53 protein-coding genes (2 of these 53 cut by a window edge) are annotated in these 55,952 nt (G+C 64.4%); 30 read left to right on the plus strand and 23 right to left on the minus strand.

From position 1 onward, the window contains the following. Window positions 1–1,093, plus strand: the 3' portion of a protein-coding gene (locus tag CWE16_RS02715; RefSeq protein ID WP_131592713.1) for a four-carbon acid sugar kinase family protein. 344 nt of this gene lie to the left of the window's left edge; the window shows 1,093 of its 1,437 coding nt (coding positions 345–1,437); its start codon lies beyond the left edge, outside the window; it ends in the stop codon at window positions 1,091–1,093. Window positions 1,094–1,105: 12 nt separating this feature from the next. Here the strand turns inward: CWE16_RS02715 and CWE16_RS02720 are convergent, their stop codons facing one another. Then, on the minus strand, window positions 1,106–2,419 hold the full coding sequence (locus CWE16_RS02720) for a (Fe-S)-binding protein (protein ID WP_131592715.1): 1,314 nt from the start codon (window positions 2,417–2,419) through the stop codon (window positions 1,106–1,108). 32 nt (window positions 2,420–2,451) lie between these two features. Further along, window positions 2,452–3,876 carry an NADP-dependent isocitrate dehydrogenase gene (locus CWE16_RS02725; protein ID WP_131592717.1) on the minus strand — a complete coding sequence of 475 codons (1,425 nt, stop codon included), beginning with the start codon at window positions 3,874–3,876 and terminating at the stop codon, window positions 2,452–2,454. A gap of 92 nt (window positions 3,877–3,968) precedes the next feature. On the opposite strand from CWE16_RS02725, the gene CWE16_RS02730 reads away from it, so the two are divergent. Next, on the plus strand, window positions 3,969–4,901 hold the full coding sequence (locus tag CWE16_RS02730) for a glycosyltransferase family 2 protein (protein WP_131592719.1): 933 nt from the start codon (window positions 3,969–3,971) through the stop codon (window positions 4,899–4,901). Here CWE16_RS02730 and CWE16_RS02735 read toward each other — a convergent pair. After that, a complete protein-coding gene (locus tag CWE16_RS02735) occupies window positions 4,882–6,180 on the minus strand; it encodes a ChbG/HpnK family deacetylase (protein WP_131592720.1) in 1,299 nt (432 codons plus the stop codon). The genes CWE16_RS02730 and CWE16_RS02735 overlap by 20 nt on opposite strands. Before the next feature lie 71 nt (window positions 6,181–6,251). On the opposite strand from CWE16_RS02735, the gene CWE16_RS02740 reads away from it, so the two are divergent. The 9 genes from CWE16_RS02740 (at window position 6,252) to CWE16_RS02780 (ending at window position 17,130) form a co-directional block, all read left to right on the plus strand. Next, the gene (locus CWE16_RS02740; RefSeq protein ID WP_131592722.1) at window positions 6,252–6,662 is read left to right on the plus strand and encodes a hypothetical protein; all 411 of its coding nucleotides are present in this window, start codon (window positions 6,252–6,254) and stop codon (window positions 6,660–6,662) included. A gap of 72 nt (window positions 6,663–6,734) precedes the next feature. Beyond that, window positions 6,735–7,448: a biliverdin-producing heme oxygenase gene (locus CWE16_RS02745; protein WP_131592724.1), complete on the plus strand. Its 714-nt coding sequence runs from the start codon at window positions 6,735–6,737 to the stop codon at window positions 7,446–7,448. Continuing rightward, the gene (locus CWE16_RS02750) at window positions 7,445–8,533 is read left to right on the plus strand and encodes a glycosyltransferase (RefSeq protein ID WP_236629523.1); all 1,089 of its coding nucleotides are present in this window, start codon (window positions 7,445–7,447) and stop codon (window positions 8,531–8,533) included. Before CWE16_RS02745 ends, CWE16_RS02750 begins: the two co-directional genes overlap by 4 nt. Before the next feature lie 82 nt (window positions 8,534–8,615). Then, window positions 8,616–10,433 carry an ABC transporter ATP-binding protein gene (locus tag CWE16_RS02755; protein ID WP_131592725.1) on the plus strand — a complete coding sequence of 606 codons (1,818 nt, stop codon included), beginning with the start codon at window positions 8,616–8,618 and terminating at the stop codon, window positions 10,431–10,433. 6 nt (window positions 10,434–10,439) lie between these two features. Further along, window positions 10,440–12,659, plus strand: coding sequence for a glycosyltransferase (locus tag CWE16_RS02760; protein ID WP_131592727.1), 2,220 nt, complete (start codon window positions 10,440–10,442; stop codon window positions 12,657–12,659). Then, entirely contained in the window at window positions 12,659–13,822 is a 1,164-nt protein-coding gene (locus tag CWE16_RS02765) for a glycosyltransferase (RefSeq protein ID WP_131592729.1), read from the plus strand. Before CWE16_RS02760 ends, CWE16_RS02765 begins: the two co-directional genes overlap by 1 nt. Further along, window positions 13,815–15,101, plus strand: coding sequence for a glycosyltransferase (locus CWE16_RS02770; protein WP_131592731.1), 1,287 nt, complete (start codon window positions 13,815–13,817; stop codon window positions 15,099–15,101). Before CWE16_RS02765 ends, CWE16_RS02770 begins: the two co-directional genes overlap by 8 nt. Before the next feature lie 38 nt (window positions 15,102–15,139). Then, window positions 15,140–16,255, plus strand: coding sequence for a glycosyltransferase (locus tag CWE16_RS02775; protein ID WP_131593027.1), 1,116 nt, complete (start codon window positions 15,140–15,142; stop codon window positions 16,253–16,255). After that, the gene (locus CWE16_RS02780) at window positions 16,252–17,130 is read left to right on the plus strand and encodes a sulfotransferase family protein (RefSeq protein WP_131592733.1); all 879 of its coding nucleotides are present in this window, start codon (window positions 16,252–16,254) and stop codon (window positions 17,128–17,130) included. The genes CWE16_RS02775 and CWE16_RS02780 overlap by 4 nt, the downstream gene beginning before the upstream one ends. Here CWE16_RS02780 and CWE16_RS02785 read toward each other — a convergent pair. Genes CWE16_RS02785 through kdsA form a run of 3 tightly spaced genes read right to left on the minus strand, consistent with a single transcriptional unit; the run spans window position 17,079 to window position 21,409 of the window. Beyond that, complete coding sequence (locus CWE16_RS02785; RefSeq protein WP_236629524.1) at window positions 17,079–18,950, minus strand: hypothetical protein; 1,872 nt, start codon at window positions 18,948–18,950, stop codon at window positions 17,079–17,081. The two genes, CWE16_RS02780 and CWE16_RS02785, sit on opposite strands and share 52 nt — an antisense overlap. Before the next feature lie 6 nt (window positions 18,951–18,956). Beyond that, a complete protein-coding gene (locus CWE16_RS02790) occupies window positions 18,957–20,585 on the minus strand; it encodes a hypothetical protein (protein ID WP_236629525.1) in 1,629 nt (542 codons plus the stop codon). Continuing rightward, the gene (kdsA, locus tag CWE16_RS02795; RefSeq protein WP_236629526.1) at window positions 20,582–21,409 is read right to left on the minus strand and encodes a 3-deoxy-8-phosphooctulonate synthase; all 828 of its coding nucleotides are present in this window, start codon (window positions 21,407–21,409) and stop codon (window positions 20,582–20,584) included. Before kdsA ends, CWE16_RS02790 begins: the two co-directional genes overlap by 4 nt. A gap of 71 nt (window positions 21,410–21,480) precedes the next feature. Between kdsA and CWE16_RS02800 the strand changes: the two genes are divergently transcribed. Next, window positions 21,481–22,194 carry a hypothetical protein gene (locus CWE16_RS02800; RefSeq protein WP_131592737.1) on the plus strand — a complete coding sequence of 238 codons (714 nt, stop codon included), beginning with the start codon at window positions 21,481–21,483 and terminating at the stop codon, window positions 22,192–22,194. A 5-nt stretch (window positions 22,195–22,199) separates the two neighbouring features. Continuing rightward, entirely contained in the window at window positions 22,200–23,015 is an 816-nt protein-coding gene (locus tag CWE16_RS02805; RefSeq protein ID WP_131592739.1) for a 3-deoxy-manno-octulosonate cytidylyltransferase family protein, read from the plus strand. Here the strand turns inward: CWE16_RS02805 and CWE16_RS02810 are convergent. From CWE16_RS02810 to CWE16_RS02820, 3 genes are read right to left on the minus strand one after another with little or no spacing between them, the layout of a single operon-like run. Further along, window positions 23,012–23,884, minus strand: a complete 873-nt coding sequence (locus CWE16_RS02810; protein WP_131592741.1) for a sulfotransferase family protein — start codon at window positions 23,882–23,884, stop codon at window positions 23,012–23,014. The genes CWE16_RS02805 and CWE16_RS02810 overlap by 4 nt on opposite strands. Then, a complete protein-coding gene (locus CWE16_RS02815; protein WP_131593033.1) occupies window positions 23,877–24,440 on the minus strand; it encodes a KdsC family phosphatase in 564 nt (187 codons plus the stop codon). The genes CWE16_RS02810 and CWE16_RS02815 overlap by 8 nt, the downstream gene beginning before the upstream one ends. 10 nt (window positions 24,441–24,450) lie before the next feature. Then, on the minus strand, window positions 24,451–25,437 hold the full coding sequence (locus CWE16_RS02820; RefSeq protein ID WP_131592743.1) for a KpsF/GutQ family sugar-phosphate isomerase: 987 nt from the start codon (window positions 25,435–25,437) through the stop codon (window positions 24,451–24,453). 77 nt (window positions 25,438–25,514) lie between these two features. Between CWE16_RS02820 and CWE16_RS02825 the strand changes: the two genes are divergently transcribed. Genes CWE16_RS02825 through CWE16_RS02840 form a run of 4 tightly spaced genes read left to right on the plus strand, consistent with a single transcriptional unit; the run spans window position 25,515 to window position 31,936 of the window. Beyond that, window positions 25,515–26,768 carry an O-antigen ligase family protein gene (locus CWE16_RS02825; RefSeq protein ID WP_236629527.1) on the plus strand — a complete coding sequence of 418 codons (1,254 nt, stop codon included), beginning with the start codon at window positions 25,515–25,517 and terminating at the stop codon, window positions 26,766–26,768. Next, window positions 26,765–29,176, plus strand: a complete 2,412-nt coding sequence (locus CWE16_RS02830) for a UvrD-helicase domain-containing protein (RefSeq protein WP_131592745.1) — start codon at window positions 26,765–26,767, stop codon at window positions 29,174–29,176. The genes CWE16_RS02825 and CWE16_RS02830 overlap by 4 nt, the downstream gene beginning before the upstream one ends. A gap of 4 nt (window positions 29,177–29,180) precedes the next feature. Further along, window positions 29,181–30,434 carry a CCA tRNA nucleotidyltransferase gene (locus tag CWE16_RS02835; protein WP_131592747.1) on the plus strand — a complete coding sequence of 418 codons (1,254 nt, stop codon included), beginning with the start codon at window positions 29,181–29,183 and terminating at the stop codon, window positions 30,432–30,434. Further along, window positions 30,431–31,936 (plus strand): hypothetical protein, encoded by a 1,506-nt coding sequence (locus tag CWE16_RS02840; protein WP_131592749.1) that lies wholly within the window; start codon window positions 30,431–30,433, stop codon window positions 31,934–31,936. The genes CWE16_RS02835 and CWE16_RS02840 overlap by 4 nt, the downstream gene beginning before the upstream one ends. Here the strand turns inward: CWE16_RS02840 and selD are convergent. Together selD and galE are read right to left on the minus strand one after the other, a co-directional pair. After that, window positions 31,884–34,037 carry a selenide, water dikinase SelD gene (selD, locus tag CWE16_RS02845; RefSeq protein ID WP_131592751.1) on the minus strand — a complete coding sequence of 718 codons (2,154 nt, stop codon included), beginning with the start codon at window positions 34,035–34,037 and terminating at the stop codon, window positions 31,884–31,886. The genes CWE16_RS02840 and selD overlap by 53 nt on opposite strands. After that, window positions 34,034–35,113 (minus strand): UDP-glucose 4-epimerase GalE, encoded by a 1,080-nt coding sequence (gene galE, locus CWE16_RS02850; protein WP_131592753.1) that lies wholly within the window; start codon window positions 35,111–35,113, stop codon window positions 34,034–34,036. The genes selD and galE overlap by 4 nt, the downstream gene beginning before the upstream one ends. 77 nt (window positions 35,114–35,190) lie before the next feature. Here galE and hisS point away from each other — a divergent pair, with 77 nt between their 5' ends. Genes hisS through CWE16_RS02865 form a run of 3 tightly spaced genes read left to right on the plus strand, consistent with a single transcriptional unit; the run spans window position 35,191 to window position 39,068 of the window. After that, entirely contained in the window at window positions 35,191–36,492 is a 1,302-nt protein-coding gene (gene hisS / locus CWE16_RS02855; RefSeq protein ID WP_131592755.1) for a histidine--tRNA ligase, read from the plus strand. A 36-nt stretch (window positions 36,493–36,528) separates the two neighbouring features. Further along, the gene (locus CWE16_RS02860) at window positions 36,529–37,965 is read left to right on the plus strand and encodes a nucleotide sugar dehydrogenase (RefSeq protein WP_131592757.1); all 1,437 of its coding nucleotides are present in this window, start codon (window positions 36,529–36,531) and stop codon (window positions 37,963–37,965) included. Beyond that, window positions 37,962–39,068, plus strand: coding sequence for an NAD-dependent epimerase (locus CWE16_RS02865; RefSeq protein WP_330848517.1), 1,107 nt, complete (start codon window positions 37,962–37,964; stop codon window positions 39,066–39,068). Before CWE16_RS02860 ends, CWE16_RS02865 begins: the two co-directional genes overlap by 4 nt. Window positions 39,069–39,157: 89 nt before the next feature. On the opposite strand, the gene CWE16_RS02870 is transcribed toward CWE16_RS02865, so the two are convergent. The 6 genes from CWE16_RS02870 to CWE16_RS02895 all read right to left on the minus strand — a co-directional run bounded on the left by CWE16_RS02870 (window position 39,158) and on the right by CWE16_RS02895 (window position 41,532). Further along, window positions 39,158–39,358 (minus strand): photosystem II reaction center protein J, encoded by a 201-nt coding sequence (locus CWE16_RS02870; protein WP_131455768.1) that lies wholly within the window; start codon window positions 39,356–39,358, stop codon window positions 39,158–39,160. Between the two features lie 11 nt (window positions 39,359–39,369). After that, a complete protein-coding gene (locus CWE16_RS02875; protein ID WP_131455770.1) occupies window positions 39,370–39,489 on the minus strand; it encodes a photosystem II reaction center protein L in 120 nt (39 codons plus the stop codon). Between the two features lie 20 nt (window positions 39,490–39,509). Then, window positions 39,510–39,647 (minus strand): cytochrome b559 subunit beta, encoded by a 138-nt coding sequence (gene psbF / locus CWE16_RS02880; protein ID WP_006853745.1) that lies wholly within the window; start codon window positions 39,645–39,647, stop codon window positions 39,510–39,512. Between the two features lie 3 nt (window positions 39,648–39,650). Further along, entirely contained in the window at window positions 39,651–39,899 is a 249-nt protein-coding gene (gene psbE / locus CWE16_RS02885; RefSeq protein ID WP_115018872.1) for a cytochrome b559 subunit alpha, read from the minus strand. 100 nt (window positions 39,900–39,999) lie between these two features. After that, entirely contained in the window at window positions 40,000–40,992 is a 993-nt protein-coding gene (locus tag CWE16_RS02890) for a photosynthesis system II assembly factor Ycf48 (RefSeq protein WP_131592759.1), read from the minus strand. 102 nt (window positions 40,993–41,094) lie between these two features. Continuing rightward, window positions 41,095–41,532, minus strand: a complete 438-nt coding sequence (locus tag CWE16_RS02895; protein WP_236629528.1) for a rubredoxin — start codon at window positions 41,530–41,532, stop codon at window positions 41,095–41,097. Window positions 41,533–41,624: 92 nt separating this feature from the next. Here CWE16_RS02895 and CWE16_RS02900 point away from each other — a divergent pair, with 92 nt between their 5' ends. Genes CWE16_RS02900 through CWE16_RS02910 form a run of 3 tightly spaced genes read left to right on the plus strand, consistent with a single transcriptional unit; the run spans window position 41,625 to window position 43,328 of the window. Next, on the plus strand, window positions 41,625–41,987 hold the full coding sequence (locus CWE16_RS02900) for an NAD(P)H-quinone oxidoreductase subunit 3 (RefSeq protein ID WP_007100866.1): 363 nt from the start codon (window positions 41,625–41,627) through the stop codon (window positions 41,985–41,987). Between the two features lie 13 nt (window positions 41,988–42,000). Then, entirely contained in the window at window positions 42,001–42,771 is a 771-nt protein-coding gene (locus CWE16_RS02905; RefSeq protein WP_131455774.1) for an NADH dehydrogenase subunit K, read from the plus strand. Next, window positions 42,768–43,328, plus strand: coding sequence for an NAD(P)H-quinone oxidoreductase subunit J (locus tag CWE16_RS02910; RefSeq protein WP_131455776.1), 561 nt, complete (start codon window positions 42,768–42,770; stop codon window positions 43,326–43,328). The genes CWE16_RS02905 and CWE16_RS02910 overlap by 4 nt, the downstream gene beginning before the upstream one ends. Here the strand turns inward: CWE16_RS02910 and CWE16_RS02915 are convergent. Next, entirely contained in the window at window positions 43,322–44,644 is a 1,323-nt protein-coding gene (locus CWE16_RS02915) for a gluconeogenesis factor YvcK family protein (RefSeq protein ID WP_131593040.1), read from the minus strand. The two genes, CWE16_RS02910 and CWE16_RS02915, sit on opposite strands and share 7 nt — an antisense overlap. A 276-nt stretch (window positions 44,645–44,920) precedes the next feature. Between CWE16_RS02915 and CWE16_RS02920 the strand changes: the two genes are divergently transcribed. Together CWE16_RS02920 and CWE16_RS02925 are read left to right on the plus strand one after the other, a co-directional pair. Then, complete coding sequence (locus CWE16_RS02920) at window positions 44,921–45,664, plus strand: ABC transporter ATP-binding protein (RefSeq protein WP_131455999.1); 744 nt, start codon at window positions 44,921–44,923, stop codon at window positions 45,662–45,664. Window positions 45,665–45,669: 5 nt separating this feature from the next. Next, window positions 45,670–46,554 (plus strand): MlaD family protein, encoded by an 885-nt coding sequence (locus tag CWE16_RS02925; protein ID WP_131592763.1) that lies wholly within the window; start codon window positions 45,670–45,672, stop codon window positions 46,552–46,554. Window positions 46,555–46,605: 51 nt separating this feature from the next. On the opposite strand, the gene bchD is transcribed toward CWE16_RS02925, so the two are convergent. Continuing rightward, entirely contained in the window at window positions 46,606–48,792 is a 2,187-nt protein-coding gene (bchD, locus tag CWE16_RS02930; protein WP_131592765.1) for a magnesium chelatase ATPase subunit D, read from the minus strand. A 91-nt stretch (window positions 48,793–48,883) separates the two neighbouring features. Here bchD and folK point away from each other — a divergent pair, with 91 nt between their 5' ends. Genes folK through CWE16_RS02945 form a run of 3 tightly spaced genes read left to right on the plus strand, consistent with a single transcriptional unit; the run spans window position 48,884 to window position 51,487 of the window. Further along, entirely contained in the window at window positions 48,884–49,468 is a 585-nt protein-coding gene (folK, locus tag CWE16_RS02935; RefSeq protein WP_131592767.1) for a 2-amino-4-hydroxy-6-hydroxymethyldihydropteridine diphosphokinase, read from the plus strand. Next, window positions 49,446–50,006: an NUDIX hydrolase gene (locus CWE16_RS02940; protein WP_131592769.1), complete on the plus strand. Its 561-nt coding sequence runs from the start codon at window positions 49,446–49,448 to the stop codon at window positions 50,004–50,006. The genes folK and CWE16_RS02940 overlap by 23 nt, the downstream gene beginning before the upstream one ends. Beyond that, a complete protein-coding gene (locus CWE16_RS02945) occupies window positions 50,006–51,487 on the plus strand; it encodes an FAD-binding domain-containing protein (RefSeq protein ID WP_131592771.1) in 1,482 nt (493 codons plus the stop codon). Before CWE16_RS02940 ends, CWE16_RS02945 begins: the two co-directional genes overlap by 1 nt. Here CWE16_RS02945 and CWE16_RS02950 read toward each other — a convergent pair. Together CWE16_RS02950 and CWE16_RS02955 are read right to left on the minus strand one after the other, a co-directional pair. After that, window positions 51,463–52,680 (minus strand): DegT/DnrJ/EryC1/StrS family aminotransferase, encoded by a 1,218-nt coding sequence (locus CWE16_RS02950; RefSeq protein WP_131592773.1) that lies wholly within the window; start codon window positions 52,678–52,680, stop codon window positions 51,463–51,465. The genes CWE16_RS02945 and CWE16_RS02950 overlap by 25 nt on opposite strands. Before the next feature lie 10 nt (window positions 52,681–52,690). After that, window positions 52,691–53,329: a thioredoxin family protein gene (locus tag CWE16_RS02955; RefSeq protein WP_131592775.1), complete on the minus strand. Its 639-nt coding sequence runs from the start codon at window positions 53,327–53,329 to the stop codon at window positions 52,691–52,693. Between the two features lie 9 nt (window positions 53,330–53,338). On the opposite strand from CWE16_RS02955, the gene CWE16_RS02960 reads away from it, so the two are divergent. Beyond that, complete coding sequence (locus CWE16_RS02960) at window positions 53,339–53,857, plus strand: hypothetical protein (protein WP_131592777.1); 519 nt, start codon at window positions 53,339–53,341, stop codon at window positions 53,855–53,857. Here the strand turns inward: CWE16_RS02960 and CWE16_RS02965 are convergent. Beyond that, window positions 53,842–54,291, minus strand: coding sequence for a hypothetical protein (locus tag CWE16_RS02965; RefSeq protein ID WP_131592778.1), 450 nt, complete (start codon window positions 54,289–54,291; stop codon window positions 53,842–53,844). The genes CWE16_RS02960 and CWE16_RS02965 overlap by 16 nt on opposite strands. Continuing rightward, window positions 54,291–55,175, minus strand: coding sequence for an FAD-binding domain-containing protein (locus CWE16_RS02970; RefSeq protein WP_131592780.1), 885 nt, complete (start codon window positions 55,173–55,175; stop codon window positions 54,291–54,293). The genes CWE16_RS02965 and CWE16_RS02970 overlap by 1 nt, the downstream gene beginning before the upstream one ends. Before the next feature lie 118 nt (window positions 55,176–55,293). On the opposite strand from CWE16_RS02970, the gene fabI reads away from it, so the two are divergent. After that, on the plus strand, window positions 55,294–55,952 hold the 5' portion of the coding sequence (gene fabI / locus CWE16_RS02975; protein ID WP_131456001.1) for an enoyl-ACP reductase FabI. The gene runs 124 nt beyond the window's last position; the window shows 659 of its 783 coding nt (coding positions 1–659); it begins with the start codon at window positions 55,294–55,296; its stop codon lies beyond the right edge, outside the window.

A 55,952-nucleotide genomic window follows, 5' to 3' on the forward strand; every position in this document is an offset into this window, starting at 1 on the left:
CTTGCATGTGCCCGCCTTCCTGCCCGGTGGACGCACCACTGTCGATGGTGTGCATCGTCTCCATGGTGAGCCGGTGCACACCACGGCGTTCGCTCGCGATCGCCTGTTCGGTTACAGCACCAGTGATCTCGCCGCCTGGCTGGAGGAAAAGAGCGATGGCCAGATCAAGGCCGCGTCCGTGGCGCGGCTGGGGCGGGTCCAGTTGGATCAGGCTGCAGTGAGTAGGGCCGCCGGTTCAAGGGCAGTGGGTGATTCCGCTGGTTTTGAGGCGCTGGTGGGTTGGCTCGCTTCCCTCGAGGGCAACCGCGCGGTGGTGGTGGATGGGGAGCGGCCGGAACAACTGGAGGCGTTGGGGGCGGCGGTGGAGGCGCTGCGGGGCCGCAAGCGGTTTCTGTTTCGTTCCGCTGCCAGCCTCCTGAACGGCCTGGTGGATGGGGGCGTGCGGCCCCTGGGTCCTCAACCCCTCGACGCAGCTGGTCTGGCTGGTTTGCGTCGACGCGCCTCCTCCGGTCAGCCGCGGCCTGGGTTGGTGCTGGTGGGCTCCCATGTGCCCCTGGCGGATCAGCAGCTGCATCAGCTTTTGAAGGAGCCTGGCTGCCTTGGGGTGGAGTTGCCGGTTGCCAGGGTCGCCCGGGTGCTGGAGGGGGGGTGCCCCGATCTGCTGCTGGCGGATCTGGAACGGGAGTGGGGAGCACAGCTGCAGAGCGCCCTGGCAGCCGGACGGACCCCGGTGTTGTTCACCAGTCGCGGAGAGTTGAGCTTCGGTGCTGGGGAGGCGGCGCTTGAACGGCGGCTGGCCTTCGGAATGGAGCTGGCGCGGCTGATGGGTCGCTTGGTGGCAGCCTTGGCCCCCCAGCTGGGCTACGTGATTAGCAAGGGCGGCATCACCACCGGCATGCTGCTGGCGGAGGGCCTCAGGCTTGAGGCGGTGCAGCTGGAGGGGCAGTTGCTCCCAGGCCTCTCGCTGGTGCGCCCTCTGGATGCTTGCGCTCAGGCTGTTGGTGTGGAGGGACTGCCGGTCGTGACTTTCCCCGGAAACCTGGGGGACGCAAGCACCCTGGCGGAAGCATGGCGGCTGATGGAGGCGGGCTGAGTCTGCGTCGGTTCAGGCTTTGTCAGCCTCTTGATTTCTCTTCTCATAGGTGCTGTTCAGGCCTGCAGCGCGGGCCAGCAACTCCATCGGATGCATGACCTCCGGGCCACCCTTCTGTAGGTGGCGACGCAGCTGCAGGCTGCAGCCGATGTTCGCGCTGGCGATGACAGTGGCGCCGGTGCCGCTCAGATCGTCGGCCTTGATCCGGCCTAGTTCAGCGGCCTCCTCCGGTTGCACCAGGTTGTAGATGCCGGCGCTGCCGCAGCACACGCCTGCTTCGATGGCTTCGTGCAGTTGTAGGCCTGGGATGGCACGCAGCAGCGCCCTTGGCTGGGCGGCGATGCCCTGGCCGTGAATCATGTGGCAGGCGTCGTGATAAGCCACCGCAATCGGCAGGGGTTGCAGGGCCGCGCGGAAGGCTTCCGAAAGACCTCGGTCCGCGAGGAACTCATGCACATCGAGCACAGGGCAGGCAAAGCCGCTGTGCCCCTCGTTCAGAAGCTCGCCGTAGGCCTTCATGGTGTGGCCGCAGCCGGAGGCCGCCACCAGCACTGCATCCAGCGCCTCGCCAGCGAAGCGGCTCACCAGGGCACTGGCCAGGTCCCTGGTCTGTTCGAGCTGCCCCTGGTGATGACTCACGGCACCGCAGCAGCCCTGATCGGCTGGAATCACGACGTCAAAGCCGTTGGCCTGCAGCACCGCCACCGTCGCCGCATTGACGGCCGGATCAAAGCAGCGCTGCACGCAGCCCAGCACCAGCCCGACGCGGCCGCGGCGTTCCCCCTGAGCCGGATTCAGCTTGGGGAAGCGATCGGCGAAGCCCTCCGGCGCCAGGGGCGGTAGCAGCGCCTCCATCGCCTCCAGTTGCGGCCCGAGCAGGCGTGGCAGCCCGGACCGTCGGGCCAGGGCCTGCAGAGGTCCGCCTGCATAGGCGCGGAGGGGGGTGAGCAGGGCGCGCAGGCGTCGGGGGTAGGGCAGCACCGCCAGGAGCAGCTGGCGGAAGCTTTGCTGCCAGCTACTGCGCAGCTCGGCCGTGTTCAGTTTTGGTCGAGTCGCTTCAATGAGCTGGTCGTAGCGCACCCCTGAGGGGCAGGCACTCACGCAGGCGAAGCAGCCCAGGCAGCTATCGAAATGGCTGGCCACCGTCGCATCGAGCTCCAGTTCGCCCGCCTCAATCGCCTTCAGGGTGTGAATGCGCCCCCGTGGCGAATCCATCTCCGTTCCCAGCACCCGGTAGCTGGCACAGGTGGGCAGGCAGAAGCCGCAGTGCACGCAGGGGTCGGAGACACCGGTCGGCAGGCCGGGCAGGGGGGTCTGAGAAGCCATGCCGCAGAGTCTGGCGCCTTCTGCCGCGTCAGTTAGAAGCGGGCGATGATCGCCTCGGCGAAACCGCTGCAGCTGACAGGCTCCACCTGGGGTTCCATCAACCTGGCCAGGTCGTAGGTCACCTGTTGATCGGCGATGGCGGCGCTGAGCCCCTTCGTGATCAGGTCGGCGGCCTCCTGCCAGCCCAGGAACTCCAGCATCATCACGCCGCTGAGGATCACCGAACCCGGATTGATGCGATCAAGCCCGGCATGCTTCGGGGCCGTGCCATGGGTGGCTTCGAAGATGGCGGCGGTTTCGCCGATGTTGGCGCCGGGAGCCATGCCCAGGCCGCCCACCATGGCGGCGGCGGCATCGGAGATGTAGTCGCCGTTCAGGTTGAGGGTGGCCAGGATCGAATACTCCTGCGGTCGGGTCTGGATCTGCTGGAAGATGCTGTCGGCGATGCGGTCATCGACCAGCACCATTGCTTTCCACTTGCCGCCACCGTGGCTGCTGCCGATGGCGTCGATCACGGCCTGCACCTCGGCGTCGATGTCGGCCTTTTTCTCAGGGGTGAGGCTGTCGTAGCCCGGCTCGATCATGCGGGCGTTGGCCTGAACGCTCAGGTTGGGATCCTTCTCGAGGTTGCCGAGAATCCAGCTCTCCCGCTCGGTGATGCACACATCGCGGAACTCGGTGGTGGCCAGTTCATAGCCCCAGTCACGGAAGGCCCCTTCCGTGAACTTCATGATGTTGCCCTTGTGCACCAGGGTCACGTGGCGCTTGTCGCCTTGAAGGCGCAGGGCGTGCTGGATCGCCTTGCGGATGTGGCGCTGACTGCCGGCTTTGCTCACCGGCTTGATGCCGATGCCTGAACCTTCGGGGATCTGGCGCTTGCCCAGCTTGCCGTTGGCGGGGATCACCACCTCGTTGAGGTGCTTGCGCAGCTCCTGGCCAACGCTGTCATCGGCCTCCCATTCGATCCCCATGTAGATGTCTTCCGTGTTCTCGCGGTAGACGATCACGTCCAGATCCTGGGGGCGCTTGTGGGGGCTGGGGGTGCCTGCGTAGTAGCGACAGGGACGCACGCAGGAATACAGATCAAAGATCTGGCGCAGGGCCACATTCAACGAACGGATGCCGCCGCCCACCGGTGTGGTGAGGGGACCCTTGATGGCCACGCCATAGGCGCGGATTGCCTCGAGGGTGTCCTCCGGCAGGTACTGGTAGGTGCCGTAGAGCTCGCAGGCCTCATCGCCCGCGTACACCTTGAACCATTCGATCCGCTTGCTGCCGCCGTAGGCCTTCGCCACCGCTGCATCCAGAACTTTCTGAGTGGCCGGCCAGATGTCCACGCCGGTGCCATCGCCGCGGATGAAGGGAATGATCGGGTCGTTGGCCACCAGCGGCTGACCGTTCTCGAAGCGGATCGGGGTGCCCTGGCTGGGGGCGGTGAGCTTCTCGAACTGGGCCATGGCTGGATCGCCGCCGGGCGGCATTCACGACGTGGCGAGCCTATGACTCAGAGCAGGCTCCCTAAAGTTCGCCCTGACCCGACGCCCGCCCGATGTCGAACTGCGATGGTGTGTGGGTGGTGGCTGCCTGCTTCAACGAAGAGGTGGTGATCGCCAGCTTCATCGAGCGGGTGCTGGCGGTGCCTGGGGTGGAGCGACTGGTGTTGATCGATGACGGCTCCCGCGATGGCACCGTGGCTCAGATCCGCCGTTGGCAGCAGCGGCACGCCGATCGGCCGGTCACCCTGCTGGAACTCACCCGCAATTTCGGCAAGGAAGCGGCGATGTTGGCTGGTCTTGATCAAGTGCGAGGCCATTGCGCCGCCGCCGTGCTGATTGATTCCGACCTGCAGCATCCGCCGGAGCTGATCGAGGCGATGGTGGCGGAGTGGCGCTCTGGCGCAGAGATCGTGACGGCGGTGCGCGATGACCGCGACCAGGAGTCACGCCTGAAGGTGGCGAGTGCCTCCTGGTTCTACCGGGTGTTCAACAAGCTGGTGGATTCCATTCAGCTCCAGGAGGGTGCCGGTGACTACCGCCTGCTCGCTGCTCCGGTGGTGGAGGCGCTCACCAGCCTGCGCGAGTCGAGCCGCTTCTCGAAGGGGCTGCTGCCCTGGACGGGCTATCGCAGCGTTGAACTGCCGTATCAGCGGGTCAGCCGGGTGGGAGGCACCACGTCGTGGAGCCCGTTGAAGCTGTTTGGCTATGCCTTGGATGGGATCTTCTCGTTCTCCGTGCTGCCCTTGAAGGTCTGGACGGGCATCGGTGCCGGCGTGTCGATGGTCAGCCTCGTTTACGCCTTTGTGATTGTTCTGCGCACCCTGGTTTTCGGGGTGGATGTGCCCGGTTATGCCTCGCTGATCGTGGCGGTCTTGTTCCTCGGCGGTTTGCAGTTGATCGGGATTGGCGTGTTGGGTGACTACATCGGCCGCATTTACGTGGAGGCGAAGGGCCGTCCCCACTACTTCATCCGACGAATTCACTGAGCGCCTGCCATTCCCGCTGACGCCAGCTGGAGGCGGCAAACGGTTGCGACAGGCCAAAGCCTTCGGCGCTGAGATCCCCCTCGAGGCGGGCGCCGGGGTGAGCCAAGAGCAGTGGAGCCATTGCCGGGTGATCAGCGGCTGGATCGGCCTGGCGGGGAAGGCACTGCAGCTCCCGCCAGGCGCCCTCCAGGGGGACGCCCGCCATCTGACCGGTGAACAGCACCCCAGCGAAGCCTTGGTTGCTGATCAGGCCGCGGCGACGGATCGGCCGCCTGGCGCGACGGCTGAGCAGCTGCAGGACAAGCCACTTGAGGAGGCCGGCCTGTCGCAAGGCTTCCCACCAGCAGAGGAGCGGCAGGCCGGTGGGAAGGGCTTCCTCGGTGCTGCGCAGCCAGGTGATCCGTTCACGCTCGGCTAGGGCCAGCACGGTCTCGAGGACGACCGGTACGAGATGGATGTGCTGGTGGCCATCCAGATGGATGGGGCCGTCGCCGCCCAGCTGACGGAAACGGGCGATCTGGGCCTGGATCTCCAGACCCAGCTGGGTGCTGATCCGTCGGCGGCGCGGGTGGGGCGGGGGCAGCAGGGAGACCAGTAGCCACTGACCAAAGGACAGCTGCAGATGGCCGCGCCTGTTCACCAGATCGGGAAGTAGCTCCGGCGCTGCGCAGCTCGGTCCCTCGGTGAGGCAGAGGTGCAGGCAAAGCTGCAGATCGGATCGTCGAGCCTTCAGGCTCATCCAGTCAGCGGCACCCTGGACAGCAGCGGGGCCGTTCACCAGCAGGCTGGTGCCGTCCAGGCGGCCGGCATCGGCCAGGGCCAGGATGGCTTGATTGGTGGCGGTGCTCAGGCCCAGATCATCGGCGTGCAGTCGTGGGCGGATGCCGAGGGAGCGCCGGCGCAGGCTGAAGTGGGCCGCCCGCGACCAGATCAGGGCATTGAGCACGGTGGGGGTGAAGACCAGCACCGCCAGTTCCAGGGGCGGCGCCAGCAGGCCCGCCAGCAGCAGCGGCAGCAGGCTGCACACCGCCAGATTCACCAGGTATTGGATCAGCAACCAACGGCGGGCGAAGCGTGCGCCGCCGGTTTCCGGCCTGAAGGTGAAGCGGGAGTGACCTAGATAGCCCGCCAGGGAGGCGGCAAGGAAGGCCAGGGGATTGGCGAGCCAGAGAGGCAGCAGCAGCCCGAGGCCGATCAGCACGGAGGCATGCACGGCGGCGGCCACGATGCCCACCAGGCCATACAGGCTGATTCGGGTTCCCAGCGACCGCAGGATCATGGTGGCAACCGTAACGGCGGCTGGCGGCGCCGAGCGGCATCCTTCACCCTGGAGACAGAGATGGCACGCGGGTGAACGCAGCGGAAGCGGTCGACAGTGTGGTGCTGGCCCAGGCTCTGGCTTCGGCCGTCACGCTGGTGCGCGATCAGTTCCCTGCGGCGACCGCCAACCTCAGCCCCTGGCGGGATGACCCCCTCACCCGTCGCTGGAGCGAGGAGGAGACCCTCGACCTCTCCTTTCACTTCCCGGGTTGGAGTCCTCGCCTGGAGTGCCGCAGTCTGTTGTTGCAGCTTCGCTTGAACAGCAACCGTGCCCTGCTGGGGGTGCTGATGCGCGGCATGACCTACGACGGCGAGCGCTGGCGGCTGGCCACTGTGGGTGATTGGCAGCCCTCTGGGCGGCATCTCCCCCAGCCGGATCGCGTGCTTCAGCTGCAACAGATCTGCCGCGATCTGCACAACCTCTTCCCAGCGGTCTCGTAACCCTTCGCAACCCTTGTTGCCGACAAGCCGGGCATGGCTTTTAAGGTTTTGCGACTGCCGACCCTTCGTTTCATGTCCGTCGCTCTTGCTGCCCAGTTGCGTGAAGGCACCAAGAAGTCGCACACCATGGCCGAGAACACCGGTTTCGTGAGCTGCTTCCTCAAAGGTGTGGTCGATAAGGGGAGTTACCGCACGCTCGTGGCTGATCTGTATTTCGTGTACAGCGCCATGGAAGAGGAGATGGCACGCCTGTCTTCCAACCCGGTGATTGCTCCGATTGCCTTTCCTGAGCTCAACCGCCGCGAGGCCCTCGAGCAGGATCTTGCCTACTACTTCGGTGCCGATTGGGCCCAGCAGCTGAAGGCCACCCCTGCTGCCCAGGCGTATGTGGAGCGGATCCGTCAGGTGGCGCAGGAGGCGCCGGAACTACTGGTGGGCCATCACTACACCCGCTATCTCGGCGACCTCTCCGGTGGGCAGATCCTCAAGACCATTGCCCAGAAGGCAATGAACCTGTCTGACAACGATGGTCTGAACTTCTATGCCTTCCCTGCCATCGAGGACGAGAAGGCCTTCAAGACCACCTACCGCGCTGCCATGGATCAGCTGCCGATCGATCAGGCGATGGCCGACCGGATCGTGGAAGAGGCCAACCATGCCTTCCACCTCAACATGAAAATGTTCCAGGAGCTTGAGGGCAATCTGGTGGCCGCGATCGGCAAGGTGCTCTTTGGCTTCCTGACCCGCCGTCAGCGGGCCGGAAGCACTGAGGCCTTGGCTGCTTGAGCCCCAGCGTCACGATCGACTCCATTCGGGTTCTGGTGCCGGGCACCGGGGCCCGTTTTCGTTGTGGCGGTTTGAGCGTGGCGTTGCAGACCGCCCGACTGCTCGGGAGGCTGCGTCCCACTGAGCTCGTCACCTACCGGGCTCGGGAAGCCAAGCATTCCTTTCTGGATGACGTGATCGCTCAAGAGGCATCTCCCGGCAAGGCACTCTGGCTGGTCAGCTGGGGTTTTGACGTGCCAGCCACCTTGAAGAAGCTGCGGGGTCGGCCGGTGCTCTATCAGGCCCACAGCAGCGGCTATGGCTTTGACCTGCCTCCAGGTGTTCCGGTGGTGGCCGTGAGTCGCAACACACTGGGTTATTGGGGCGACCGGGCACCGCGGAATCCGCTTTTTCTGGTGCCCAATGCTCTCGAACCCCAGTGGCTGGAGCGGGGCGCCCGTCCCAGGCTGATGGGCGCTGCGGGCGGACAACGCCCGATTGATGTGCTGGTGCAGCAGCGCAAGAGCAGCCCCTATGTGCTCAACACGTTGGTGCCTGCCCTGAGGGCGCGAGGACTGACGGTTGAGGTGCAGAGCGGTTGGGTGGATGATCTTGTGGCTCTGTTCAACAGTGCCAGCGTTTACCTCTACGACTCGGCCGAGTACTGGCGTGGCCGCGGGGTGAGCGAGGGCTTTGGTCTGCCCCCACTCGAAGCGCTGGCCTGCGGCTGTGTCGTGTTCAGCAGTTTCAATCACGCCCTTGCCGACACCCTGACCCCCGGAGTCAGCGCCCATCAAATCGGCCAGGGCTCCCTCAGCAATGATCTTGAGCGAATCACAGCGGCGGCAGCTGACCCCTCCGCCTGGGGCCCCGATGCTGTGACGCTGGCTGCTCTGCTGGAGGAGGTGTCGGAGGCTCGTCTGCTTGAGCGTTGGCGCAGCACACTCGAGCAGTTGCAATCCCTGCAGGTCAGCGATGCCACGGGTCTGAATCCGGCCTACAGCCTGCGCAGTCCATCCACCCGTCGCCTGCGCTGGAGCCAGCGTTTCGATCGCTTGCGCGGCAAGGTGGTCAATCGGTTGCCCGGCTGGCTGCCAAAGCCCTGAAGAACTCAGGCTGCGGTCTTTAATAAAAGCATTGCAAGAACAGGCGTCTGCCATCGAGGCAGAGTCTTCGGCACCCTCGTTCATGCCCCTGAAAAGCCAGACCTGGACTGAACTGAAGCTGCTGCTGCAGGAACTGTCGCCCAAGCGTCTGCGCTACCTCGCTCTTGTGTTGCTGGCTTCCCTGGTTCAGGGAATCATCGACATTCTTCTGGTGGGGCTGCTCGCCCGCCTCGTGGGACTTCTGGCCGGCGCGAAGCTCGGTGATCAGATCCCAGGCATTCGTTTTTTCGGTGGTGGTCTGCTCGATCAGGCCGGATGGATTGTTGCTCTGTTGATTGCGGCCTATTGGCTCGCCTCTGGCATTCGCTTTGGGGTGGCGCTGCTGGAGTCATTGCTCACAGCTGAGATCTGGTCTGACCTGGTGAATAAGGTCTACCGGAATCTGATGCTGCAGCGCTATGAGTTTTTTATGCACAAGCGCACTTCAGTGTTGTCAGAGCGCTTCAATCGCATTCTTAGTCGTGTTACCGGAGCGGTGATCACGCCCATGATTGCGATTGCAGGGAGTCTGCTATCGGTGATGGCATTGATTGTTGGTGTGGTGTTTGTGCTCGGTGGTTCGTCAATTCTTATTTTCTCTCTGCTGCTACTCGCCTATGCAATTTCTTCTAAAATTATTACTCCATATTTGCGATTAGCCGTTCGTCAAAAAAATCGCTATACCCGTCGCCTTCATATTATCTTTTCCGAGTCTATTCGCTCCATGCGCGATGTGCAGCTTTACTCATCGCATGAGTTTTTTGTCGATCGATTTTCCCGCGATGGTGTGCTTGCTAAGCGCAATGATCGACTCTCGACCCTGTTACCGAATGTTCCGCGTTTTCTGATTGAACCAGCGGGAATCACGATTCTTTTTGCTGTTGGTCTGGCTCCGGCGATGATCGCTGGTGACGGATCGAGATTAAGGGAAGCTCTGCCTGAGCTGGCCACCATTCTTGTGGTGCTGCTGCGGATCTCTGGTCCGCTGCAGTCAGTGTTTCGCAGCATCAATAAATTGCGCGGTGGCCTTCCGGAAGTCAAAGATGCGCTCGAGCTTCTGCGGATGCGGCCCGATAGGCTCTCGCTGGGAGATCCCGGAGTGCCATCGCCGGAGGGGGTGATGGCGCGTCGCTTAATTGAGCTCCACGATGTGAGCTTTAGCTACCAGGGCAGCAGTACGCCCGTGCTTGAGGGCATCAATCTTTCCATTCCTGTGGGGTCTCGGATTGCCCTCGTCGGCAAGACGGGCAGTGGCAAAACCACCATGGCTCATTTGCTGCTCGGTCTTTACACGCCCACGCTCGGTGAGTTGTTGCTTGATGGCGTTCCAGTTTCCGATGAGGAGATGCCGGCATGGCAGGCCAATTGTGCGTTTGTGCCGCAGTTGATTCGTCTTCTTGATGCCAGCGTCCGTGAAAACGTCGCCTTCTGTGAAGATCCTGATCTGATTGATGACGATCAGGTCTGGGCGGCTCTGGAGGCGGCTCAATTTGCTGATTTTGTCTCTCAGATGCCCTATGGCCTGTTCACCATGTGTGGAGAAAATGGCATGAAGCTTTCGGGTGGCCAGCGTCAGCGTCTGTCGTTGGCGAGAGCTTTTTATCGCCGCGCCAAGTTGATGGTGCTCGATGAAGCCACCAGCGCTCTCGATAACAAAACCGAACACGATGTGATGCAGGCCCTCGATCTTGTGGGACGTCGTTGCACGATGGTGGTGATTGCCCATCGCCTTTCCACCGTCAAGAAATGCGATCGCATTTATGAGGTGGACCGCGGGCGGATCATCGCCTCCGGTGACTTCCAGCGACTCACGGAAATCTCCCCCAGCTTCCGCGAGATGACCATGTTGGATGCGGTTTGAGTGTCGATGGCAGACATTGTTCTCCTGGCTACGGCTGACTGGGATCACCCCCTTTGGACGAATAAGCAGCACGTCGCCTGTGCACTCGCGGATCTGGGCCATCGCGTGCTTTACATCGACTCCCTTGGTGTTCGCGGTCCGAGGGGTGATCGCGCCGATACCGGGCGGATTCTGCGACGCCTGAGTCGTGGTCTTCGTCTGCCTCGATCCGTGCGCCCCGGCGTCTGGGTTTACTCCCCGCTCGTCTTGCCTGGAAAGACGCGCGGCCTCGCCGTTCGCCTCAACCGTTGGAGCCTTTACCTCGGCCTGCTGATCGCTGATGTCGTCCTCGATCTACGTCGGCCCCTGCTGTGGACGTTCAATCCCCAGACAGGTGAGTATCTGCGGCTTGGCAAGTTTCACGCCACCATTTATCAGTGCGTGGATCGGATCCAGGCGCAGCCAGGGATGCCAGGGGCAGAGCTGGAGCTTGCTGAGCGGCATCTCTGCAGCACCGTCAAGGTTGTGTTCACAACCTCTCCGGAGCTGCAGCATTCCTTAGCGCCGCTCAACGCCGGCACCCATGGCTTCGGCAATGTCGCTGATGCCGAGCACTTCCGGCGAGCGCTCGATCCGGGACGACCCAAGCCGTCCGATTGGCCCGTGATCAGTGGTCCGGTGCTGATCTTCATCGGCGCGATCGATGCCTACAAACTCGATTTGGCCATGTTGGAGGCGCTGGTGCGATCCAGTCCTCACTGGAATTACGTGTTCATTGGCCCAGTGGGAGAGACCGATCCGAGCACGGACATTGCGTCCTTGGACGCTTTGCCCAACGTGCACCTGTTGGGTCCGCGCTCCTACGCCACCCTGCCCGCCTACCTGGCCCAGGCCGATGTGGCCTTGCTGCCCTTGCAGCTCAATGACTACACCCGCCACATGTACCCGATGAAATTCTTCGAGTACCTCGCAGCGGGCTGTCCTGTCGTCGCGACGGCGATTCCCTCCCTGGAGGATCAGGGAGATGTCGCTTTGCTCTGTCCACCGGATGCCGAAGCCTTTGCCCAGGCGATCAGCCTCGCTTTGTCAGGGGCAGGCCCAACGCTTGAGCAACGGCTGGCCCGTGCAGAGCAGCACACCTACAAGAGCCGCACGAAAGCGATGCTCACCTGCCTTGAAAACCATGGGTTGATGCCTGCCGTTCCCCAGGCGCCGCAGGCTCCTCCTTACAACCACATCCGCAGCCAGTGGCGACGCTCCTCCCTCGCTGCCCAGTTGCGGCTTCTCTTGCTACGCGGTCTCGATCGCCTCGGGCAGGGGCGGTTGGTTCGGACTCTGCTCAGTCGCTGGGTCAGCGCTGATCCGCACAACATCCCCTTGCTGACTGAGCTCACCCAGCGCCTGCTGGAGGCCGGCGACTATGCCGAGGGTTGTCGGATGATCGAGCGGATCTGGCTCGAGGATGGTGAAGCAGACATCCTGCATCAGCTTCTGTTCCGCAGAGGATCACGTCCTGGCAGTCGCTTCGATCAGCTCTTGCTTTTTGATGTCCTTGCGGCCAGCCCTGTGCTGCCCCTGCATTATTCCGGCTATTGCTGGGTGGTGCGCACCTACCGGGCCATTGATGCCCTGGATGCGCCGGCGATGCGTCGAGGGGTGCAGGGTCTAGGGGCGATCCTCGCCAGGCTTGAAGCAGACCCCAACACCTACCGCTGTTTGAAGCCGAATCGAGAAAATCGAGCCAAGCTTTTGATCTCGAGTCAGCTCACGCGTCTACGCGCTCTTATGGCGCTTGAAGACTGGTCTGGGCTTGACCTGGCTGCCCGGGAGCTGCTGGACAGCGCCCGTCGCTATGACCCCTTCCTGATCGAGCGCAACACAGCCACTCGGATGACGCGCAACATCATGCGCAGTCTCACGGTCGCGGCAGTGATGGCCTGGCATCGGGGTGATGCCTGCGGCTTCGATGCTGTGCTGGATCAGATCAGGCGCCTGCGAGAAGCCTGTTACGCCGAACGCTTTGACCCCATTGCCAACAAAACTCAGGAGGATCACCGGGGCTTCTCCGACGCCATTCTCGAGATCCTCTCGGCCTGTCAGTGGCCGGCGGACCAGCCTGAGGCAAGGCCGGATTCTGAACAGCTCGTTGACGCGTTGCTGCTGGTGTACTTCCCCACCTTGAAGCGAGCACGCGCCGAGAAGGCGCATGACTTTTTTCGTGCCCTTGCGCTGGCTCCGGCCCTCTGATGGCCCTCCTCCGCGTTGCCTTCACCATTGATTCGCTCAAGCTCGGGGGGGCTGAGCGGGTGCTGCTCACTTGGGCGCGCTGGTGTCGTGATGCTGGTTGGCAGGTGCTGGTGATCACAAGGCAGGGAGCCGAGCGCGATGCCTATGCCCTGCCGGAGGGGGTGCAACGTCGGGTGGAACCCGGCCTCCCCCCCACGCTGGAACGATTGGGTTGGTTCGCCTTCCCATATCGCGTCTGGACCCTGCGCCGCCTTCTGCAGGAGGAGCGCTGCGAGCTGGTGGTGGGGGTGACCACGCTGCCTGCGATCAAGCTTCTGCTGGCCTGCCGCGGTCTCGCCATCCGCACGCTGGTGTCGGAACGCAACTACCCACCTGCCAAACCCCCCGCCTTGCCATGGCGCTGGTTGCGTCGTCTCACTTACCCCCGTGCCGACCTGCACCTGGTCCAGACCGACACCACGGGCCGATGGCTCAGTCGGCATTGCGCGGTGCGTCGCCAGCTGCTGCTGCCCAATCCGGTGGTCTGGCCCCTGCCGGATCGTGAGCCTGTGCTGGATCCTGAGCTCTGGATCAAGCCGGAACAGCCCTTGCTCCTGGCGGTGGGGACCAAGGCCCATCAGAAGGGGTTCGATCGGCTGATCCCGGTCTTCGCTGCCTTGGCCCGTCGGGATCCCACCCTGCATCTGGCCCTGCCAGGCCTGGCGCCAGGCTTGTATCACGGTCTTGATCAGCAGGCATGGTTGCGGGAGCTGCTGGGTCCCGACCCCGATCTGCAGCGCCGCCTTCTGCTGCCTGGCGTTTGCGGTTCCATGGCCCGTTGGTATGAACGGGCGACCGTCTTTGTCTTGCCCTCCCGCTTTGAGGGTTTCCCCAATGTGCTGCTCGAGGCGATGGCGGCTGGCTGTGCCTGCATCGCCAGCGACTGTCTCACCGGGCCTCGCGATTTGATCTGCGATGGCGATAACGGTGTGTTGTTACCAGCGGAGGCCAGTGGTTCCGATTGGATCGCAGCCGTGGGGGATCTGCTGGGCGATCCCGACCGCCGCCGTCGTTTCGGCGAGCGGGCAGCTGCGGTGCGTGAGGGTTTTGCAGAACAACGCCTCCGCCATGATTTTCTGGAGGCGTTGAGCAGCCTGCAGCGGAGCAGCCTCCACCATGGATGATCTCTGGGTCGTGCTTCCCCATTTCGGTGCCGGTGGAGCCCAGAAGGTGGGTCTCCTCGCTGCAGAGCATTTCGCGGCTCAGGGTCTCAAGGTCAGCGTGCTCTCCCTGCGTCACGGACATCCGATCAAACATGCGTTGCCAGATGGTGTTCGCGCGTTTGACCTCGGTCCCGATGTGCAGCATCCCTGGCTTGCTGACGTGCACAATCGCTCCCTGCCGGCGCGTGGCCGACGGTTCTTCGTTGCCCAGGTGCTGCGCTTGCAGCGGGCAGGTGTTCTCTTGCTGTTTGCTTTCTGCTGGCCCTGGATCGCCCGTCGGATGCGTCCAGATCTGCAAGGCCTGGTGACTCGTTTCATGGCCAGCGCCATGCCATGGCTCGCTGGCTCTCGGTTCGTGCGCTTGCGTCAGGAGCTGTTGGAGCAGCGTCCGAAACGGGTGCTGGCCCTGCTCACCAAAACCAACATCCTCTGCTGCGCTGCACTCTGGGATCAGCCGGTGCACCTGGTGGTGTCGGAGCGGAACGATCCCCGTCGCCAGAAGTTGGATCGACTCTGGAGTTGCCTGCGCCGCCTGTATTACCGCCGAGCCGATGTGGTGACAGCCAACACCGAAGGTGTGCTTGAAGCCCTCCAAGCGATGGGGAGTTGGCAACGCTTGGATCTGCTGCCTAACCCCCTCCCGGGTGGGCTGCATCTCCAGGGGAGCGCTGGGTCTGGCCAGGGCGAGCTGGAGGTCGCCAGCCGTGAACTGGAGGTGCTGGCGGTGGCACGGCTGGTGCCCCAGAAGGGGCTGGATCTGCTGATCCGAGCCTTCGCCTCCCTACCAGAGCCGGTTCGTGCCGGTTGGCGCCTCGTGCTGGTGGGTGATGGTCCAAAGCGCAGTGCGCTCAAGGCACTCGTGCAGCAGAAGGGCATCGGTGATCAGGTGGCCTTCGAAGGGTTCCAGGCGAACCCGCTTCGCTACATGCAGCGGGCCTCGATCTTTGCACTGCCCTCTCGCTTTGAAGGCATGCCCAATGCCTTGCTGGAGGCGATGGCCTCTGGACTGCCCTCCGTGGTGAGTGATGCGTCGCCGGGCCCCTTGGAGATGGTCTGCGATGGCCGTCAGGGGCTGGTGGTGCCCAACGAGAACGTGGACGCTTTCGCGATGGCCCTGGAGCGTTTGATGGTGGACGAGTGTCTGCGCCTGCGGCTTGGGGCGGCAGCCCAGGACACCCTGCGCGCTCTCGACTGGGATGTGGTGGAGCCCCACTGGCGCTCGGTGCTGGCACTGCCGTGAGCATCGGCATCCCTGTGACGGCTCACCATCGGCTGCTGATGCTGGCGCCCACCCGACGCGCCGCCAGCGAGACCTTCATCCGCGCCAACCTGGAGGCTTTGCCCTTCCAGGTCACGGCCTGTTTCGGGGACGAATATCCCCTGGGTCGTCCCCTTGCCCTGGCCTATGGCCTGGCGATTGTGCTCAGCAAGCTGCTCACCCGCTTGCATCTGTTGCGTCTCGCGGGGATGCCCGCTGCGCTCGTGACTTGGCTGCTGATTCGCTGGAAGCGCCCTGAAGCGGTGCTGGTGGACTTCGGGTTTGAGGCGGTGCGGGTGATGGAGGCCTGCGCCTGGACCGGCGTTCCACTGGTGGTGCATTTCCGCGGATCGGACGCATCAGCCCGCGGCCGCCTTGGTTTGCTGAGGGGCCGCTACCGGCGGCTGCTGGCGATCGCCGCTGGGGTGGTGGTGAAATCACGGCCGATGGCCGAAACGCTCCTGGCCCTGGGTGCTCGCCCGGAGCGGTTGTTGATCAGTCCCTCGGGAGCTAATGCCCGGCTGTTCCATGGCAGCCATCCGGCCGCGATGCCACCGGTGTTGCTGGCGGTGGGGCGCTTCGTGGCCAAGAAGGGGCCTTTGCACACAATCCGTGCCTTTGCGCTGGTGTGTGAGGCCCTGGGCGCTGCAATGCCGACTTTGGCGCTCTGGATGGTGGGCGAGGGTCCGCTGCTGAGCGAGGCTCGTGCCCTGGTGCGGTCGTTGGACCTCGAGGGGCGAGTGCAGTTCCTCGGCGTCCGCGGGCAGGACGATGTGGCGCAGCTGATGCGGCAGGTGCGGGGCTTTGTGCAGCACTCCCTTGTGGCACCTGATGGCGATAGCGAAGGCAATCCAGTGGCGGTGATGGAGGCTCAGCTCAGTGGCCTGCCGGTGGTGGCCACGCGCCATGCCGGCATTCCTGAGGTGGTGCTCGATGGCGAGAGCGGCCTGTTGGTGGAGGAGGGGGATGAGCAGGCGATGGCCAAGGCGATCACGCGCCTGGTGGTCGATCCAGCCCTGGCGGCACGTCTGGGAGACTGCGGTCGACGCCGCATCCAGGAGGGGTTCACGATCGACCACCACCTCCGCCAGCTCTCCGACCTGCTGCTGCAGGTGATGACGGAGGTTGAGCCATGAGCCGCAGACTTCTGCTGATCCGCGGCCTCGGCCATAGCGGCACCACGATTCTCGACTTGGCCCTCGGGGCCCATCCCCAGGTGGTGGGTCTGGGGGAAGCCGTCAGGATCCTGGCGACACCGGGTGCTGGTGAGGAGAAGCGCGGGCCGGCTCAGCTGCGCGGTGATCTGCGTTTTCAGCGCCGCTGCACCTGCGGAGCGCTCGCCGCCGACTGTGCGGTCTGGGGGCCGCTGCTTGCTTGGCTTCCCGCCCATGAAGCTCAGCCCTTGGCCGACAAGATGCAGCATCTGCTGACGTCCCTGGAGGCAGCCACTGAGGCAGCGCCCACCTGGGTCGTGGATTCCTACCAGGGGGATTTCGTCTTGCCCTTTGATCAGGATGACGAGCTCGAGATTCGCATCCTGCATCTCACCCGCGACGTGCGTTCGTGGGTCCATTCCCGTTCCCGGGATGGGCGTCAGCGGGGCCAGTGGCTTCCTGGCCTGAAACCGCTGCTGCGCTGGTGCCGGATCAATGCCCGCCATGAGCGCTGGTTGCGCCGCTGTGGCAAGCCTGTGTTCCGGCTGGGTTATGAGGAGCTGGCCCTGCGGCCGGAGACAAGCCTGCGCCGCCTTTGCGCCTGGCTGGAGATCCCATTCGATCAGCGGATGCTGGCACCCGCCAGCCATAGCAGCAGCCACGTGCTCGCTGGCAATCGGGTGCGTTTTGATCCGGAGCGCAGCGCTTCGATCCGTTACGACGGCGCCTGGATGGCAGCCCCTGCAGGTTTGGCCCAGCTGGCCCTGGCCCTGCCTTGGGTGGCGGCCCTCAACCGCCGGCTTGTTTATTCCGCCACGGAGGATCCAGCGGGAGCCGACTTGCCAGCACCTCGGTAGCGGAAGATGCGTCCGCTGCCGCCTGGCTTAGCGCGATACACCTGGTCATAGCGATCGAGTTCCGCACCGAGAAAATCGAGATTGCCTCGGTCGATGCTGATCAGCACATCACCAGGTTTGGGGGTGTAGGTCTCCCCAGGGCGGATGCCATCGACCGTGGTGTAGGTGCCGGTCTCGGGATCGAGAAAGATGAGGCGATCCACCTTGAAGCGATCCAGGTGACGTTTTCGTCGAAACCAGGATTTGGTGAAAATCAGATTCACCTCCTCCCCCCGACGCTTCGCTTCCGTTGTGAGGTCTTCGATCTTGTTGAAGGTTTTCAGCCAGGAGTGCTGTTTCGCTTTGATCGCACTGACCCGTTCGACGAAGCCATCCCCCCGCTGATGTTCAACGCCGAGCAGGCCAGCGCTGGCGGTCACGGCCACCAGACCCAGGGCTGCAGGTGACGAGAGGCGTTGGCTGAGGGCGGGAGCGATCCAGGCACACCAGGCGAAGCTCAGATCGAGCACCGTCACCAGCTGCACCGGCAGGCTCATGTAGCTGCTGCCCTCATAGCCAACGGCTGCGTAGAGCGCTGCCATGTATACGAGGGCCGCAGCATTGAGCCCATCGAGCAGGTTCGCCCCGCAGCGCCGACTGCTGATCAGGGCGATGCGCAGGCCGATGAAGGCGAACAGGATCCAGCAGCGCAGATCCCCGAGGAACCGGAAGCCGTCATCGGAGCCATAGGCCTGCTTGCCGTGATAGAGGCTGGGTAGATAGCTCAGGTAGGTGTAAGCCAGGGCAAACACCACCAACAGGCTGATCAGCCAGAGCTCGAGGCTGTAGCTGCGCAGCCAGTTGCGCAGTCGTTGGCGGCTCAGCTGGCCGCCTGGAAAGGCCGGGTAGCGCTCCAGTCGTCCAGCCGCCCCAGCCACCAGGGTGAAGGCGGCGGGGGTGATGAACAACAGCACGCCGATGTCCTTGAAGAACAGCCCCACCAGGGCGAACAGCAGGCTGAAGCACCAGGCCTGGCGATGGCCTGATTCTTGGTAGCGGCAATAGAAGAAAGCGAAGGCCACGAAGCAGAGCGTGAGCATCCGCTCGGCATAGATCAGTTGGAAGAATCCGAAGCCCGTGCCGGGTGCGAACAACAACAGCAGGCTGACGAGCAACAGCAGATGCCGGGGGGCCTGACGGGGCAGCAGCCCGCGCACGATGCGAGTGGCCAGCACCACGATCGTGAACAGTTCGGCAGCACTCACCAGCATCCACACCTTCACGTAGGGGGTGAACCAGCTGAGAACGTGCAGGTCCTGATGGGCGAGCGGGAAGAAGCGGTAGTCATTGCGGAGCATGGTCTCCGCGATGAATTCGTAGCGGACCGAAAAGTTGTCGAGCAGGTGGTGATCCAGGATTCCGTCGTACCAGCCCACCAGTTCCGGGTAGAGCCAGCTGGTGCCGTTCACCATCGCCACCGTGTAGCCGATCCAGAGGATCAGCACCAGGGGATGCTCACGCGAGAACGTCAACAGCCGCTGCCCCCACATCCCCCGTTTGGGGGATGCCGACTGCTCAGCTCCCGGCTGATCGTTGGCGCGCAGTCCTAACCAGAGCAGCACCAGCACGGCGATGGCCAGGAGGGCCAGAGCGATGTCGTGGGAGGTGCGGTTGTAAACGTAGAGCAGTTTTTCGCCCGCTTCACTGCGGGGAGAAGGCAGCCAGTCTTGGGCTTGCTGAAGCCATAGCCAGCTGCTGAAGGCACCCATCCCCAGAGCAGCGGCCAGGACCGTCAGCGGCACCCAGGGTTGGATGCGCCGTGAGATTGACTGCAGAGACATGCAAACTCAGCGATGGCGGAAGATCCGCCCAGCACGTTTTGTCGCGCTGTGGCGGTAGATCTCCGCGAAGGCCTCGCCATCCTGCCCGAGGTCGCTGCGTTCACGTTTGTCGATCGTCAGTAGAAAATCCCCCGCCTGGGGGATGTAAGGCTCTCCCTGGTCGATGCCCTCCACCACGGTGTAGGTCTTGCGCTGGCGGTGGTACTCGATCAGACGATCCACCGCCAGTGGCTTGAGGCTGTGTTGATTGAAATAGGAGCGCATGAAAATCACGTTCACAGGCTCCCCCTTCTCCCGGCTTTCGCGGCTGAGTGTTGCCATGGCATCGAAGGTTTCGCGCCACCGGAGCTGGGTGGTCTTGATCGTGTGAACGCGTTTGCTGAAGCTGTCGGAGCCACGCTGCTCGAGGCCAATCACCAGGAGGCTGGCGGCCACCCCCAGGCTGGTGACCGCTGCTGAACCTGGGCGGCCTCTGAGCTGGGGAACCAGCCAGTGGCACCAGATGAAGCCGAGATCCATCACTGTGACCAGCTGCACCGGCAAGGTCCAGAAGCTGGCGTAGGGGTAGCCGACGCTGGCCCAGAGGGCCGCGGCATAGGCGATGGCTGCCAGGTTGAGCCCATCCAGCAGGTCCGTGCGCCGCTGCTTGCGCAGCAGCGGCAGCAGGCGCAGGCCGTTGAAGCTCACCAGGGTGATGAGGCGCCAGTCGGTGTCCAGGCTCCAGCGCCCGTCGCCGCTGAATGGACTGGCCTGGGCGTAGAGGCTGGGCAGCAGGCTGAGCACCAGATAGGAACAGACCACCACCGGAATCAGAGCGATCAGGGCGGTCTCCTGCGACCGCCAGCGGCGTTGCTCCGGGTGGGTGAACCAGCGCAGCAGGGCTGGTGTCACGAACAGCAGCAGGGCGATGTCTTTCACAAACACCCCCAACAGGGCGAAGGCCAGGGTGAGCGCCCCCGTGCGTCGACTGGAGCATTGCTGGAATCGCCAGTAGCAGAACGCATAGCCAGCGAACAGGGCTGTGAGCAGCCGTTCGCAGTAGATCAGTTGGAAAAAGCCCCAGCCGGTGGCCGGTGCGAACAGAAACAGCAGCGCCATGGCGAGTATCAGCCCCGGCACCTGGGGAGGCGCTGCCATCTCTTGCACCATGCGCGCACTGAGCACCACGATCGCCACCAGTTCAGCGGCGCTCACCAGCATCCACACCTTCACGTAGGGGGTGAACCAGCTGAGGAGGTGCAGGTCCTGGTGGGCGAGCGGGAAGAAGCGGAAGCTGTTGCGCTGCATCGTTTCAGCGATGAAGCGCTCCTGCAGCTGCGGCTGATCGATCAGTGGGCTGTGGATGAATCCCTGATAGAGGTCGGGCAGCTCCGGGTAAAACCAACTGGTGCCCTGCACCATCGCCACTGTGTAGACGACAAAGACGACCGTGACCACCGGGTGACGCCGGATCCACAGCAAGATCCGGCGGTGGGGGGGTAAATCTGCCGGAGCCGTGGCCTCATGGTCCTGAGCAGCGATCACCAGCAGGGCGATCACAGCCAGCCCCACCAGAGACAGCACAAGTGCGTGGCTGATCTGGTTGTAAGCCAGCAGCCACTGTTTGCCGGCTTCGCTACCGGCGGTGGGGATCAAAGCGTGCTGACGGCCGGCTGGTCGCCGACGGCGGCACGGATCGCCACCACCTGGGCTAGCAGTGCTTCCAGGCGATGGAGAGGAACCATGTTCGGGCCATCGCTCAGGCCCTTGTCTGGGTCAGGGTGCACCTCCATGAACAGGCCATCCACGCCAACCGCCGCTGCGGCCCTCGCCAGAGGCGCCACGAATTCCCGTTGGCCGCCGCTGCTGCTGCCTCGTCCGCCCGGTTGTTGGACGGAATGGGTGGCATCAAAGATCACCGGGCAGCCGAGGGCCTGCATCTGAGGAAGGCTGCGGTAGTCCACCACCAGGGTGTTGTAACCAAAGCTGCTGCCCCGTTCGGTCAGCCAGAGGCGACCGCTGGCGGGATCGAGCCCGGCCTCGGCCATCTTGTTGACGACCTGGGCCATGTCCCAGGGGGCGAGGAACTGTCCCTTCTTGACGTTCACCACCTTGTCGCTTTCTGCCACAGCCGCGGCTGCGGCGAGGAGCAAATCGGTCTGACGGCAGAGGAAGGCGGGGATCTGAAGCACATCCACCACCTCGGCCACGGCCGCGGCCTGGCTGGATTCATGGATGTCGGTGAGCACCGGCAGGCCGAATTGCTGCTTCACCTCCGCCAGGATCGCCAGACCCCCCTCCACGCCGGGGCCGCGGAAGGAGTGGCCGGAGCTGCGATTCGCCTTGTCGAAGCTGGCCTTGAAGATGTAACGGATGCCCAGGCGCTCGCAGATGCTTTGCACCTGACTGGCAACCTCCAGCACGAGTTCGCGGCTTTCGATCACGCAGGGGCCGGCGATCAGGGTCAGGGGTGCGGTCACGGCCAGTGGCTGAGCTGCCCCGATCATCGGACAGGGCCGCCGTAACCTGCGCGCGGCGGCAGAGGTTTGCGGTGGCAGTGACTCCGATCCCAATCTTCATCGGTTATGACCCGCGCGAGCGGGCAGCCACCAATGTGCTGCTTGACAGCCTTTATCAACACAGCACCACTCCCTTAGCGATGACTCCCCTGGTCACGCCTCAACTCGAGGCTCAGGGGCTCTACCGGCGGGAACGCGACCCGAAGCAGAGCACTGCGTTTTCCTTTACCCGGTTTCTGGTGCCCCACCTGATGGGTTACGAGGGCTGGGCTCTGTTCATGGATTGCGACATGCTCTGCCGCGCCGATATCAAGGCTCTGTGGGACCAGCGCGATGACCGCTACGGGGTGATGTGCGTGCAGCACGAGCATGTGCCTGGAGAAACGGTGAAGTTCCTCGGGGAGGTGCAGAGCGCTTACCCCAAGAAGAACTGGAGTTCACTGATGCTGCTCAACTGCAACCGCTGCACCAGATTGACGGTCGATTACGTGAACACGGCCACGGGCCTGGAGCTTCATCGCTTCCACTGGTTGGACGGTGACCATGAAATCGGCGCCCTCGACGCCGGTTGGAACCATCTCGTGGATGTGCAGGCGGCACCGACGGCTGCGGCGTCTGCTGGTGGCCCGGGGCTGCTGCACTGGACCCTTGGTGGACCTTGGTTCCGAGACCAGCGCACCATGGGTGGACCGCTGGCGGCGGAGTGGTTTGGCGCCCGGGATGACGCCATGAAGCTCTGGGACTGACGGCGATGGCCATGGCACGTTCAGTGGTGGCGGTTCCAGCCCGCCTGGCTTCTTCGCGATTGCCCGACAAGGTGCTGGCAGACATCGGAGGACAGCCGATGATTCAGCGGGTTTTGGAGCAGTGCGCCAAGGCAGACGGGCCGGCCACCGTGGTGCTCTGCACGGATAGTCAACGGCTTCAGGGTCTTGCCGAGGCCTGGGGCTTTCCTGTCTTGATGACATCAGAAGCGTGCAGTTCCGGCAGCGAGCGGATTGCTTCTGTCGCTGATCAGTTGGTCGCCCTGGCTTGGGATGAGCAGCCTGACGGCTGGGATGCCACCACCCGTGAACAGCGGCTGTCATCCACGGCGGTGATCAATGTGCAGGGGGATCAGCCGTTCCTGGATCCGGCCGTGGTGACCGCCATGGTGGCGGAATTCTCCCGTCGGGATCCGGTCCCTGCGGTGGTGACGCCGGTGTATCGACTGCAGCCGGACACGATCCATAATCCCGCTGTGGTGAAGACCCTTCTGGCCCATGACGGCCGTGCTCTTTATTTCTCCCGCTCGGCCATCCCCCATGTGAGGGATGTGGATCCTGCCGACTGGCATCGGCACTCCCCCTATTGGGGCCATGTGGGCATGTATGGCTTCCGCGGTGATGTGCTCGCTGGCTGGGACCAGTTGCCTGCTTCACCCCTGGAGGATTTGGAGCGGCTGGAGCAGTTGCGTCTGCTCGAAGCGGGGCACACGATCGCCACCTTCCGCGTGGAGGGCACGTCTCTGTCAGTCGATACGGCAGAGCAGTTGGAGGAAGCCAGGCGGATGGCAGGGGGGGCCTAGGTCTGACACCAGCGGCTGGCGGTCGGCCAGAGCTGCTCCAGGTTCGCGTTTGGCAGCACCCTGCGGACCGTCCTCAGATCTTCCGCGAGCTGCTCCCCCAGTTGAGCCAGGAGCTCTTCAGGGATTGGGTTGGCAGTGGCGCTCACATTCACCTTCTCGCTCCAGGCTGGTTCCTGGTATGGCACCTGGAGAAAGCTGCAGAGTTGCCCATAACTTTCAGCGCTGAACAGGGTTTCGAACAGGCCGATGAAACATTCCTCCAGTCCAAAGGTCTGCTCGAGCGCTTCCAGGGTCTGGGCGTAATTGCTGCGCAGCCCGCGGCCTTTGCTGATGCGTCGGCGCAGGGCGGCCTGCTCCGACTCGGCATCGCGCTGGCCCAGTTTGCGCAGCTTCATGCGTTGGCTGGAGATGATCCGTTCGATCGGATCGCGCATCAGGAAGACGGGGCGCACGGGAACCCCCCGCTGAGCAAAACCGCACTTGATCTCCCATAGGGCGTCGGCGCTCAGCAGGGCGTAGGAGGGGGTGATGTCGCCGGTGAGGCAGACCTTCCGACCAGGCCGGTGGGGGCGCCTCAGCAGCCAGGTGAAGTAGTCGTAATAGAGGCCAGGGCTGCGGATGAAGCACTGGCGGAGCCAGGTGCGCGGCTGCACCCAGCTGCGGGGCTGTCGCAGCTCCATGGGGACCTGCCGGAAGCGGGCCAGTTCCGGCACGCTGCGGGCGTCATGAACGTGATACTCCTTTAAAACGCCGAAATCGGCATCCTTGCGGTTGTGCAGCTGCTGATGCAGCCAGGTGGTGCCCGCTTTCTGGGCACCCACTCCGAGCAGAAACACTCCTGGACTGTCTGGAGAGCCGGTCTTAGTCATTGCGATCCCTCCAGCCTTGGCGGCTCAGGGTCTGCCAGTCGCCCCGGGCCTGCAGGATCCGTTCCGCCAGCTCGCGCACGGCGCCATGGCCGCCACGACGGCGAAGTACAGCGTCGGCCTGGCGGCGCAGGGGGCGGCAGGCATCGGCTGGGGCCAGCAGAAGTCGCACCTGGGCGCGCACGGCCAGATCGTTCAGGTCATCCCCCACAAAGGCTGTGCTCGCAGGGCTCACCTGCAATTGCCGCTGCAGGGCCTCCAGGGCCACGGGCTTGTCCTTGATTCCCACCAGGCAATGCTCAATGCCCAGCTGTCGCGCCCGCACCTCGGTGGCACCGCCGCGGCCGCCACTGAGAAAGGCCAGTTGAAGTCCGGACTGCTGGAGCAGGCGAAGGCCGAGCCCATCGCGCACATCGAAGCGCTTTTGCAGGACACCCTCAGGATCTAACCAGAGGCCGCCGTCGGTGAGGACCCCATCCACATCCAGCACCAAGAGTTTCAGCGCCGCCAGGCTGGAGCGCTGGCGCTGCCATTGCCATTCGCGCAGGACTGCTCGCATCAGCTCATCCTCAGGCCAGGCCGGCCTGGACCAGGTCATGGAGCCGCAGCAGCCCTTGCAACTGGCCGCTGGTGTTGATCACCGGCAACACAGAAATCGGCTTGCGTTGGTTGTGCTCCATGGTCTGGATCGCTTCCACCGCCAGTCGTTCGGCGCTCACCGTGATCGGATCGACGGTCATGAGGTCGGCGGCCGTGAGGCTGGCCCAGCACTCACTGCCGTGGTCGCGCAGGGCGCGTCGGAGGTCACCGTCGGTGATGAGCCCGATCAGCCTGCCGGCCTGAGCGGGGTCCTCCACCCAGCCGCTGCCGATTGCTCCTTGGGTCAGGCGACCAATCACCTCCAGTAATGGGGTCCCTGGTTGCAGGGGTGGCAGCTGGGCTGCGGGCACCATCAGGTCGGCCACGGTCATTGTGAGCTGTTTGCCCAGGGATCCGGCCGGGTGATTGAGGGCGAAATCAGCCGGCGAGATCCCGCGCCGCTCCATCCACACCGCGGCGAGGGCATCGCCGATCGCCATCGCCACCGCCGTGCTGGCCGTGGGGGCGAGGTTGAGGGGGCAGACCTCCCGATCCACCGAGGCCTCCAGCACCACATCGCTGCCCCGTGCCAGGGACGACTCGGCACGGCCCACCAGCGCGATTCGGGCGGTTCCTCGCCGCTTCAGGTGGGGCAGAACTTCCAGCAGCTCGCTGGTTTCGCCGCTGTTGGAGAGCAGCAGGCACACGTCATCGGGTGCCACGACGCCTAGATCGCCATGGAGGGCATCGAGGGGGTTGAGGTAGAGCGCCATCAGCCCGATCGAGGAGAAGGTGGCGGCGATCTTGCGCGCCACGATGCCGCTCTTGCCGACGCCAGTGATCACCAGCTTGGCCTTGCGGTCGGCGCAGCGCTCGAGCAGGGCCAGGGCTCCTTCCACCTGGTCGCTGCTCAGCCGTTCAGCGGCCGCGGCGATCGCGGCCGCCTCTTCCTGCAGGCAGCGGGTGAGTGCGGACACGCGAGCGGCCTCCAATTGAGCGCATTCTCAACCATGCCGGGTCTGTCAGGCTGGAGGGCCTTCTGAGGTTGCCGGGGGTGCTGAGCCAGATCAGAACGTTTGTTGGATCCCCCTGGCTGGATGCCCTGCTGCCCCTCTCGCTGCTGGGTCTGGCGCTGGAACGCAGCGAGGATCCTGCTGGCATGGTCTGGCTGCTGGCCCTTTGGTGTGGCCTCAAGTTTGCGTCCCGGCTCCCTGCTCAGCCGGCTTATGGGGTGTTGATCGGTGTGCTGATGGTCAGCCTCAGCGCCGTGCTGCATCCCCTGAGCGTGTCGTCACCAGCGGATCTGATCTTGGTGCTGCTGGCGTTCGCCGCAGGTCTGCAGCAGTCCGGCAGCCAATGGCGCATCGCCCTCTGGATGCTGCTCTGCGGCGTGCTGGTGTCGTTGCCCTTCATTGCCTGGGATCGCAGCAACGGCAATCTGGCTCTGATTCCCCTGGAGGCGCTTCGGGAGGCACTCCCGGAACAAGCCGTGAGGATTCAGAAGATCACCATCAATCGCTCGGGTTATCTCTTCGGTCTGTTCAGCCTGATCGGCTACGGCTTAGCCCGTAAGGAGTCTTGTCCACGGCTGGCCTGGCTCGCCGCTGCTGGTGGTGCTCTGGCTTACCTGCTCGCCTTCGCCACGGGATCACGCGCTGCGGCAGCCTTTCCGCTTGTGGCGGTGTTGCTCTGCGAGCTCTGCTGGCGCCATCGGCTTTGGGTCGCGCGCCGGTCAGGTTGGTTGGCCAGCTTGGTCCTGGTGCTGGCCTTGGCCTTCAATCTGCTGCTCTATGTCCCGTTGAGTCCACTGGCCAATCGCAATCCCAGCGATGCCGGGCGAGCCAGCGTCGCTCAGTGTTTCGTTCGGGAGTCCTTGCGTTCTGGTGCCGACCTCTTCTCCGGCAGTGGCTTTGATCGCCGTTCGGATCGCTGTCTGGCGATCACGGCTGCGATTCCTGGTCGTGATCGGGGCATTCCCCATGCGCATAACGCCTTTCTCCAGGTTCTTGCCGATCAGGGGGTACTGACGCTGACCCTGCTGATCGTGGTGCTCTGGTGCTCTCTGCAGCGTCTACTGGCTGGCTTGGTTGGCGCCGATGGTGCGATCGCCTTCGTCGGTCTGGCTTGTTTGTTGTTCATGGTGAGCTCGTCTCTGGTGGAGTCGACCCTGATCAAGACCTCCCTTCAGCAGGTGGTCAGTGGTTATTTGCTCGCGATCGCCTGGAGGCGTTCTTCAGGGTCACCGCAAGGGGGATCTCAAGCGCCAGAGCTGGCGGCCTCGACGGACTCCCATACCATCGACCCATGAGCTTTCTGGCAGGCCTCAATGACGCCCAGCGCCGGGCGGTGGATCACCATGAGGGGCCGCTGTTGGTGGTGGCGGGGGCCGGTAGCGGCAAGACCCGGGCACTCACCCACAGGATTGCGCATCTGATTGGAGAGCACGGTGCCGATCCGGCCCAGATCCTGGCGGTGACCTTCACCAACAAGGCGGCCCGGGAGATGAAGGAGCGGCTGGAGCTGCTGCTGGCCCAGCGGTTGGCGCAGAGCCAGTACGGCCAGCCCTGGAGCACCCTGCCAGCTGTCGAGCAGCGGCAGTTGCGCAGCCGCATCTATCGGGAGGTGACCAAGGAGCTGTGGATCGGCACCTTCCATGCCCTGTTCGCGCGCATGCTGCGCTTCGACATCGACAAGTTCAAGGATGCGGAGGGCCTGACCTGGACCAAGCAGTTCTCCATCTATGACGAGAACGATGCTCAGAGCCTGGTGAAGGAGATCGTCACCCAGGAATTGCAGCTGGATCCCAAGCGGTTTGATCCCAAGAAAACGCGATGGGCGATCAGCAACGCCAAAAACCAGGGTTGGCTGCCGGATGATCTGGAGGCCAATGCCGAGGGCCAGCGGGGCAAGCTCACCGCCGATGTCTATCGGCGCTACCGCAAAGCGCTGGCGGCGAACAACGCGCTCGATTTCGACGATCTGCTGTTGCTCCCTGTGCAGCTGCTCCAGCAGAACGACCAGGTGCGCGCCTACTGGCACCGGCGCTTCCGGCATGTGCTGGTGGATGAGTATCAAGACACCAATCGCACCCAGTACGAGCTGATCAAGCTGCTGGTGACCGATGGCCTCGATCCCCAGGTGTACGACAACTGGAGCGGTCGCTCGGTGTTTGTGGTGGGCGATGCCGACCAGAGCATCTACAGCTTCCGGGCCGCCGATTTCACGATCCTGATGGGTTTTCAGGACGACTTCGGCGACAAGGCCCCCGATGACAGCACCCGCACGATGGTGAAGCTGGAGGAGAACTACCGCTCGACGGCCACGATCCTGGAGGCGGCCAATGCCCTGATCGCTCACAACAGCGAGCGGATCGACAAGGTGCTGCGGCCCACCCGGGGCGAGGGGGAGCTGATTGCGCTCACCCGCTGCGATGACGAGATCGCGGAAGCGGAGGCGGTGGTGCATCAGCTGCGGATGATGGAAGCGGCCAATCCGGAGTTGAGCTGGCGCGACATGGCGGTGCTGTATCGCACCAATGCCCAGTCGCGGGCGATCGAGGAGTCGCTGGTGCGCTGGCGGATTCCCTATGTCGTGGTGGGCGGCCTGCGCTTCTACGACCGGAGGGAGATCAAGGATCTGCTCGCCTATCTGCGCCTGTTGATTAATCCAGCCGACACCGTCAGCCTGTTGCGGGTGGTGAACGTGCCCAAGCGGGGGATCGGCAAGACCACGATTCAACGGCTCACCGATGCTGCCAATCAGCTGGGGATTCCCCTCTGGGATGTGGTGAGTGACCCTGAGGCGGTGCGCTCCCTGGGGGGACGTTCCGCCAAGGGGCTGCTCCAGTTCTGCGAGCTGATCCAGGGCCTCAAGGACCGGATCCATGACGCCGCTCCGTCGGAGCTGATCCAGACGGTGATGGAGACCAGTGGTTATGTGAGTGAGCTGATCGCCGAGGGCACCGACGAGGCGGAGGAGCGGCGACGCAACCTGCAGGAACTGGTGAATGCGGCGCTGCAGTATCAGGAGGAGAACGACGAAGGCGATCTGGAGGGCTTCCTGGCCTCAGCCGCCCTGGCCAGTGATGCCGACAGCAAGGACACCGCCGCCGATCGGGTGACCTTGATGACCCTCCACAGCAGTAAGGGTCTGGAGTTTCCGGTGGTGTGTCTGGTGGGTCTGGAGCAGGGCCTGTTCCCCAGCTATCGCTCCATGGATGATCCGGCGTCGTTGGAAGAGGAGCGTCGCCTTTGCTATGTGGGCATCACCCGGGCGAAGGAGCGCTTGTTTCTTTCCCATGCCAGTGAGCGTCGACTCTGGGGTGGGATGCGTGAGCCGGCGGTGCCGAGCGTGTTCCTGTCTGAGTTGCCGGAAGCGCTGGTGCAGGGAGAGATTCCCCGTTCAGGCGGAGCGGCGTTGCGGCGAGAGCAGCGGCTCGACCGCCTCACCCGCGTGGATCGCGACGACTCCCGCAGGGTGGAGGCTGCGGGTTCCGCCGGTGCCCCTGCCAATGCGGTGCGCAGGCGCCAGGCCGGTCCGGCACCGGGCAAGAGCTGGAGTGTGGGTGACCGGGTGATTCACGCCAGCTTTGGGGAGGGAGAGATCACCCACACCTTCGGTAGCGGGGAGAAGGTGTCGATTGCGGTGAAATTTGCCGGGATGGGGCCCAAGATCCTCGATCCGCGCCTGGCGCCGATCGAGCCGGCCGGGAGCTGAAGCTGTGGAGCTCCCCGGCATTCCCCCAGGCTTGCTGGTCACTCTCCAGACCACGGCAGTTGCCAGTGGGATCTCACGTCTAGCCCTGGTGGGCGGAGCCGTGCGTGATGCCCTGCTGCACCACGAACACCTGGACCCCTGGCGGGGCCTGCCGGATCTCGACCTGGTGGTGGAGGGGTCGGCAGCAGGGCTGGCGGAGGCTTTACGCCAGGTGTGCGGTGATGAACGGGTGCCGGAGCTGCGGGCCCATGGGGCCTATGGCACCGTCGAGCTGGTGCTGGATGGGGTGCTGCTTGATCTGGCCGGAGCGCGTCAGGAGCAGTACCCGGCCCCTGGTTTCAACCCTGTGGTGGAGCCCGGCCCCCTGGAGCGTGATCTGGAACGTCGCGACTTCACCGTGAATGCGATGGCCCTGGAGTTCCCCCTTCTGGAGGGGGGCGAGCCCCGCTTGTTGGATCCCCATGGTGGTCAGCAGCATCTGGCCCGTCGGGAGCTGATGTTTCTGCATGCGGGAAGCGTTGCCGATGACCCCACCCGGCTGATCCGGGCGGCCCGCTACGCCGCCAGGTTGGGGTTTGAACTGGCCCCTGAGGCTTTGGATCAGGTGGGCAGCACCCTGGCGGTCTGGCCCTGGGGGTGGCGACCGGGAGATCCGCCGAACCAGGCGCCGCCCGCCTTGGCCACCCGCTTGCGCATGGAGCTGGAGTTGTTGCTTGGGAAAGAGCCCTGGCCCGTCGCCCTCGAGCATCTGCAGCGTTGGGGTGCCTTGGTGCTGCTCGATGACGCCCTGCAGGCGGACACTCGTTTGGTCCGACATTGTCATCAGGCCCAACGGCTTGGCGTGCCTTTGCTCACCGCTCTTGTGGCCGCAGCCTCCGACCCTGTCGCCCTCGCGGCTCGCCTGCAATTGCCCCAGCAGCAGCAGCGTGACCTCGAGGCGTTGCTGGCCTTGCGCCACTGGTTGGCCCAGCAGGACCGCCAGTCAGGGTTGGCTGGCTGGACAGCGGTGGATTGGACACAGGCGTTGGAAGCGCGCGCGTTCAGCCCCGACGTGGTGGCGCTGGCCGTGGGAGCCCTGCTCAGGGAGGGTGGGCAGACGGCCTGGCGGCCGCTGCTGCGCTGGTGGGGGCGCTGGCGTCATGTCAGTGCCCCGCTGTCGGCGCGCCAGCTGATCGCTCAGGGTTGGATGCCAGGGCCTGCCCTCGGGGCTGAACTGGACCGCCAGCGCCTGCAGGCGCTTCGGGCGCAGCAGCGATGAAAGGAGGCGCCGTGAGCCGCGTGCGCTGGGCTGCCGCTTTGCTGGCTCTCGTCTGTGCGGCGTTTGCCTTCAAAGCTCTGGCCTTGATCGACGCCACGACCCTCTGGAGTGATGAGCTCTACAGCGTCGGCAAGAGCTTTCAGCCCAGTTATCCCAGCCTGTTGGCCATGCTCCGGGAGGACACCCATCCTCCGCTGTATTACTCCCTGCTCTGGTTCTGGGGGCGGTGGCTGGATCCGAGTGCCGTCAGCTTGAGGTTGCTCTCCTGGCTGGCCTATGGGCTTGGGGCTGTGCTGATCAGTCGTCAGGCCTGGGCCCTGGCACCGCCAGCAGTGGCTGGACGGGCAGCCGCTCTCGCGGCGCTGCTGGCCTTCTGCAGCCCTTACCCCGTGCGCTTCTCGATCGAGGGCAAAAGCTACGCCCTGCTGGTGCTGCTCGTGGTGCTGGCTCTGGTGGCCCGACGACGCTGTCTTCAGAGCGGTCGCTCGACCACAGACTTGGCTGCCTATGGCCTTGCTCCCTACGCACTAGCGGTGGCGGCGGCTGCCCTCACCCATTTCTATGGGCTGTTTCTGTTCGCTGCTGCGGCCCTCTGGGATGGTTGCCGCCGTCGCTGGGCGCTGGCCAGCTGTGCCCTGATGGCCCTGTTGCCCGCCGTGGCCTGGATTGGCTACGCCTCGGCCTATCTGTTCAGTTCCCGATCGGGGAGTTGGATCGGTCGGCCCGATTTCGCTCTGCTCGAAGACACCCTCGCTCGGGCGCTGGGCCCTTGGCCGCTGCCCAAGCTCGCGCTGTTGCTGCTGATGCTGTGGGCCTTGGGACGCTGGGGACTGTCTCAGTCTGCTGCTGGGGCCAGGCAGGCCCCGGCTCCCCGCCTGCAGCGACTGGCCGATTCAACCGGTCTCGGCCCGTCGTTGCTGATGGTGCTTGGGGTGGTGCTGCTGTCCTGGGTGAAGCCGTTGGCCTTCAGTCGCTATTTCGTGGTGTTACTGCCGGCCCTGGTGCCCTGGTTGAGCGTGCGGGCTGCTTGTCTTCCCCTGAATGGGCGTGGACGTGCCCTGGCTCTGGTTGGACTCGCACTGATGCTCGGCCTCTGGTGGCAGCAATCCTTCGCTGCTCTTGATTCGGAGGGCGGCAGTCGGGAGGCGGATCAATTCCGGGCGATTAGTCAGCTCACCGCCGACCAGCCTGAGCGCTACAGCCCCCGCCCGCGGCTGCTCAACCTCAGCGATCGCATGGAGTTGGCTGCCGGCAGGATTCAGCCACCTGTTTCTAGCTGGGGAGACGATGATGCGCTCCGCACTCGCCTCCACCGTGATCCGTTGCCTGAACAGATCTGGCTGGCGGCCAGTGGCCCCGACGCTGTGGTGCGTCGCCGACTGAAACCCCTGGGCCGAGAGCTGGAGGCAGCTGGATTCCGTTGCCGCACCCTCACATCCGCTCCTCGCTTCAGCCAGGTGTTGCAGTGCCGATCTGCTGCCAGTCCGTCTGGGGATCCCTGAGCAACGCTTCAGCCAGGGCAGGCCCCACGGCAAGCAGAAGCGGGCCGCAGGTTTGGGGATCGACCAGTAGCTCGAGCAGGGCCCGATGCCTGCTGCTCCCTGGAGGGATCGCATGCAGATTCAGCGCCACGGCAGCGGGCTGTGCCCCTGTCCCATCCAGGAGCGACCAAGCCCGTCGGTTGGCGGGAGCGAGGCTGCTGCTATGGCCGGCCTCCAGCAGGGCAAAAGCACCGGGTAAAGCTGGGATCGCAGCTCCATCAAGCTGGAGCTGCAGGCGGTGACCATCTGAAGTGGAAGGGCCGAGCATTTCACCGAGATGGCCCAGGAGGCCGAATCCGGTGATGTCCGTGGCGGCATGGAGCTCGCCCGGGTGGGAGCGCTCGAAGCGGCGCAGCCTCTCCACCATGGTGTGCTGGCTGTTGGTCATCTGGGCCAGGGCGGTATCAAGATCCTCGGGGCGGGTGGCTCCAGCCATCGACGCCGCGAACAGCACACCAGTGCCGAGTGCCCGACTCAGCAGCAGCACATCCCCGGCCTGCAGGCCCCGTTTGGGCCAGGGCCGCCGGGTCGGTGCACTGTTCACCGTCAGCACCACCTGCACCCCCAGGCTTGGGGAGCCATCTGTGGGTGCAGAATCCCGCGCCTCGAGCGTGTGACCGCCGATCAGGGCGGCTCCCTGCTCCTCGAGGGCAGCGCGCAGACCCGCGAGGGTTTGGCTGAGGAGCCATTGCTGCACCCCAGCATCCGCCCGGGGCAGGGTGATCACCGCCTGGGCGCTCTGCACAGTGGCTCCACAGGCCCAGAGGTCGGAGCTGGCATGCAAGGCGGTGAGGCGACCGTTGAGCCAGGGGTCACTCACCAGGGCGGGGAAGCCATCCACGCTCTGCAAGATGGCACTTCCTTCGCCGGCTGGGTCAGCTGTCAGCTGGGCGGCATCCTCTGGAGCGCTGCCAAGGTGAGCGAGTCCAGCTGCGCTGAGGGCTGTCTCCAGGGCGGCGGCGGGCAGCTTGGCGGCGCAGCCCCGGCACAACATGGCGTCCCCGCCTTCAGAGCGGGTCCGCATGCTCCCCTGGAACTGGAAGCGTTCCATGAAGCGCCTGTCGATGCGTTGTTTCCAACGCCAGAGCAGCGGGTGGGGGCCCACCAGCCAGCGACCCCAGAGGGCCCAGGCCGTGGGCTGTCCGTTCCGATCAGCGCCTCCCAGCAGCTGCAGGGCCCGGCGTTGGGGACGCCAGCGCTGCAGCGGTCTCCGTTGGCTGCTCGCTTCCAGGTTGCGGGCGAGGGGGGCAGCGGCCCGCACCGCCCAGACGCCGGACGGGGGACGTGGGGCGCTGCGGATCACGGCGCAATCACCGCTGGCGAAGACATAGGGTTGGCCGATCACCTGCAGGGAGGAGTCCGTTTGCACACGCCCCTGGGCATCCACCGGCAGGCCAGCTCGCTCCAACCAGCTGGGCGCGCGGCTTCCGGTACAGCGCAAGCCGGGTCCATCGCTGCTGAGGTTGGAGCCGACCAGCCAATCGATCTGCGCCTCCTCCAGGGCCCTTTGCAGGTTGGGGTGGGGGTGATCGGAACGGGCGATGAGCTGCAGGGGGCGTTGCGGCCAGCGTTGTCGCATGGCGAACGCCACCTCCACGCCGGCCAGGCCGGCCCCAAGGATCCGGAAGGGCCCCTCCTTTTTTGACCGCTGGGCATCCTGCGTCTGCAGATAGGCAAGGGCAGGTTCCAACGGTTTGATGGCCTGCTGGCTCTGCTCCGACGCCCGGCTGATCGCGCCCACGTCCAGGCTCAGTTGATCGAAGGCCAGTGCCGGTCGATCCTTGAGTTGAAGCAGACGTCGTTCGAGATCGAGCCCCGTGATCTCGGCCACCACCAGGATGACCCCGGCTTGGTCGGCCAGTTGGCGCAGATCGATCGTCACCTCGTCACGGCTGTAGCGGCCTGCGATCAGCCCGGGCACCATCCCGGAATAGAGGGCGGTGCTGTGGCGGTTCACTAGGGTGATCAGTCCGCGGGGCCGCTTGTGGGGCTGCATGGCCCAGCGGCGCAGTACCAGGGCATGGCTGTGGCCGCCACCGGCCAGCAGCAGGTGGCCGCTCATGCGGCCTCAGCGTCGAGGTCGTATCCCTCGGGGTTGCCCTGCTGCCAGATCCAGCCGTCGCGGCAGATCTCTGCGAGGCTGCGTTGGGTGCGCCAGCTGAGCCGCTGCCAGGCCGCCGTGGGATCCGCCACGGTCACGGCTGCATCACCAGGCCGTCGTTCGCTGATCGTGAAGGGAATCGTTCTGCCGGAGGCCTCCTCAAAGGCGTGGATGACCTCCAGCACCGAGGCCCCTTGGCCGCTGCCCAGGTTGAGGGTCAAAACTTGGGGTGGCTCAGATACAAGGGTCTCCAGCGCAGCGCGATGGCCGTCGGCCAGATCCATCACGTGGATGTAATCCCGGATGCAAGTCCCATCGGGGGTGGGCCAGTCGCCACCGAATACCGAGAGTTCCGGGCGACGCTGAACCGCCACCTGACAGAGATAGGGAAAGAGATTGTTGGGAATCCCGTTGGGTGCTTCGCCGATGCGTCCTGAGGGGTGGGCGCCCACGGGATTGAAGTAACGCAGGCAAGCGATTCGCCAGTGGTCGGGCGCTGCGGCGCTCAGATCATGCAACATCCTTTCCACAGCAGCTTTGGTGTGGCCGTAGGGATTGATCGGCTGCACCGGAGCTGATTCCGGAATCGGCACCTGGTTGGGAGACCCATAAAGGGTGGCGCTGCTGCTGAACACCAGGGTGTGACAGCCATGACTCTCCATGGCCGCCAGCAACGCCCGGGTCCCATTCACATTCACATCCCAGTAACGCAGAGGGTCTTGCACCGATTCCCCCACCGCTTTGAGGCCAGCGAAATGAATCACCCCTGACAGCGGTTCACCCTTGGCAGAGGCCGTTGCAAACAGCTGGTTCAGAGCACCATCGTCCCGAATGTCTCCTTCAATCAGCTGCAGCCGGCCGCTCCCGCTGCCAGATCGGAGCTGCACGCCCGCCAGTTCGGCCACCCTTTGCAGGGCGACCGGCGCGCTGTTGCTGAAGTCATCCAACACCGTGAGGTCGTGACCGGCATCCAAAAGCACCACACAGGTGTGACTGCCGATAAATCCGGCACCTCCGGTGATCAGAAGACGGGCCATATTCAGACCCTATGGCAGGGAGAGGGGTCTTGTCCCCCCCTCCGCCGGGCAGACTGGACCACTGCCATAGGAATTGCGTGAGTCAGCTGCAGAGCCTGCGCGGCATGGTCGACCTGCTGCCGGAGCAGACCCGCCGCTGGCAGGCGGTTGAAGCCGTCGCTCGGGACCACTTCCGTCGTGCTGGTATCGAAGAGATCCGCACCCCTCTGCTCGAGGTCACCGAATTGTTTGCCCGTGGCATCGGTGAAGGGACCGATGTGGTGGGTAAGGAGATGTATTCCTTCCTCGATCGCGGTGAGCGTTCCTGCACCCTGCGGCCGGAGGGAACAGCCTCCGCAGTGCGGGCGGCGGTGCAGCACGGTCTGCTGAGCCAGGGCGCCCAGAAGCTTTGGTACGCCGGGCCGATGTTCCGCTATGAGCGTCCCCAGGCAGGGCGGCAACGCCAGTTTCACCAGATCGGCGTGGAGTGCCTAGGGGTGAGCAGTGCCCGCAGTGACGTGGAGGTGATCGCTTTGGCCTGGGATCTGCTCGCCGCCCTTGGCGTGCAGGGCCTGGAGCTGGAGATCAACAGCCTTGGCACCCCTGAGGATCGTCAGCGCTACCGCAACCAGCTGGTGGCGTGGCTGGAGGCGCGGGTGGATCAGCTCGACTCTGATTCACAAGAACGGCTGGCGACCAACCCCCTGCGCATCCTCGACAGTAAAAACAAAGCCACTCAGGCTCTTTTGGTCGATGCTCCTACCCTGCTCGAGGCCCTCAGCCCGGAGAGTGCGTCGCGGTTCGAGCAGGTGCAAGAGCTGCTCAGCCAGCTGGGGATCCCGTTTCAGGTCAACACTCGGCTGGTCCGTGGCCTCGACTACTACGGCCATACCGCCTTCGAGATCACCAGCGATCAGCTTGGTGCCCAGGCCACCGTCTGCGGGGGCGGCCGCTACGACGGCCTGGTGGAGCAGCTGGGCGGCCCGGCAACCCCCGCGATCGGTTGGGCCCTTGGGATGGAGCGGCTGCTGCTGGTGCTTGAGGCTGCGGCCCAAGCGGATCCTGAGGGCCCTGCTGCTCGGCTCACGGCCCCGTCGCCTCCCACGGTGTATCTGGTGAACCGCGGTGAGGCGGCGGAGTCCGCTGCCCTGGGCGTGGCCCGCAGCCTGCGTCAGCTTGGCCTGTCCGTTGAGCTCGATGGCTCCGGTGCCGCCTTCGGAAAGCAGTTCAAACGAGCCGACCGCAGCGGTGCGGCCTGGGCCGTGGTGATCGGCGATGAAGAAGCGGCCGCCGGTGTGCTCCGTCTCAAGCCCTTGCTTCGGGAGGGTGAGGAGCAACGCTTGGCCTTGAACGCACCGTCTGAGCTGGCTGAAGCTCTATGCCAAGCCGAACAGCGATAACCTGCCCCGATCTTCTGCGCGTAGATACCCGTCGCAATGACCGCCACCTCCATCCGCTCCATCTGCTGCATCGGTGCCGGTTACGTCGGAGGCCCGACCATGGCTGTGATTGCGGACCGCTGCCCCGACGTGCAAGTGACCGTCGTCGATATCAACCAGGCCCGCATCGATGCCTGGAACGATGAAGACCTGAGTCGCCTACCGGTCTACGAGCCGGGGCTTGATGCGGTGGTCGGCCGTGCCCGTGGCCGCAATCTGCACTTCTCCACTGCTGTCGAGGAGGCGATCGCCGCTGCAGACATGGTGTTCATTTCCGTGAACACCCCCACCAAGACCAAGGGCCTGGGCGCTGGTCAGGCCAGTGACCTGCGTTGGGTGGAAGCCTGCGCCCGGACGGTCGCCAGGGCTGCCAAGGGTCACACGATCGTGGTGGAGAAGAGCACCCTTCCGGTGCGAACGGCGGAGGCGGTGAAAGCAATCCTTAGCGCCGCCAGCACCGAGGGCGGCGAGCGCAGCTTCTCCGTGCTTTCCAATCCCGAATTCCTGGCGGAGGGCACCGCGATTCCTGATCTTGAATCGCCGGACCGGGTTCTGATTGGTGGCGAACACCCTGAGGCGATTGATGCGCTTGCCCAGGTGTATGGGCAGTGGGTGCCTCAGGAGCGAATTCTGCGCACCAACCTCTGGAGTAGTGAACTCTCCAAACTCACGGCCAATGCCTTTCTGGCTCAGCGCATCAGCTCGATCAATTCGATCGCTGCCCTCTGCGAAGCCACCGGTGCTGATGTGCGGGAGGTCGGCCGTGCCATCGGCACTGACAGCCGAATCGGCCCCAAGTTTCTCAATGCAGGCCCTGGTTTCGGAGGCAGCTGCTTCCAGAAGGACATTCTGAATCTGGTGTATCTCTGTCGACATTTCGGGCTTCCCGAGGTGGCGGACTACTGGGAATCAGTGGTCAACCTCAACACCTGGCAACAGCACAGGATCGCTCGCATCGTGGTGCAGAAACTGTTTGGCACTGTCACGGGCAAGCGACTGGCCATTCTTGGTTTTGCCTTCAAGGCTGACACCAACGACACCCGCGAAGCTCCGGCGATTCGGATTGCCCGTGACCTGTTGGAGGAAGGTGCGCAGTTGGCGATTCACGACCCCAAGGTTGAGCCAGAGCAGATCGAGCGCGACTTGAATCTCCCAGCTAGTGAGGCCCCTGATGCTGAGGCAGGACCCACTCGGGCCGCCCTCAGTGGTGAAGGGACCTGGTGGAGCAGTGCCGAAGTGGCTGATGCAGTGGCTGGAGCTGATGCCGTGCTGATCCTCACCGAGTGGAAGCACTACCGCCAGCTCAACTGGGATCAGCTTGCCCCTCTGATGCGGAAGCCCGCCTGGGTGTTTGATGCTCGCGCTGTTGTTGATCCTGCAGCGGTGGCTGCTTCAGGATTGAAACTCTGGCGTGTGGGAGACGGCGACGCGTGACAGGGATTCCTGCTGCCACAGGGGCCGCTGCCGTTAGTCGACCCATTCTCGTGACTGGTGCCGCAGGTTTCATCGGTGCCGCCCTCTGCCAGCGCTTGCTGGCCCGCGGTCAGCGCGTGATCGGAATTGACAATCTCAACAGCTATTACGACCCGGCTCTCAAGCGGGCCAGGCTGAAGCAGATCGAGGCCTTGCTCGTCGGCTCATCTGGAAGGTCCACGCCCTCCCCTGGGCAGCCGTCGACTGCGACATCGTCCTGGCGTTTTGAACAGCTGGCTCTTGAAGATGGCGATGCCCTGTTGGCGCTTTTCGCACAGGAGCGGCCCGGGGTGGTGGTGAATCTGGCTGCTCAGGCCGGAGTGCGTTATTCGCTCGAGAATCCTGCCGCCTACATCCAGAGCAATCTGGTGGGCTTCGCGAACATCCTGGAGGGCTGCCGCCATCACGGCGTCGACAACCTGGTGTACGCCTCGAGCAGTTCGGTGTATGGCGGCAACCGCAACCTGCCCTTCCATGAGCGCCAGCCGGTGAATCACCCGGTGAGCCTCTATGCGGCTAGTAAGAAAGCCAATGAGTTGATGGCCCACACCTACAGCCATCTCTACGGCTTACCTGCAACCGGCCTGCGTTTTTTCACTGTGTATGGCCCTTGGGGCCGACCCGACATGGCGCCGATGCTGTTCGCCAAGGCGATTCTGGCTGGCGAACCGATCAAAGTCTTCAACCACGGCAAGATGCAGCGGGATTTCACCTACATCGATGACATCGTGGAAGGGGTCCTGCGCTGCTGCGACAAGCCCGCCACCGCGAATCCCAACTTTGATGCGCTGGATCCTGATCCCGCCACGGCGGCGGCCCCCCACCGGGTGTTCAATATCGGCAACAGTCAGCCCACCGAATTGCTGCGGTTCATCGAGGTGATGGAGCAGGCCCTGGGGCGTAAGGCGATCAAGGATTTCCAGCCGATGCAGCCGGGTGATGTGGTGGCAACAGCCGCTGATACTGCCGCTTTGGAGTCATGGGTGGGGTTCAGGCCTTCAACACCCATTGAGGAGGGTGTTGATCGCTTTGCCCGTTGGTATCGCGAGTTTTACGGCGTTTAGCCTTCCGCTTCAGCAGCGAGAGCCTCATCAATAAAAAACCGCTGGGGTCAACCGGCGGTTCAAATGATTGATGGGTTGTAAAGCCGCGATCAGGCGGAACCGACGCCGGTGTAGGAACCGTAGAAGAACAGGCCCACCACAAAGATCACCGCCATGCCACCGGCTGTGGCGACGAGCCAGAGGGGAAGCACGCCTTCGGTCCAGCGGGAGCGCCAGGCAACAGCTGGGCGACCGTCGGGAAGGCGGTCGGGGATACGACCGTCAGGCAGGTTGGATTTCTTGCCGCTCATGACTCAGTTCCTCAGTTGAAGAAGTAGCTGGAGAACAGAACCCCGGTGGTGAACACCAGCAACAGCCCCAGATAGAGGCTGGTGCGGTTGAGTTCCACCGGCAGGTTGTTCGGATTGGGATTGCGCTGCATGGGGAGATCCGTTGGGTTGATCAGCGGCGGATGAACTGCATGGCAGCCAGGGCGCCAAGGAAGAACACCGTGGGAACGCCCAGGGTGTGCAAAGCGAGCCAGCGCACCGTGAAGATCGGGTAGTTGCGCGGCGTGGAGGTGGCGGGAGTCTGCGTCATGGCTTATTTCAGGCGAACGTCAAGCTGGGACTTGCCTTCATAGCGCTGGCTCACAACTGGAGCCTTGCTCTCAGACGCCTGGAAATAGGCATCTGGGCGAGGTGTTCCGAAGGCGTCGTAAGCGAGGCCGGTGGACACGAACAGGAACCCAGCGAGGAAGATCGCGGGCAGGGTCACGGCGTGGATCACCCAGTAGCGAATGCTGGTGATGATCTCAAAAAACGGGCGTTCCCCGGTGGAGCCGGCAGCCATGGCTTCGGGCGTATCAGCTCCGGGATCCTAAGGCGCGAAGCCGAAGGGCCGGGGCTGGCGGCGGGGCTTGGTTACACAGCGTTGTGGCTTTCGCCGGCCCTCAACCCTGCCAGCGCAGCAGGATGCCGCGCTCGCCGAGCAGGAAGGCTTTGCCATCAGCGGTTTCAAAGCGAGTGAAGTTGGAGGGTTGCTCCGCACCCACAGGGTCCCGCTGCCAGCTGTCGCCGCCATCGCGGCTGAGCAGCAGCGTGCCGTTGCCGCCTCCGGCCCAGATCGTGCCGTCAGGCGTCCAGGCCAAATCCATGTAGCCATAGCCGTTGGTGATGGGGATCACCGGCTTGCTCCAGCTTTCGTTGTCGCCCTGCTCGCTGTTGAAGCGAATCTGGGCGCCGCGGGCCAGCATCCACAGGCGGCCGTCGGGCTGGAAGCCGATGCTCTGCAGCCGCTGGCTGCTCACCCGCTGGTGCACCTGCCAGACGTCTTGGCCGGGATCCCAGCTGGCGTAGAAATTGCCCAGGCTGCTGACACTCACATAGCGGCCGTCGTCACTGCGGCGCAGATCGCGCACGGCACCGGCCGCGTCGCTCACCTCGGCCTCCCAGCTCCCGCCTCCATCACGGGTGCGATACACGGCGCCCACGTTGGTGGCGAGCTCGGCGCTGTTGGGTCCGAGCGCTGTGATCAGATAGGGCTCACCTGGCAGCTTCGTGTCCAGGAAGAGGCGGGTCCAGTTGCTGCCACCATCGCTGCTGTGCATCAGCAGGCCAGGCTGGCCTGCGATCCAGCCGTCATCGCCGTCGAAATCGATGCTGATCAGTCGGAAGTTTTCCTCTTCAGGCAGATCGAGGCTGCGCTCACTCCAGCTGCTGCCGCCATCGTTGGTTTCCAGGATCATCCGGTTGCTTCCCACCAGGAAGCCATGGTTGGCATCGGTGAACGCCACATCCAGGGGGTTGGCCTGGGTGTGTAGATCGATCGGTTGCCAGGGGCTGGTCTCCGCTGCAGCGAGACGAGTGGAGACACAGCCGCCGAGACCGAAGCCGATGCAGGCCACCAGCAGCAGGTTGAAGAGGGGAGCAAGCAGTCGCTTCATGGGGAGAGAGGCAGGTCCTTTGAACGGGTTGGCTGTCAACGCAGTAGCTGTGAACGCAGCGGCTGTAAACCCAGCGGCCATGAAGGCAATGACTGGGTGAGGTCAGCGCAGGGAATAAAGGGAGAGGAAGAAGGCGAAGGCGAGGGCAAGGCTGCCGAAGATCAACACATTCTTTTGGCCGGGGGTGAGTCGGTTCACACCGAGCCCGTAGTTGAGGTTCTCCTCGAAGCCGCTGGCTTTGGAGCGGGGGCCGATGTCCCGGAAGGCGCCCACCTTGCTGCGGCACACCGGGCAGCGGAAGCTGATCGCATCGAGATCCACGAAGGCGGTACCGGTGGCAATCCCCAACTTTTTGACACCCTCATCCGGGTCGTAGACGTAACCGCAGCTGCGGCATTCGAAGCGGTGGGTGCGTGGGTCGCTGGTTTCGGCGACAGGTTGCTCCCCTTCAGAACCAGTGGCCCCCTGTTCGGAAACAGCCTGTTCAGAGGCCGCCCGTTCGGAAAAGGGTTCTGGAGCTGTGCTCTCGTCGCTCACCATGGATCGGCCGGGCCCCGCAACTCTATCGGGGGCATTCCGCAACAGAGGGTGGCGGTGAATGCCAGACTGCCAGCCAGATCGGGCCTGCCCAGATGTTTGCGCTGCCGGGTTATGACGCCTTTCTCGGGTTTCTGCTGATCGCCGCGGCAGTGCCTGTGCTGGCGTTGGTGACCAACAAACTGTTGGCACCGCGCAGTCAGCAGGGGGAGCGCGAGCTCACCTATGAATCCGGCATGGAGCCGATCGGTGGCGCCTGGATTCAGTTCAACATCCGCTACTACATGTTCGCGTTGGTCTTCGTGATCTTCGACGTGGAAACGGTGTTCCTCTATCCCTGGGCGGTGGCGTTCCACCGCCTCGGGCTCTTGGCTTTCATCGAAGCCTTGATCTTTATTGCCATTCTGGTCGTGGCACTGGCCTATGCCTGGCGCAAGGGCGCCCTCGAGTGGAGCTGAACCGATGTCTGAGATGACCACCCCTTCCCTCTCAACAACGCCCTCCATCGATGCTGTGCGCGACCTGCGCGCCGCAAGTTGTGGCCCCGTCGCCGGTGCTGCGGAGGGAGCGCCGGCAGTCACGAGCGATCTGAGTGAGAACGTCATTCTCACCAGCCTGGATGACCTCCACAACTGGGCCCGCCTCAGCAGCCTCTGGCCCCTGCTGTACGGCACGGCCTGTTGCTTTATCGAGTTCGCGGCCCTGATCGGCTCCCGCTTTGATTTCGACCGATTTGGTCTGGTCCCCCGCAGTTCACCGCGCCAGGCGGACCTCTTAATCGTGGCCGGCACCGTCACCATGAAGATGGCCCCGGCGCTGGTGCGGCTCTACGAGCAGATGCCGGAGCCCAAATATGTGATTGCCATGGGGGCTTGCACGATCACCGGCGGCATGTTCAGCGCCGACTCCACCACCGCGGTGCGGGGGGTCGACAAGCTGATTCCGGTTGATCTGTATCTCCCCGGCTGCCCTCCTCGCCCGGAAGCGATCTTTGATGCGGTGATCAAGCTGCGCAAGAAAGTGGCGAATGAGTCGGTGGCGGACCGCCGTCAACTGCAGCAGACCCACCGCTATTTCACGGTGCAGCACGCCATGCAGCCGATCGAACCCGCCGTGACCGGGGCCTATCTGCGCGCTGAAACCCAGGTGGCTGCCCTCAAGCCCGGCATCGGCCTGGCGATGCCCGCCGTGCCCAGCACCGAACCTTCCGAGACCGCCACCGCACCCGCCGAATCGTCATGAGCGCGACTCCCGACAACAAGCCCGCAAGCGAAGCAGCGGCAGAAACCACCGTTCCAGCAGCACCTGAGCCCGGCCCTGTCAGTCAGTGGCTCAGTCAGCAGGGATTTGACCATGATCTGCTGCCTGCCGATCACATCGGCACGGAAACCATCGGTGTGGAGGCGATGTTCCTGCCGGTGATCGCCGCCGCGCTCAAGAGCCACGGGTTTGATTACCTCCAGTGCCAGGGCGGCTACGACGAGGGCCCAGGAGAGCGGTTGGTCTGCTTCTACCACCTGGTGGCCATGGCTGAAGTCACCGAGGGTGGGGCCCAGGCCGTGCGTGAAGTGCGCCTCAAGGTGTTTCTCTCCCGGGAAGGTCAGCCCAGCGTCCCCAGTCTTTATGGCCTCTTCCGTGGAGCGGATTGGCAGGAGCGAGAAACCTTCGACATGTTTGGGATTCAATTCGAAGGCCATCCCCATCCCAAGCGGTTGCTGATGCCAGAAGACTGGAAAGGTTGGCCCCTGCGCAAAGACTATGTGCAGCCCGATTTCTACGAAATGCAGGACGCTTACTGACTATCGCGTTTGTGTTTGCGGTAGAAACGCATCACGGCCAGGGCAAGGCTGCGTGGATCGTGTCGGAGCGTGGCTGTGGGCCTCGCTCCTTGCAGGGGTGCCTCGGTCACGTCGTAGCCCTCCCGCTGCAAATGCAACCGGTCGCAGGTCACGGGCTCGGCACCGCGTTGTCGGTAGTGGGCGATCAGTGGCGATTCCGCCAGGGGTTCCTGAGCAAGCACCGCATGGAACAGCCGCTGGCTGATTCCGAGTGAAGCGAGCTGGGCTTCGATGGCGCGCAGATGACCGCTCACATCCAGGCCATCGGTTTCCCCGGGCTGGGTCATCAAATTGCAGATGTAAAGCCGTGGTGCTCGGCTGCGTTGAATCGCCGTCACCAGTTCAGGCACGAGCAGATTCGGGAGCAGGGAGGTATAGAGGCTTCCTGGGCCAAGAAGGATCAGATCGGCCTGAGCGATCGCCTCAAGGGCCCTGGGAAGTGCTGGAGGCTGTTCGGGAAGGCAGCCGAGGCGCACGATCGGGCTCGGGGCCTGGCCGATCGCTGATTCGCCTTCGAGGCGGGTGCCGTCCTCCAGCTCCGCCCAAAGCCGCACATCCACGTTGGTGGCCGGCACCACCTGACCTTGCACCGCCAACACCCGGCTGGAGGCGGTGATCGCCGTTTCCAGGCTGCCGGTGATCGCCGTGAGCGCCGAGAGGAACAGGTTTCCGAAACTGTGGCCTTCTAGGCCGCCACCGGCGGAGAAGCGGTACTGAAACAGCTTGGTGAGCAGGGGCTCTTCGGTGGAGAGGGCCGCCAGGCAGTTGCGGATGTCGCCGGGGGGCTGCACGCCCAGCTCCCGTCGCAACACCCCGCTGCTGCCGCCGTCATCGGCCACGGTCACGATCGCTGTGATGTGGCTGCTGTAGCGCTTGAGGCCGCTGAGCAGGGTGGACAACCCGGTGCCGCCACCGATCGCCACGATGTTGGGGCCCCGGTTGAGCCTGCTTTTGGCCCGCAGGGCATCCACCAGCACGGTGTCTTTCTCCGGGGCGAGCGCCTGCTGGATCGAGCCGAAGCTGCGGCTTTGCCCCCACAGCACCAAACCGATGCCGATGAGCAGCACCAGGGGGCCGGTGATGCCTCTTGGCATTACGCGGGTGATCCAGCTGAGTCCTTCCTGGATTGCCCAGAGGGTCCAGTAGATCGGCTGCAGATCGGCCCAGACAGCGGCCCCCAGCAGCGCCATCACCAGGCCGATTCCGGAGGTGAGCAGCCAGCGCTTCACCACCAGCCCGGGTTGGAGCCAGCGCACCGCGCGCCTGGAGCGGCTCACCAGATCCTTCTGGCGCAGAGTCCGCTCCTGAACAGCCTGCTGCCGGCGCCGGTTGCCGCGTCGCTCGCGGCGCTGGGTGGGTGGAATCGGCGCGGTCAAACGGGCGTCTTCAGTGATTGCCTTAGCAGGAACTGTACGGAAATTGCGCTGTCCCACCACTGTCCCTTGCCAGCGCAGGCAGGATGTGGCGGTTGCACGTCCAATTCCGTGCCTGAGCCCACGGCCAACACTCCTTTCATCGCGCCCTGTCCTGTGGTGGAGATGCGCAATCTCACCATGCAGTGGGGACCGAGGCCTGTGCTGGATGCGGTCAACCTCACGATGCAACCTGGAGAGCGTCTGGCTGTCGTGGGTCCTTCCGGCGCGGGCAAGTCCACCGTGTTGCGTCTGCTGGCGGGCCTGCAACTGCCCACCTCAGGCGAGTTGCGTCTCTTTGGTCAGCCTCAGATTTATCGCCGCTTGGATCAGCGTCAGCCCCCTGATGTGCGCCTCGTGTTTCAGAACCCGGCGTTGCTGGCCTCTCTCACCGTGGAGGAGAACGTCGGCTTCCTGTTGATGCGGCTGGGACGGCTGCGGCCCCGGGAGATCCGTGAGCGCGTGATGCAGTGTCTGGAAGCGGTGGGTCTGAATGATGTGGCCGACAAGTATCCGGGTCAGCTCAGCGGCGGCATGCAGAAGCGGGTCAGCTTTGCGCGGGCCCTGATCGACGACCCCGACCGTGCCGCTGATGCGATGCCCCTTCTGCTCTACGACGAACCCACGGCCGGTTTGGATCCTGTGGCCTGCACGCGCATCGAGGACCTGATTGTGAAGACCACCACCGTGGCCAATGGCTGCTCCGTTGTGATCAGTCATGTGCGCAGCACGATCGAGCGTTCCGCCGAACGGGTCGTGATGCTCTACGGCGGCAAATTTCGTTGGGATGGCTCGATCGACGAGTTCCGCTGCACCGACAATCCCTATGTCGAACAGTTCAGGACCGGTAGTCTGCGCGGACCGATGCAACCCTCCGACCACTAACCCTTATGCGTCGCAGCGTTCGTGAGGCCATCGTTGGATTCTCAATCGTGGGGGCGGTCACGGCATTTGCCGGCACCATGCTCTGGCTCAGAGGTGTGCGTCTCGGCGCGGAAACCTGGACGGTGACCGTGGATTTCGCCGACGCTGGCGGTCTGGCTGAACGTTCCCCCGTCACCTATCGCGGCATCCTTGTGGGGGTGGTCAAGAACATCCAGGTCACCCCTCAGGCGGTCCGCGCCACCCTTGAAATCGATCAGGAGGATTTACGTCTGCCCTTGCCGGTGTCGGCAAGCGTGGGAGCTGCTTCGTTGCTGGGCGGTGATGCCCAAGTGAACCTGGTTAGCCGTGGCAAGCCGCTGGCGGCCAACGCTCCCTTGCCGAAATCGAGAAACTGCGCCGGCAGCGGTGTGCTCTGCAATGGTGCCGCGATTCGCGGACAGCAGGCCGCCAGCCTCGACAGCGTGACCGCGTCGCTGCAGCGTCTGCTGTCCCAGGCCGAAAAGGAAAAGCTGGTATCGCGTCTTGTGGAGTCGACCGATGAGTTCGATGCCACAGCCCAAGACATTCAAAAACTGATCCAGCAGCTCAGCGCTGAGCTGGAGCGAGCCGAGCCCACGATCAACAACCTCAACCAGGCCACGGATGATGCCGCTAAGGCGGCGGCCCACATCCGCAACTTGGCGGCGGCCCTCGATAACCCGAAAACCGTCAGTGAGCTGAAGCGCACGGTGAGCAACGCTGAGTCGCTGACGCGCAAGATTGACACCGTCGGCGGTGATGTGGAGAAGCTCACCTCTGACCCCAAGTTTATGAAGGCCGTTCGGGACGTGACGATTGGCCTGGGCGCCTTCTTCCAAGAGCTCTACCCAGCCCAAACCGGCAAGCCCTGAGGGCGCTAACCCTTTGGCCTGGGCTCCCGTAACGGAGGCGTGCCGTTTTCGTTACGTCACTGCGTTAATGGCCTCCATGGCGATCGCGGCGATGGCTTGATCGCTGGCTTTCGGGAGTTGCACATACTTGCCACCGGCGGCTTCGGCCAGGTCCTTGCCCATGCCACTGCCGATGAACTTGCGTTCGGTGTCGATCACCAGCAGCTTGATGCCGAGAGCCCGGTAGCGGGAGGCCACATCGAGCACCTCCTGCTTGAGATCTGGTTTCTCCTCCCCCTCCAGCTCCGGCTGCCCCAGGGACGTGCTGAGGGGAACGTTGCCGCGCCCATCGGTGATGGCCACCACCACCACTTGGCCCAGATCACCAGTGGCCAGGGCGTTGGCCCCGACCCGGGCTGCCTGGGTGAGGCCGTGGGCCAGCGGTGAACCACCGCCGCAGGGCATCGATTCCAGCCGCCGTCTTGCGGCGGTGATCGAGCGGGTGGGGGGCAGAAGCACCTCCGCCTGGTCGCCGCGGAAGGGGATCAGGGCCACTTCATCACGGTTTTCGTAGGCCTCGGTGAGCAGACGTATCACGGCACCTTTGGCGCTCTGCATTCGATTCAGCGCCATCGATCCGCTGGCATCCACCAGGAAGATCACCAGGGCGCCGGCCTTGCGCTGCAGCAACTTGGCGCGCAGGTCGGCCTCCTCCACGATCACGGTGCGCTCCGGTTGGCGGGCGCGGCGCGCCCTCTGGTAAGGAGCGGCCGCGCGCAGGGTGGCGTCCACGGCGATCCGGCGCACGGGCCCGCGGGGCAGCATCGGTTTCACATAGCGGCCGCGGCTGTCGCTGAGCACCACCGAACGGCTGCCGCTGTTGCCGCTCTTGCCTTTGGCGGCGCCAAACAAAAGCAGCTCCGGGTCGATCGCCACCGCTTCCGGGTCGAGCATGAACTCTTCCGGCACCGAGGGAGGCGCCTGGTCTTCTGGAGAGTCGTCCTCCGGGCTGTCGTCTTGGTCCGGATCGTTGTCGTCGCTGCTGTCGTCCTCGGGAGGGTCGCTCTCGTCCTCACCGGATCCTTCCGGCGGTGGCGGCTGATTCTCCGGGTTCTGATCCCCTGCCTCCGGTGGCGGTGGGCTCTGGTCCTGCGGCTGCTCAGGGGGAGGTGGCGGCTCCATCTGCTGATCTGGTGGAGGCAGTTGCGAGGCTCGCGGGGCGATCACCAGGGCCACGGCCACCTGCAGGTCGTCGGCCTCCACCTGGTCGCGGCCGCTGAGGGCCGCATGGGCCTTGGCGACGCGCACGGCATACAGCTCGGAGCGATGCCCTTCCACGCCGCCCCGAATCGCCTCGGTCACGAGGTATTCGATTTGTTCGCCGCTGATCTGCACATCCGGCAGCCATTGGCGCGCGAGCAGCAGCTGCGTGGCCAGGGCATCGGTCTCCTCGCGCCATTGCTCCGCAAAGCTGCGGCTGCACTGGCCGTGGGCCAGTACCGCCTCGGTGATCTCCACGCGCTGTTCGGTGCTCACCAGCTGATTGGCAGAGAGGGCAATCGCGAAACGATCGAGCAGATGGTCGCGGACGTTGCCTTCCTCCGGGTTGTAGGTGGCGATCAGCAGCGGCCGGCAAGGGTGGCTGAGGCTCAGCCCCTCCCGTTCCACTTGGTTCACGCCGCTACCCACCGCCGCCAGCAGCAGATTGACGATGCCGTCATCGAGCAGGTTGAGCTCATCCACATAGAGCACGCCCCGGTGCGCTTCCGCCAGCAGGCCTGGTTGGAACACAGCATTGCCAGTGGTGAGGGAGGCGGTCACGTCCACGGCACCGACGAGCCGGTCTTCGGTGATGCCCAGGGGCACCTGCACAAAGGGGGCCGGGATCACCTTGGTGGGCAATAGGGCTTCCGTGCCGGTGGCCTCGGGATTGCCCCCTAAAGCGGTGATGCGTCGCCGGGCGTTGTCGTCCCATTCCTCAGGGTTGAGGGGGTCGAGGTTGCGTCCATGGCTCTGGGGCCCATCACCGCCCTCCACATGGAGCACTTCGATCGGAGGGAGCAGGGCATGGAGGCCGCGGGCCAGCACCGATTTGCCCGTCCCCCTGCCGCCGGCGATGATCACGCCCCCCAGGCCGGGGTCCACCGCCGCCAGCATCAGGGCAAGCTTCAAGGTGCCGTGGCCGGTGATGGCCGCCAGCGGGAAGGCGCGGTTGGCTTGGTCTTGGGCTGCCGTGCTCACCACTCCGCTTGCCACCATGAATGCGTCCGGCGCTGTTCTGGAGGCCCAGTCTCGCTGATGCTCTGCAGCGGGCGTTGGATCAGGCTTGGGAACTGATTGCAACCCGCGGATGCCCGCCACCCGTCTGGCTCTTGCCCTCGGCGCCAATCTGCCGAGCTCTGCTGGAAGTCCCCACCAGACTCTGCTGGCGGTGCGGCCACAGCTGGAGGTTGTCTTGGCGGGATGGGCGGATTCGGGCCTTGATGGTGCGAGTGGCAGGGACGACGGCCGCGATCAGGGCTTCCGCTGCGCCTGGTCTCCCCTGCTCGACACGGCGCCCGTCGGGGGGCCGCCGGATCAGCCCAGCTACCTCAATGCCGTGGTGCTGGTCACGGGGGATCTTGGCGATCCTTGCCTTGAGAAGGCCTTGGCATTGCTGGATCAGCTTCATGCCATCGAACGCCAGTTCGGCCGCGATCGCGCCAGGGAGCAGCGCTGGGGGCCGCGCCCGTTGGATCTCGATCTCCTCTTCTGGGAGGAACTGCGCCTCGACCACCAGCGCCTGCAGTTGCCCCATCCCCGCCTGCATTTGCGCGATTTTGTGCTCCAACCACTGCTGGCAGCGATGACGGGATCCGCCAGCTGGGATGAACAACCCGTCATGCTGGGCCCCAGCGATCTCCCCGCGTCCCATGGCTCCGCTGCCGCCTCCTGAACCTTTCCAGTTGTTGGAGACGCTCGAGGCTCTGGATGCGCGCAAGATCCGATTTGAGCGCAACCGCATCCGGCTGCCCCTTGGGGTGGAGGGCACCTTCGGCATCATTCGCCACCCAGGGGCCTCCCTGGCGGTGCCGATCACGGATGAGGGTCAGGTGGTGCTGCTGCGCCAGTACCGCTTTGCGGTGCAGGCCCGCCTGCTGGAGTTCCCCGCCGGCACCCTTGAGCCTGGGGAAGATCCTCTGGAATCGATGCAGCGGGAGCTGGGAGAGGAAGCGGGTTACAGCGCTGCTCGCTGGGATGCCCTGGGGCCGATGCTCCCCTGCCCCGGTTACTCCGATGAGGTGATCCACTGTTTCCTGGCCCGCGAGCTCACTCCGCTGGAGAACCCGCCAGCCGGTGACGACGATGAAGACCTCGAGGTGGTGCAGATGAGCCCTGCTGAGCTCGATGCCCGCCTGGCCTCCGGCGAGGAGTGGCTCGATGGCAAGAGCGTCACCGCCTGGTTCCGCGCCAAGCAGCTGTTGGGTCTGTGATGGCGATGGCACGCACGCTCTTCTGGCATCGACGCGATCTGCGCCTGGCCGACAACACCGGTCTGAACGCTGCCGTTGCCCTCGGCCCCGCCGTCACAGGGGTTTACGTGCTGGATCCGGCGATCCTCACCCCGCCGCAGCATCTGCCGCCGATGGCCCCCGCCCGGCTGTGGTTTCTGGTGGAGAGCCTGCTCGAGCTGCAGCAGCGCTGGCGTGCAGCAGGCAGCCGCTTGCTGGTGGTGGCCGGTGATCCGGTGGCGGTGCTGCCGCAGTTGGCGGCGCTGCTGGAGGTGCCGGCGGTGGTGTGGAGTCGCGATGTGGAGCCCTATGCCCGTGAGCGCGACCGGGCGGTGGCCAAGGCGTTGCAGGCCGATGGCCGCAAGGTGCTGGTGGATTGGGACCAAGTGCTGGTGGCGCCTGAGGCGCTCAAGACCGGCGGTGGCGATCCCTATCGGGTCTACGGCCCTTTCCTGCGCAACTGGCGCGGCCAGGTGGAGCGCAGCGAGCCCAGCACCGTTGACGCTCCCTCCGGCTTGATCGATCTGGAGGCTGCGGCCCTTGACGCGATCAGCAGCGGTGAGGGTCCTCTCGGCCGCCTCTGCCTGGAGGGTCAGCGTGCGTTGGAGCGCCTGAGGGCTGAGCATGGTTTCCGTGGCACTGAGATGTGTCCCTGTCGGCCTGGGGAGGCCGCGGCGGCGGAGCAGTTGGCCACGTTTGTGGATGGCCCGTTGATGGCCTACGAGCCCGATCGCAACTTCCCTGGTGTGGTGGGCACGTCCTATCTCAGTGCTGCCCTGAGTGTGGGCACGGTGAGTCCGCGTCAGGCCTGGTGTGCAGCCCAGGAGATCAAAGCGTTGGCCCGCAGCGATGAGCAGCTCCAGGCGATCACGGTGTGGGAGCAGGAGCTGGGCTGGCGCGAGTTTTATCAGCAGGCCCTGTTTCATTTTCCCGAGCTGGCGGACGGTCCCTACCGGCCGCAATGGCGTCAGTTCCCCTGGGACAACAACGAGGACTGGTTTGACTTCTGGAAGGATGGCCAAACCGGCATGCCGATCATTGATGCGGCGATGCGGCAACTGAACGAAACCGGTTGGATGCACAACCGTTGCCGCATGATCGTGGCCTCGTATCTGGTGAAAGATCTGATCTGCGACTGGCGCTGGGGTGAGCGCGCCTTCATGGAGCTGGAGGTGGATGGCGACTTAGCGGCCAACAACGGCGGCTGGCAGTGGAGTGCCAGCAGCGGCATGGACCCCAAGCCTCTGCGCATCTTTAATCCCGCCACCCAGGCTTCAAAGTTCGATGCGGAAGGGGAGTACATCCGCCGCTGGGTGCCGGAGTTGCGCCACGTGAACACCAAGGATCTGCTCAGTGGAGAGATTGCTGCATTGGAGCGGCATGGTTATCCCGAGCCGCTGGTGAATCACAAAACCCAGCAGGCGCGCTTCAAGGCGCTTTACGCCACCATTCGCTCCGCCTGAGTGGTGCTGGCCAGAAGGTTGCGCAACACGGCAACCACCCTGTCCTGCTGATCGCTGGATAGCTCAGGGAAGATCGGCAGGCTCAGCACCTCGCTGCAGAGCTGTTCGGTGATCGGCAGGCTTCCGGGTGCGAGGTCAAGGGGCTCATAGGCCGGCTGGCGGTGGATCGGAATCGGGTAATAGATGATCGTGTTGACGCCCTGCTCCTGAAGGCTCTGCTTGAGCCAGTCACGGCAGCGGCTGCTGGGTAATCCGAAGCTGCTTGCTGGGGCGTCACACCGTCCGGCGCAATGGGGCTGGTTCTCGGGGCAGAGGCGCACGCGCACCACGTACTGGTTCCAGCCATGGCCGACGGCTGTGGCCGAGGCGGGGTCGGGGAGTTGGAGACCAGGCAGGCCTGCCAGAGCCTCCTGATAGCGGGCGGCGATGGCACGGCGCTTCTCCACCCAATGGCCCAGATGGGGCAGTTTCACGTTGAGCACTGCGGCCTGCAGAGCATCGAGTCGGCTGTTGTAGCCAAGCTCCGTGTGCAGGTAGCGCCGGGGCATGCCATGCACTGCCAGTTCGCGCATGCGTTGGGCTAGGTCGGCATCGCAACAGGTCACGGCACCGCCGTCGCCAGCTCCTCCAAGGTTCTTGGTGGGGAAGAAGCTGAAGCAGCCCACATCCCCCCAGCTGCCGACCGGTTTGCCGTTCCAGTGCGCACCGGTGGCCTGGGCGCAGTCTTCCACCACCTTGAGGCCATGGCGCTGGGCGATGGTCATCAGCGCGTGCATGTCCACCGGTCGGCCGAACAGGTGCACCGGGATGAGCGCTTTGGTGGCTGGAGTGATGGCCGCTTCAGCCTGAGTCAGATCGATCAGATAGGTGACGGGATCCACATCTACGAACACCGGGGTGGCACCCACGGCGCTAATCGCTTCGGCTGTGGCAAAGAAGCTGAAGGACGCCGTGATTACCTCGTCACCGGGGCCGATGCCCAGGCCGCGCAGGGCCAGAATCAGAGCATCGGTGCCGCTGTTGCAGCCCACGGCATGGGGGCTGTCGATGCTCGCGGCAAAGGCCTCCTCAAACCGCTGGATTTCGCTTCCACCGATGTATTGGCCGCTGCGCAGCACCCGCAGAACGGCATCGTCGAGCTCCGCTCCCAGATCGCTGAGCTGCTGACTGAGACTGAAGGGAGGCACCTGCATGGCAGGCACCTTAAGCCGAGCCGCTGAACCACGGGGGCTCCTGGCCTGGATGCCATTTGATGTTGCAGCCGATCGAGGCCTGCTGATCTGCACCGGGGGTGCCTCCTGCCAGCACCGCTTGGAGGGCCGAGCGGAGGTCGCTGCCAGTGACGGGCAGGCCATTGCCGGGGCGGCTGCCATCCAACTGGCCCCGGTAACGCAGGATCTGAGGCGCCGCTGACGCGACCGTTGTCTGATCCGGCGGACTGACCGGCGGGCTGAACAGGTAGAACTCCGGCGTGCAGGCGGCCCGCAGCGCCTTGGCCAGCGTCTGCTCCTGGTCGATGCCGTAAGGGAATCGCCAGCCGTTGGCTTGGGCCTGGCGAGCCAGGGCCTCAGGCCCATCCTCGGGGTGGGTGATCCAGCTGTTACTGGCGACGGCCACCAGGCTGACCCGATCGCCGTAATCCAGATCAAGCCGGCTGAGCTCTGCCTCGATGTGGTTCACAAAGGGGCAGTGGCTGCAGAGCAGCATCAGCAGCAATGGTTGTTGCGGCAGCTCGCCGCTGCTGAGATGGGTCGCGCCAGGTCCCGTGCCGGTTGCAATCGGCAGCGAAAAAGCCGGAAGGGCGCTGCCCAGCGGCAGCATGGTGGAGGGTGTGAGAACCATGGGGCAACGATGGCTCGTTTCTGGACGGCGGCACTGTTCTTGCTGATTCTCAGTGGCTGCGGTGGCGGCGACCAGAAAGCGAGCTGGCGGATTTTTCCCCTTCAGCGCCGTCAGCCCCATGACGGTCTGGCGGTGGTCAGCCAGCCCGATGGCTATGGGCTTCATCTGTATCTGGAAACCGACAGCAGCGATCCCGCCTTCTGCAGGCCCCGCTGGCTGGCGAGTCCGGCCCGTCTGTTCAACGGCAATGGCACGGCTCCCTTCTCGTCTGGGCTCGCTGATCAGGAGGAGTTCTTTGCCGCGGTGAAGCGTCGGGATGTGCGTCATGCCCTGCGCAGGGAGCTGGAGGCTCTCTGCAAGGCCCGTGCCCCAAAGGCTCGCTGGCAGTGGCAGGAGCCGCCGCGGCAGGCCTCAGAACTCAAGCCCGTTCGTCTGCCCGCGCTGGAGGAAGAGGATCTGCTGACGGATCCAGCCCTGGAGCAGCAACGCGAGGAGGCACTGCTCCATGGGGGTCAACCCCGTTCTTGAGGCGGGAATCCCTCCCAGACCACCGGTTCCGCCTCGCGCCAGTAACGGCTGAAGCGTCCAAGCCGTGGTGGTCTGGGCAGGGTGACGAACGGGTCAGGCTCGAGCATCCAGAGGGGCAGCTCCCGGTCGATCGCAGCAGCGATCCGTTGCAGGCGTGGATCCACTGCCTCGCTGGTGATCACGCCATCGGCGCCATGGTGCTGCGCAAAACCAACCACTTCGGCAGCCACGTCGCCGTGGCGGATGCTCACGGGCAGTTCCAGGGCGCACTCGTAAAGAAAGCCCAGGCGTTTGCGACTGAGGCGCTGGTCGCGGATCCAGTGGCTGTCAAACACAAACAGCGCCGGCGTTCCTGGGGCGGCATCCTCCAGGGCGGGGTTCCTGGGGCCGAGCGCTTCTTCGTGAATCCAGAGGATCGGTTTCTGGAGGTCCATCAGCGTCGTCTGCGCGCGGGAACGTTGCGAATCGCTCCAGCCATGGGAATGGCGAATAAACGCTGTTCCAGCTGCTCGTAACTGCCTTCAAAGGGGCAGTTCTGGGCGCTGGGGCAGTCGTTGCAGTAGCGCCCTTCGCTGTAGCGCTCAAGGTTGTCGCGATTGAAGAAATAAGGCTTGTGGCTGAAGCTGCTGGCCACCCATTGCCAGCTCAGGTGATTGCTGGCCGGATCACCATCGAGCAGGTGCTCGAGGAACCAGTCGGCGCCGGCTTTCCAGTGGATACGCCGCCAATGCACCACGTAGGCGGCCAACCACATGCGTGCGTGGTTGTGCAACCAGCCGCTGCCCACCAGGTCTGCCTGAAATCCATCCATGCATGCGAGCCCAGTGCGCCCCTCGCGGATGTCTTCGGGCAGCGTGCGGCCATAGGAGGAAGCATCGTGCCCCGTTTTGAGCTCCTCCTGGCTGTGATGGATGGCGTCGCCCAGATCCATCCACATCCGCTGCCAGAAATCCCGCCAGCCCAACTCGTTGATCAACTTGCCTCCCTCCTGCTGGCCCTGGCCCCGGCCCGATAACTGGGCAAAGACGGCATCGCGCACCTCAGCAAGGGTGAGGACGCCGTGACGGATCCAGGGCGACAGCCTGGTCACCGCACCTTGGAGATGGTTACGGCTGCGCCAGTAGCGCTTTGCATCCAGCCGATTGAGCTGGGACTCCGCCGCCTGGCGGCCCCCGCCGATCCCACTGAGGCCCCCCTCCGCCTCTGGGAACGTCTCCTTAAGTAGGGCTTGCAGGGCATCACGATCGGCCAGGTGTCGCGGGAGGTCCCCGGGGCGATCAGGCCAAGACAGGGGGGGTGGCGTTGGCAGCGGCGGCACCGTCAGGAAGCTTGAGCGAAGGTCATCCTGTCGATCCGTTGGTCCGATTGCGAGTGATCTGACGGTGGCGGACCCTGGATGGGGGAGAATCCCCGTCAGTTACCTCTGTGCCGGTCCGATGCTTCTCGATCTCACGGGCAAGAAGATCCTCGTTACCGGCATTGCCAACAACAAATCGATCGCTTGGGGAATCGCCCAGCAGCTGCGGGCCGCTGGGGCCGAGCTCGGGATCACCTATCTGCCCGATGAGAAGGGTCGCTTCGAGACCAAGGTGCGCGACCTCACCGCCCCCCTGGAGCCCAGCCTGTTTCTGCCCCTGAATGTGCAGGACCCGGCTCAGATGGAAGCGGTGTTTGCGGAGATCAAGAAAACATGGGGTGTGCTCGATGGCTTGGTGCACTGCCTGGCCTTCGCCGGCAAAGAAGAGCTGATCGGCGACTACAGCGCCACCACCGCCGAGGGCTTTGCCCGTGCCCTGGAGATCAGCGCCTACTCCCTGGCCCCGCTTTGCGCCCACGCCAAGCCCCTGTTCAGCGAGAAGGCCGGCGTGGTCACCCTTACCTATCTCGGCGCTGAGCGGGCGATCCCGAACTACAACGTGATGGGTGTGGCCAAAGCGGCGCTGGAGGCCTCCGTTCGCTACCTCTCCGCTGAGCTGGGTCCCGAGAAGCAGGTGCGGGTCAACGCGATCAGTGCTGGTCCGATCCGCACACTCGCGAGCAGCGCCATCGGCGGCATCCTCGACATGATCCACAACGTGGAGGAGAAGGCGCCCCT

Origin of the sequence: Synechococcus sp. BS55D, assembly GCF_004332415.1 — a bacterium.
Lineage (GTDB): Bacteria > Cyanobacteriota > Cyanobacteriia > PCC-6307 > Cyanobiaceae > Synechococcus_C.

Coding starts and splice junctions, on each gene's coding strand:
- CWE16_RS02720 (WP_131592715.1), bottom strand. CDS start 2,419: ATGGCTTCTCAGACCCCCCTGCCCGGCCTGCCGACCGGTGTCTCCGAC.
- CWE16_RS02725 (WP_131592717.1), bottom strand. CDS start 3,876: ATGGCCCAGTTCGAGAAGCTCACCGCCCCCAGCCAGGGCACCCCGATC.
- CWE16_RS02730 (WP_131592719.1), top strand. CDS start 3,969: ATGTCGAACTGCGATGGTGTGTGGGTGGTGGCTGCCTGCTTCAACGAA.
- CWE16_RS02735 (WP_131592720.1), bottom strand. CDS start 6,180: ATGATCCTGCGGTCGCTGGGAACCCGAATCAGCCTGTATGGCCTGGTG.
- CWE16_RS02745 (WP_131592724.1), top strand. CDS start 6,735: ATGTCCGTCGCTCTTGCTGCCCAGTTGCGTGAAGGCACCAAGAAGTCG.
- CWE16_RS02755 (WP_131592725.1), top strand. CDS start 8,616: ATGCCCCTGAAAAGCCAGACCTGGACTGAACTGAAGCTGCTGCTGCAG.
- CWE16_RS02760 (WP_131592727.1), top strand. CDS start 10,440: ATGGCAGACATTGTTCTCCTGGCTACGGCTGACTGGGATCACCCCCTT.
- CWE16_RS02765 (WP_131592729.1), top strand. CDS start 12,659: ATGGCCCTCCTCCGCGTTGCCTTCACCATTGATTCGCTCAAGCTCGGG.
- CWE16_RS02770 (WP_131592731.1), top strand. CDS start 13,815: ATGGATGATCTCTGGGTCGTGCTTCCCCATTTCGGTGCCGGTGGAGCC.
- CWE16_RS02775 (WP_131593027.1), top strand. CDS start 15,140: ATGCTGGCGCCCACCCGACGCGCCGCCAGCGAGACCTTCATCCGCGCC.
- CWE16_RS02780 (WP_131592733.1), top strand. CDS start 16,252: ATGAGCCGCAGACTTCTGCTGATCCGCGGCCTCGGCCATAGCGGCACC.
- CWE16_RS02785 (WP_236629524.1), bottom strand. CDS start 18,950: ATGTCTCTGCAGTCAATCTCACGGCGCATCCAACCCTGGGTGCCGCTG.
- CWE16_RS02805 (WP_131592739.1), top strand. CDS start 22,200: ATGGCCATGGCACGTTCAGTGGTGGCGGTTCCAGCCCGCCTGGCTTCT.
- CWE16_RS02810 (WP_131592741.1), bottom strand. CDS start 23,884: ATGACTAAGACCGGCTCTCCAGACAGTCCAGGAGTGTTTCTGCTCGGA.
- CWE16_RS02815 (WP_131593033.1), bottom strand. CDS start 24,440: ATGCGAGCAGTCCTGCGCGAATGGCAATGGCAGCGCCAGCGCTCCAGC.
- CWE16_RS02830 (WP_131592745.1), top strand. CDS start 26,765: ATGAGCTTTCTGGCAGGCCTCAATGACGCCCAGCGCCGGGCGGTGGAT.
- CWE16_RS02840 (WP_131592749.1), top strand. CDS start 30,431: ATGAAAGGAGGCGCCGTGAGCCGCGTGCGCTGGGCTGCCGCTTTGCTG.
- selD (WP_131592751.1), bottom strand. CDS start 34,037: ATGAGCGGCCACCTGCTGCTGGCCGGTGGCGGCCACAGCCATGCCCTG.
- galE (WP_131592753.1), bottom strand. CDS start 35,113: ATGGCCCGTCTTCTGATCACCGGAGGTGCCGGATTTATCGGCAGTCAC.
- CWE16_RS02860 (WP_131592757.1), top strand. CDS start 36,529: ATGACCGCCACCTCCATCCGCTCCATCTGCTGCATCGGTGCCGGTTAC.
- CWE16_RS02870 (WP_131455768.1), bottom strand. CDS start 39,358: ATGAGCGGCAAGAAATCCAACCTGCCTGACGGTCGTATCCCCGACCGC.
- CWE16_RS02875 (WP_131455770.1), bottom strand. CDS start 39,489: ATGCAGCGCAATCCCAATCCGAACAACCTGCCGGTGGAACTCAACCGC.
- psbF (WP_006853745.1), bottom strand. CDS start 39,647: ATGACGCAGACTCCCGCCACCTCCACGCCGCGCAACTACCCGATCTTC.
- psbE (WP_115018872.1), bottom strand. CDS start 39,899: ATGGCTGCCGGCTCCACCGGGGAACGCCCGTTTTTTGAGATCATCACC.
- CWE16_RS02890 (WP_131592759.1), bottom strand. CDS start 40,992: ATGAAGCGACTGCTTGCTCCCCTCTTCAACCTGCTGCTGGTGGCCTGC.
- CWE16_RS02895 (WP_236629528.1), bottom strand. CDS start 41,532: ATGGTGAGCGACGAGAGCACAGCTCCAGAACCCTTTTCCGAACGGGCG.
- CWE16_RS02900 (WP_007100866.1), top strand. CDS start 41,625: ATGTTTGCGCTGCCGGGTTATGACGCCTTTCTCGGGTTTCTGCTGATC.
- CWE16_RS02905 (WP_131455774.1), top strand. CDS start 42,001: ATGACCACCCCTTCCCTCTCAACAACGCCCTCCATCGATGCTGTGCGC.
- CWE16_RS02910 (WP_131455776.1), top strand. CDS start 42,768: ATGAGCGCGACTCCCGACAACAAGCCCGCAAGCGAAGCAGCGGCAGAA.
- CWE16_RS02920 (WP_131455999.1), top strand. CDS start 44,921: ATGCAGTGGGGACCGAGGCCTGTGCTGGATGCGGTCAACCTCACGATG.
- CWE16_RS02925 (WP_131592763.1), top strand. CDS start 45,670: ATGCGTCGCAGCGTTCGTGAGGCCATCGTTGGATTCTCAATCGTGGGG.
- bchD (WP_131592765.1), bottom strand. CDS start 48,792: ATGGTGGCAAGCGGAGTGGTGAGCACGGCAGCCCAAGACCAAGCCAAC.
- folK (WP_131592767.1), top strand. CDS start 48,884: ATGCCCGCCACCCGTCTGGCTCTTGCCCTCGGCGCCAATCTGCCGAGC.
- CWE16_RS02940 (WP_131592769.1), top strand. CDS start 49,446: ATGGCTCCGCTGCCGCCTCCTGAACCTTTCCAGTTGTTGGAGACGCTC.
- CWE16_RS02945 (WP_131592771.1), top strand. CDS start 50,006: ATGGCGATGGCACGCACGCTCTTCTGGCATCGACGCGATCTGCGCCTG.
- CWE16_RS02950 (WP_131592773.1), bottom strand. CDS start 52,680: ATGCAGGTGCCTCCCTTCAGTCTCAGTCAGCAGCTCAGCGATCTGGGA.
- CWE16_RS02955 (WP_131592775.1), bottom strand. CDS start 53,329: ATGGTTCTCACACCCTCCACCATGCTGCCGCTGGGCAGCGCCCTTCCG.
- CWE16_RS02960 (WP_131592777.1), top strand. CDS start 53,339: ATGGCTCGTTTCTGGACGGCGGCACTGTTCTTGCTGATTCTCAGTGGC.
- CWE16_RS02965 (WP_131592778.1), bottom strand. CDS start 54,291: ATGGACCTCCAGAAACCGATCCTCTGGATTCACGAAGAAGCGCTCGGC.